Here is a 57,671-nt window from a genome sequence, read left to right on the forward strand (position 1 = left end):
ACCACGGTCCGGTCGAGGTGCTGGGCAGGCACCACTTCTCGTACGCCGACGACAGCCGCTACGACTGCATCGGCACCACCTGCTACCACTGGACGTACGAGACCAAGGAGCTCCAGGAGCTCACGCTGGAATCGTTGCGCGAGGCACCGTTCGACAAGGTCCGGATGTGCCTGCTGCCGACCGACGGCATGCGCCCGGCGCGCACGCCGTTCGCCGGGAACACGCCCGGCGCGGTGGACGTGGAGCGCTTCGACCCGGTGTTCTTCCGGCACTTCGAGAGCCGGGTCGCGGACCTGCTCGCGCTCGGGATCCAGGCGGACCTGATCCTGTTCCACCCGTACGACAAGGGCGTGTGGGGCTTCGACCGGATGACCCCCGCGCAGGACGCGGCGTACCTGCGGTACGTCGTCGCGCGGCTGGCGGCGTACCGGAACGTGTGGTGGTCGCTGTCGAACGAGTACGACTTCAATCACGAGAAGACGAACGCGGACTGGGACCGCTCGCTGCAGCTGGTCCAGCGGTACGACCCGTACCAACGCCTGCGGTCGATCCACAACGGCACCAAGATGTACGAGGTCTTCACGCCGTACGACTTCGCCAAGCCGTGGATCACGCACCAGAGCGTGCAGCACTGGGACGGGGCCGAGACCGTGGCCTGGCGGGACTGCCCGAAGCCGGTGGTGATCGACGAGATCGGGTACGAGGGCAACGCCGGCCGCCGCTGGGGCAACCTGACCGCGGACGAGCTGGTGCACCGGTTCTGGCAGGGGATGGCGCTCGGCGGGTACGTCGGGCACGGCGAGTCGTTCGTCGACCGCGAGACCCGGGCCTGGATCTCGGTCGGCGGCCGGCTGTACGGCGAGAGCCCGGAGCGGATCGACTTCCTCCGCGGGGTGTTCGCGGGGCTGCCGCGGCAGTCGGACGGTGACGTCGACGGCACCCGGTGCGTGCTGCACTACCTCGGCGACCGGCAGCCGTCCGCGGTGGACCTCGACCTGCCGGGCGGCTCGCCGTTCCACTTCGACCTGATCGACACCCGCGCGATGACGATCACCCCGCTGGCCGACTACTCCGGCCCGAGCCGCATCCCGCTGCCCGCCACCCCGTACCTCGCCCTGAGAGGCACCCGATGACGTCAGTAGCACGCTGGGACGTGCTCGAACTCGCACTCTCCGAGCCGACGCTCTTCCACCACACCTCGGGGGCGACCGCGTACGCCGAACCGTCCGGCGGGCTCGTCCGCTTCAGCCCGGACCTGGCGGGGGAGTGGTCGTACCCCGGCGGCTCGTTCGTCTGCACTCCGGCGACGTCCCGTGGCCCGGTGCGCCGGGCCGGTACGACGGTGCGCTGGGCGGACGGTACGCCGTACCACCCGCTCACCACCGAGTGGTTCGGCGCGCCGGACCAGTGGGCGGCCGCCCTCCCCGCGCTGGCGGCGTCTCCGTTCAACCGGGTCCGTCTGCGCGTCTCGTCCGCGATCGAGGAACAGGTCCGCGACCTGCTGGCCGCGGACATCGTCGCGGACGTACTGCTCCCGGCCGACGAGCCTGTCGTGCGGGACACGGTCAACCGCCTGGCGGCTTTCCGCAACCTCACCTGGTGCCTGGAGCCTTCCGGCAACTCGCGCCGGCTCGCCGAACTGATCGCCGAGCTGGACTCGAGCCGGCACCTGATCTCGATGCATGAGGCAACCGATCCGGGGCCGCCCTGGCTCACGCATCTCAGCGTGCGACTGGAGAACCTGCGCGGCGTGTCCGCGCTCCGCCGCAACTACGCCAAGCCCGTCTTCGTCGACGCCTGCGGTCACGAAGGCAACGGCACCACGCCCGACACGAGTCTCCGCCCGGAGGAAATGCTCACCCGGATCTGGGAGGGCACCGTCCGCGGCGCCTACGTGACCCACGGCGAGTCGTACGTCGACGCGCCCTGGTCCGCCGGTGGTAGCCGGCCGACCGGGATCGTGGCGCAGCGGCTGCGGTTGTTGCGCGAGGTCCTGGACGAGCTGCCCGACGGCGTGGAGCCGATCGACGACTATCGGGACGCGCCGACCCTGGCGGTGCCGGGGGAGTACTACCTGCAGTACCTCGGCGAGCACCAGTTCCCGGACCGCACGTTCACGCTCCCCGCCGGCGCGTACGACGTCGACGTACTGGACGTCTGGAACCACTCCGTACGCCGGACCCGCGAGGATGTCGCAGCGTCTGGCACCGGCACGTTGACGGTCCGGCTGCCGGGTACGCAGTACCAGGCGATCCAGATCCGCCGGACGTCCTGATGCCCGCGCTCACCTCCGGCCCGCGGCAGGCCGAACTGCGCCGTACGCCGGACGGCGTCGTACTGCGGCTCGGTCTGGCGGACGGCACGCCGTACCTGGAGCGCCCGCTCGCCGAGCTGCTCACGTACTCGGCTGGTCGCCCGTGGCAGCTGGAGGCGCCGCAACCCGACGGCTGGTGGAGCTCGCGCCGGGCCGGTGAGCATCGCGCCGGCTTCCGCACCGGACCGCTCGCGGTCGAACTGCGGTTGTCGTTCGACAGCTCGGACCGCCTGGACCTGGAGGTGCGCTGGCGGAACACCAGCCAGCACCGGATCGCGGACCTCGCCGTCGGGCTGCTGCTGGATCCCGGCCGCGGGCAGGACAGCCGGCTGACGATTCCCGGCCTGATCTACAACGACAACCCGTCCGCGGACCCACTGCGCGCCGTACCGCGGATCGGCCACACGCCCGGCGGCGGCTTCGTCGCGGAGGAGGACCGGCTGCCGATCCCGGGGATCAACCTGGAGTGGCGGGCCGGCCGCGACCGCCGGTGGTTGTCGCTGTTCTCCCGCCCGCGGGCGCGGCGTTCGGCCGACGGGCAGGTCCGGTACGGCTCGCTCGGCGTGATCCGGCAGGAGGGCCCGGTGATCGCGGCGCTCAGCGGCGTACTGATGTTCGACGGCAAGCAGGACGTTCGGTACGTCGGCAAGGCGGAGACATCGGCGACCGACGACGGCTACCTCATGCTCCGGCCGGGCGAGGTCTTCACGCAGCAGCTCGTCCTCGACTGGGGGCCGTTGGAGGTGCGCGGGCACGCGTTCCGGCAGCTGGTCCGCACCGGGCGGGAGTTGTTCACGTCGCCGGGCGCGAGCGGGCTGCCAGTTGCCGAGTCGATCGCGCTGAAGACGGTTGCCCTGGACAACAGGTGGTACCAGTCGGGGGCTGTCGCCGGCTACACGAAGTTCAGCGACATCCCGGGCAACGGGCCGGTCAAACCGGCGCACTTCATGTACGGGTGGACCGGGCAGGCGCTCAAGCTGGCCTGGTGCGACGCGCGGCTCGGCTTCACCGCGCGCGACCGGCTCCGCGTCGACCGGTGCCGGGCCGCCGTCGAGTTCTACCTGGCCGGCAGTGCGACGCCGACGGCCGGGCCGCGGCACAACGCTTATCAGGTCGACACGCGTCGCTGGACGAGCTTCCGCACCGGGAGCCGCCCGATGATCTCGAGCCGTGCGTACGGCGAGACGCTCAGCGACCTGGCGGATGTCATCACGCTCTTCCGCCAGTACGACGAACCGGTCCCGCCGTCCTGGCTTCACGCCCTCGACGAGGCGATGATCTTCCTCCGCGGGGCGCAGTTGCCCGACGGCACGTTCCCGGTCGGATGGCGGCTCGACGGTAGGCCGGCCGCGACGACGGTCTCCGCCGCCGGGATCCCGTGCGTACTCGCCGCGCTGAAGGCGTCCGAAGTACTCGGCCGTCCCGGACTGTTGTCCGACGCAACCACCTGGCTGTCCCGGTACCACGACCAGCACGCGCGGACCTTCGACCGCCCGTTCGCGCGCTCGACGCTGGACGCGGCCTGCGAGGACAAAGAAGCCGGGATGTACTACTTCATGGCGGCCTACGATCTCTTCCGCCGCACCGGCGACCCGCTCTACGGCGGCTGGTGCGAGGTGGCCGCCGACTGGCTCCTGACCTGGGTGTACGTCTGGTCCCCGGAGCAGGACGCGGACGCGCCACTGCACACGTCCGGGTTCAACGCGATCGGCTGGCCGTCGGTCAGCGTACAGAACCATCATCTCGACGTCTTCTTCCCGACGTACGAGCTGCTCGCCTTCGGCCTGGCCGCCGACCGGCCCGAGTACGTCGCTGCCGCGCAGACCACGCTGCACGCCGTCACCCAGGGCATCGCGGCGAACCCGGGCGACTGGGACTTCCCGCTTCCCGGCGAGCAGGGCGAGGCCGTCTTCCAGACCCACTGGCAGCGTCGCGGGCACACGAACACGTGGAACCCGAGCTGGGTCATCGCCGTACCGCTCGCCAACGCACTCCGGATCCAGAGCTCATGCCCGACCGACTGATCACGGAGTACGGCGCCGAGCCTGGAACGGACTGCTCGGACGCCATTGCGCAGGCGATCGCGGCCGGCGGGCGGGTCGTCGTACCGCCGGGCGAGTTCCGGACCGGGCCGATCCGGCTGCGCAGCAACGTCGAGCTGCACGTGTCCGCCGGCGGGACGTTGCGCTTCCACACCGACGCCACGGCGTACCCGATCGTGCGCACACGCTGGCAGGGCATCGAGTGCTTCAGCCACTCGCCGTTGATCTACGCGTACGGCGAGACCGACGTCGCGGTCACCGGGACCGGGACGCTCGACGGCGGCGCGAGCACGGACAACTGGTGGAGCAGTACCCGGCCGCGGACCGACTGGGAGCGGCTCGTGCAGTGGGTCGAGGACGGCGTACCTGTCGAGGAACGGGTGTTTGCGCCGGGGCACGGGTTCCGGCCCAGCTTCGTGCAGCCGTACGAGTGCCGGCGGGTCCGGATCGAGGACGTGCGGATCGTCGACGCGCCGATGTGGGTGGTGCATCCGGTGTTCTGCACCGACGTGCTGGTGCGCGGGGTCACGGTGGAGTCGCTCGGTCCGAACAACGACGGCTGCAACCCGGACTCGTGCGAGGACGTGCTCATCAGCGGCTGCTCGTTCACGACCGGCGACGACTGCGTCGCGATCAAGTCCGGCCGCGACACCGACGGCCGCCGGGTGGCGCGCCCGTCCCGCAACATCGTGATCGAGTCGTGCCGCTTCACCGCCGGGCACGGCGCCCTGACGATCGGCAGCGAGGCCTCCGGCGGGGTGCACGGCGTCCACGCCCACGACCTGCACATCACCGGCACCGACCACGCGATCCGGATCAAGACGAACTCCGCCCGCGGCGGCGTGATCGAGAACCTCACCGCCACGGACATCACCGCGACCGGCCTCACCACCTCCGCCGTACTCATCACCACCCGGCACGCCGAGCCGGATCCGCCCGGGGAGCACCCGCCCGCCGTTCGCAACATCACGATCACCAACCTGACGGCTCATTCCACACCTCGCACGATCGAGATCATCGACAGTCCTCGCGCTCCGGTCGAAGGCTTCCGAATGTCGTGAAGAGGTCCACCGGGCCGAGCTGACCCGGTTTGAGCAGCACCTCGTCGAAGTACGGCGAGTCCGCGCGGCACAGGTGCACACCTGGCGCCACCGTGCGCACGTACTCCAGCGCGGCAACGTCCAGCTCCCGCAACACCTGCCCCGACGTATCCCCACCCGCCACCACAAGCCGCCGTACGACGGTCGCCGCGGATACGTCGCGAACAACACCAGCCAACCTCGCCGGCAGATCCGACAGCTCACCCGCCGTCAACTCACCCGTGTGCACCACAACCCCCTCCACACCGACTTCGAACGCCCCAACAACCCGCCGCCCCACCCCGTCCCCCAACGGCAACACCACCCACCCACTGTCCCGAGCCTCCTCCACCTGCGCCGCCGTCCGCCGCGACCGACTCCCCACCACCACCAACACCGGCCCCACACCCCCACGCGCCGCACCCACGTCGCCCGTCCCCTCCGGCCGAAGCGCAACCCCCACCGCCCGAGACAACCCACCAGACCCGACCGCAAACGAGGACCGCAAAATCGCAGCCCCATGCCCCCGCACATCCGCCTCCGTCAACGCATCAAGCACAACCGCATCAGGTACCCCAGGCCCACCAGTCCGAGCCTCAGCCGGCGCACCCACCCCCGCGTCCCCGGCGCGCGTGTCCACCCAGGCATCCGCAGCACCGGGTGCGTCGACCCCCGTACTCGCAGCACCGCGTGCATCCACCCCCGTACTCGCAGGCGTACCGGCGGCGTGTGTGTCCAACTCCGTGCCGGCAGGTGTCTTGGCATCCGCGCACGGCCCCGTGTCTGTCGTCGCCCCGTGCTGCGCCCCCACGCTTGCGGCGTGCTGCGCTTCCGCGTCTGCGCTGTCCTGCGCTGCCGCAGTTGCAGCTGGGTGCACGTCCAGCGCCGCGTCGGCGTGTGCGTCCACCCCCGCACGCGCGGGTGTTTCCATTCCCACCTCCGCACCCGCGGGGGTTTCCACTCCCACCTGCGCGTCTGTTGGGGAGTCGGTGAGGTGGTGGGCGCCGATGGTGAGGGTGGTTTGGGTGGAGAGGTGGAGGCGGAGGTCGGATTCGTGGATGGGGGTGGTGGGGTGCGTGGACATGGTGGGTTGGCGGTCGAGGCGGTGGGTGGTGCCGGACTCGGTGGCGAAGTGGTGGCTGAAGACGGTGTAGCGGCCCAGCTCCGGTTGGGCTATCAGGATGGGGACGGGTACGGCGGGGGCGCAGATGTCGCGGCCGATCTCGAGGGCTCGGCCGATGCTGCCCCGGGTGGGGGAGGAGTCCGCGGTGGAGCAGACCTTGTACTGAACGAGTCTCGGGCCGAGGTCGTGCAGCGCCTGGAGGATCGGACGTACTTCGGCCTCCTGCTCGTCAGGCGCCAACGCCCGCGCGACCCCAGCCACGCCGATCACGTCGTACCGCCTGGCCAGCTCCGCCAACTCCGATGCCGATGGCAACTTCACGAGCAGGACGGTCCGCAGGCCGACGCGAGCGAACTGCACCATCGCGTCCGTCGACCCGGTGAAGTCGTCCCCGTAGAACGCAACCTCAACCACGTCCGCCCCCGAAGGTGTCCAGTGCCTGCTGCAGCTCAGGCACAGCCCGAGCAGCTGTTTGCAGAGGCGTCTCGGAGGTCGCAGCGGACCAAGCAGCCCGCATCGCGGTCACGCCGGCGGCCGACCCACTCGGGTGCCCGTGAATACCTCCACCGGCCAGCACCAACAGATCGGTGGTGTCGGTACGCCGGTACGTCTCCGGCGCCAACCCAGGCGTCTGCCCGGACGACAGCACCGGCAGTGTCTCGTACCCACCCAGCATCGGCGCTCGTACCGCCGCGATCGACCGCAGAACCTCCTCGTCCGTCTCGTAGAACTTGTTCGACAACCCGTTCGTATGCAGGTGATCCGCCCCCGCCAACCGCGCCAGCTTCGACCAGGCCACGTAGTCGATCCCGAGCTGCGGCGCCCGCGTGTACACCCCGGTCATCGCCCGATGCCCGTGAATCGGCAGCGCACACCGCTCCCGCATCCAGGCCAGCCCGGCGAAGCCCACGAGGTTCACACAAACCATCACGCACGTCCCACCAGCGCCCTGCACAAGATCATGGTTCGCCGCCATCCGATCCAGGTCATCGGTGATGTTGAACGCGTACATCGGCCGCCGCCCCGTCCGCGCCGCGACCTTGTCGAGCTCCTCGGTGACGACGGCGACCCGCTCCGCAAGCGGCGAGTGCGGCGGATTCCCCATCAACTCGTCGTCCTTGACGAAGTCGATCCCCGCCTCGGCCAGCTCACGCACCAGCAACCGCAACTCCTCCGGGGGCAGTCCGATACTCGGCTTCACGATCGTCCCGAGCAGTAGGCCGTCGGGCCGGTCGAGCAACTCCCGCGTCCCGCGAACGCCGTACCGCGGACCGGGATACCGCTCGGCGAACGCGGCCGGCAGCTCCAGGTCGAGCAACCGAATGCCCGCCAGTTGCCGCAACTCGAACAGGTTGCCCGCGACCGCGGCGAGCAGATTGGGCAGCGACGGCCCGAAGTTGCCCAGTCCGAAGGCGATCCGGACCTCGGCACTGCGTTTTCGCCCGGTCCCGATCGCGCCCGGGAGGTCCGCGTTGCCGGTCGGCGCGATCTCGTCGACGGACAGCACCCGCGCGGCGAACCGCTCGCGCAACTCGGCCGTCTCGCGGGCGACCTTCACGAACGTGCCCGTGGACTGCTCGCCCGCGATCGACTCCGCGGCCTGGTCGAGCGGTAGATAGGTCTCGACCAGGTACGTCGCGACGACCTCTTCAGTTGCTGACATTGGCGCTCCTTCGGCGAGGGAATGCGCCAAGTCTCCGCCACCGATCGTCAAGAAAACAAGGCGGATCGGCCAGCCTGTGGATAGCCGGTTGACATCGGCTCCGGCGAAGGCAAAGGTTTTCCTATGGTGACGATTCCCGCGACCCTGCTGCTCGAGGACCGGGCCGCGCTGGCGATGAACGCGGTCACCGGCCTGGCCGACGACGACCGGGACGGCATCCCGTTCTTCAGTGCGAACCTGCTGGCCCGCCCGGCCCGGATGGACCACGGCGACTGGGACTACGGCTCCAGCCACGGCCGGCTCACCGACGCGATCCTGCTGGCTCGCCACATGACCGGTGGCAAGGACTGGGACCCGCGCTGGGACGCGATCGCCGACCGCTACCGTCAACGGCTGTTCACGTTCCTCGCCGACGACGGCCTGACGTACCGCGAGACCTACCCGAAGGGTCACTGGCTGCCGAACGCGAACCTGATCGACCAGCGCGCCACTCTCCTCGCGATGACGACCGCGGTGATCGCCACCGACGACCCACAAGCACGTAGGGCCGCCGACCGTCAGGTGGCCGCGCTGAAGCGGATCGCGATCAAGGAGCGCGACGTCTGGTTCTACCCGGCGTCCGAGTACACGAAGGACGGCTGGCCGTCGTCGAACGCGATCGACCTGCACCTCGCGCCTGACCCGGCCTCGTTCTCCGGCCGGTTGATCATGCCGTTGCTGCGTTACCACCAGGCGACCGGCAACACCGACGCGCTCGAGCTGTGCGAGTGGTTCGCCCGGCTGATCGTCGAGAAGAGTGGTGTGTTCAATGCCGACGGCAGCTTCAACCCGGCCCGTGCGTACCGTAGCGGTCACTTCCACACCCGCGTCGGCACCCTGGAGGGTCTGGCGCGGCTGGCCAGGCATACCGGCGACCACGGGCTGACCGAGTTCGTGCGCCGCAGCTACGACTGGGTGCTCGGCAAGGCGACCCGGTTCGGCTGGACGCCCGGCGACCTGGCGGATCAGCAGTACGAGCACGAGACCTGTTCCCTGGTGGATCTGATCGGGCTGGGTACGACGCTGGCCGGCAACAGACTCACGCAGTACTGGTCTGTCGTCGAGCGCTTCGTCCGCAACCACCTCGCCGCGTCGCAACTGCAGGACGTGAGCTGGGTCGAGTCCGCGCCGGACCGTTCCCAGGACGAGCCGGGCTGGCGGACGTACGTGAACGTCGGCGAGCGCGTCCTCGGCGCGTTCTGCGGGTACGGCGCGCCGAACGACTACGTGTCCGACGTACCGCTGGGTCGCGGGCACACGAACGACGTACAGGCGTGCTGTGTCGGGTCCGGTGTGCGTGGGTTGTTCTGGGCGTGGAACAGCATCGTCACCGGCGACAGCCGGTTGACGCGGGTGAATCTGCTGCTGACGCGTGGGCACCACGCGGTGGACGTGATCAGTCATCTGCCGGTGGAAGGCAAGGTCGAGCTGCACGTCAACGAGCCGGTGGAGGAGCTGCGGGTACGCATCCCGGACTGGGCCGGGTACGCGCGCCTCAAGCTGCACCGTGGCACGGAGGACCGGAGCGGCGCCGAGCGGATCTGGGCGCCGGACGGCTACCTGTCGATCCCGCGGGCACGCCCGGAGGAGCGGATCGTCGTGACCTTCCCGATGGTGCCGCGGACCACCACGGAGGTTGCGGCCGGCAACGAGTTCCGCACCGGCTGGCGCGGCGACGACGTGATCGCGATCGACCCGCCGGGGACCTCCCGGCCGATGTACGGCGACCGCCCGGAGCACGCCGGCGGCGTCCGGGAGTACGAGCTCCACCGACCCGAGACGGAGTGGTCCTGGTGACAACTGACTGGGTGCTGTCCGACGCACCGAACACGGCCGAGCTGACCGGACTCACGGCGTACGACCTGCGCTGTGAGTACCGGGCCGAGCCGATCGGCATCGGTACGGCGCGGCCGCGGCTGAGCTGGCGGCTGGCGTCACCGGCCCGCGGTGACCGGCAGGACGCGTTCCGGGTGCGGGTCCTGCGCGACGGCGTACGGGTGTGGGACAGCGGGTGGCGGCCGGAGTGGGAGACGTACGTCGACCACGGTGGCGCGCCGTTGACCTCGCAGACCAACTACGTCTGGCAGCTGTCGGTGCGGGACGCGGCCGGGGAGGTGAGGACCGCCGAGGCGACGTTCGCGACCGGGCTCTTCCACGACGACGAGTGGGAGGCGCACTGGATCGAGCACGACTACGAGACCGACCCGTACTTCGAGCCGCCGGTCGACCGCCAGGAACCGCGAACGGTGCGCCAGGCAACGATCGCCCCGCCGCGGCACTACCGGCGCTCGTTCGAGCTGACGCGGCCGGTGCGCAGAGCGCGCCTCTACGCGACCGCGCACGGGCTGTACCAGTTCAGCGCGAACGGCCGGCGGATCGGGAACGACGAGCTGACGCCCGGGTGGACCGACTACCGCGAGCGCGTCACCTACCAGACGTACGACGTGACCGACCTGCTGCGCGCGGGCGAGAACGTGATCGGTGCTGTCCTCGGCGAGGGCTGGTGGTCCGGGTACGTCGGATGGGACACGCGCAGCCACGCGCACCACTACGGCAAGAAGCCGCAGCTCCTGGCGCAACTGGTCGTCGACCACCCGGACGGTTCGCGGACTGTGGTGGCGACCGACGGGCGATGGGTCGAGCACGCCGGGCCGATCCGGTTCGCGGACCTGCTGATGGGGGAGTCGTACGACGCCCGCCTCGCGCTCGGCGACTGGTCGAGCCCGGGGTACGACGCGAGCGGCTGGGCGCCGGCGGGTGACCTCGGCGGCGACGTGTCGACGCTGATCGCCGCGACGACCGATCCGGTGCGGGTCACGCAAGACGTGCCGGCGGTCAGCGTCTCCAAGGTCGGCGAGGCTCGTTTCATCGTCGACCTGGGGCAGAACCTCGCGGGACGGGTGCGGTTGCGCGTCCGGGGAGCGCAGGCGGGACAGCGGATCCGGTTGCGGCACGGTGAGATGTTGCAGGCGGACGGCTCGCTGTACACCGCGAACCTGCGGACCGCCGACGCCACCGACTATTTCGTCAGCGCGGGCGCCGGCGAGGAGTTCTTCGAGCCGGTCTTCACCGTGCACGGCTTCCGGTACGTCGAGGTCGACGGGTATCCGGGCGACCTGACCGCCGCGGACGTCGTCGGCCGGGTGCTGCATTCGGACACCCCGGTGGCGGGGCGGTTCGAGTGCTCGGACGACGGCGTGAACCAACTGCTCAGCAACATCCGGTGGGGTCAGCGGGGCAACTTCGTCAGCGTGCCGACGGACTGCCCGCAGCGCGACGAGCGGCTCGGCTGGACGGCGGACGCGCAGATCTTCCTGCCGACCGCGGCGTACCAGGCCGACGTACTGACGTTCTTCGGGAACTGGTTCGCGGACCTCGCCGTCGCGCAGACCGGCGAGGGCGCGATCCCGGACGTCATCCCGCACGTGATCACCGGCCGGCACGGGACGCCCGCCTGGGCGGACGCGGCGACGATCGTGCCGTGGACGCTGTACCGGATCTACGGCGACGAGCGGGTGCTGCGGACCGCGTGGCCGGTGATGCGCCGCTGGGTCGACTACGTGCACCGGGCGAACCCGGACCTGATCTGGCGGCACCGGACGAGCGGGCACTACGGGGACTGGTTGCAGGTCGGCGTGGTGACGGACCGGGATCTGCTCGCGACGGCGTACTTCGCGCGGAGTGTGGAGTTCACGGCGGCAGCGGCCCGGGTGCTCGGGCTGGCCGAGGAGGCGGCGGCGTACGGCGAGTTGTGGGAGAAGATCAAGGCGGCCTTCGGCGCGGAGTTCGTGGATGCCGAGGGCAAGCTTCGCGGGGACACGCAGACCGGGTACCTGCTGCCGTTGGCGTTCGGGTTGCTGGACGAGCAGGCTGAGCAGGCGGCGGTGAAGCATCTGGTCGCGGATCTCGAGCGGCGCGAGCGGTCGCTGACGACCGGGTTCGCGGGGGTGGCGTTGTTGTGCCCGATCCTGACGAAGTACGGGTACGCCGAGGTGGCGTACGACCTGCTGCACGACGACCGGTACCCGTCCTGGGGGTACTCGATCAAGCACGGCGCGACGACCGTCTGGGAACGCTGGGACGGCTGGACCGAGGAGAACGGGTTCGGCCCGGTCGCGATGAACTCGTTCAACCACTACTCGCTCGGCTCCGTCGGCGAATGGCTGTACGCCGACGTCGCCGGTATCAGCCAGTCACCTGAGTCCATCGGCTTCCGCGACCTGATCATCCACCCGCATCCCGGCGGCCGCCTGACCTGGGCGAAGGCGTCGTACGACACTCCCACCGGCCGAGTCACCACCCACTGGCGCCTGTCCGACGGCACCCTCACCCTCGACGTCACCATCCCACCGGGCGCCACCGCCACCATCCACATCCCCACCACCGACCCCGAGTCGGTCCAGGAGACCGGCCATCCCTTGTCCGACGCCGTCGGGCTCACGTCACTGGCCCGGACTGCGACAACGGCCGTCTGCGGCGCCGTCCCTGGCACCTACCACTTCACCGCTCGCACCTGACCACCCCGGCAATCCCACCTGCGGTGGGTCTACCCACGAGATGCTGGGTTCGCCCACCAGATCCCGGTCGCAGACCCAGCATCTGGTGGGCAAACTCACCAGATCCCGGGCCCAGCCCCCGCCGGGGTTGGGCGGTCAGCGGCGGCTGGAGTGGGCCGGCGGTGGGGTAAGCGGCAGGGCGCGGGCCGGCGGCGGGCGCGGTGGGTTGGTGGCGGGGGCCGCGGGCGCGGAGGGCGCGGGTCAGCGGGGGCCGCGGGCGCGGACGGGCGCGGGTCAGCGGGGGCCGCGGGCGCGGACGGGCGCGGACGGGCGCGGGTCCGCGGTGGCGCGTGGGCCGGTGGAGGGGCGCGGGTTGGTGGTGGGGAGTGGGTCGGTGGAGGGGTGCGGGTTGGTGGTGGGGAGTGGGTCGGTGGAGGGGTGCGGGTTGGTGGTGGGGAGTGGGTCGGTGGAGGGGTGCGGGTTGGTGGTGGGGAGTGGGTCGGTGGAGGGGTGCGGGTTGGTGGTGGGGAGTGGGTCGGTGGAGGGGTGCGGGTTGGTGGTGGGGAGTGGGTCGGTGGAGGAGCGCGGGTTGGCGGTGGGGTCAGTGGCGGGGTCAGTGGCGGGGTCAGTGGCGGGGGGAGGTGCGGGGTGGGGGTGCGGTGGAGGAGCGGATCATCAGTTCGCCGCGGATGTGGGTGGTGGCGGTGGAGGGTTTGGGGGCGAAGCGGGTCCAGGCTTGGCGGCCTACCTCGACGGTGGAGACGGCGTACGTGGTCAGGCCGGGGTCGGTGTGGGCGCTCATTGGGGCGTCGTCGATGCCGGCGACCGAGATGTCGTGCGGGACCGAGAGGCCGAGTTCGCGGAGGCGGCTGAGGACGCCGACGGCGACGTGGTCGTTGAAGCAGATGATCGCGGTCGGCTTGTACGTCAGCGCCTCCTCGACCGCCTCCCGCCCGTCGGCGAGCGTGGACCCGCAGGTCACCCGGATGATCGTCAGCCCGGACGCCTCCGGTGACCGGAACCCGCGCTGGCGTTGCTGGTCCGACCACGCCGCGGTCGGCCCCTCCAGGTACGCGATCCGCTTGTGCCCGAGCCCCGCGAGATGCTCGCACAGCGCCCGCACACCGAGGTGGTAGTCGACGACCACCGCGCCGACCGCGTGATGACGCAGTACCCGGTTGATCAGCACCAGGCGGCGCGCGGCCTCGGCGACCTCGCGCAGCCGGGGCGTGCTCATCCGCGGCGCACACAGCAGCAGCCCGTCGACCCAGCGGGCGAGCTCGATCGCGGACCGGTACTCCTGTTCCGGGTCCTCCTCGGTGCCGGCCACCAGCGTGTGGTGATTCTCGGCGGCGGCCTCAGCCGCGAAACCCTTGAGGATCTCCGCGAAGTACGGATTCCCGAGGTCCGGTACGACGACGCCGACCGTGCGGCTGCTGCCGCGCAGCAGCGTCTGGGCGGCCGGGTTCGGCCGGTAGCCGACGTCGTGCGCGGCCGCGCGGACCCGTTCGGTGACCTCCGGCGACACCGGCTTGCCGCCGCTCAGCACCCGCGACACGGTCGCCGTCGACACCTCGGCCAGCCGCGCCACGTCGTGGATCGTGGCCCTCGCTGCAGTCGGCTCTCTCACCCGCCCATTGGACCATGACGACAGCGCGGATCGCCGCCGTTCAAGCGATGTAAACCTTTTCCCGATTTCGCCCCGCGAGCCCTTGACGCCACCGTGCGGCGCTGGGACCGTAACGAGGAAAAGGATTACCCGCCCACCGCCCCGGGCTCGCCGATGCATCTCGGTGCGGTGGTCTGCGCGCGAGGAGAAGCCGTGCGAAATCGCCTGATCAGCCTGTACCTGGTCGTTCTCGTAGGAGCCGCTCTACTGACGGTCTCCGCCGGCCCGGCCGCGGCCGCGAACCCGGCGACGTACGGGCCGTTCGACCCGCGGATCGAGCTCGCCGGCCACTGGGGCCGCGACGACGACACCGCGATCACCGTGAACTCCGGGTCGTCGGTCCGGTTCCGCTTCACCGGCTCGCACCTCGGAGCGCTGTTCGACACCGCGTCGATCACTGTCCCGGCCCAGTTGTACGTCGCGATCGACGGCCACGCGGCCGTACCGCAGAAGGCCGACGCGGATCACAAGGTGTTCGCCGACGACCTCGACCCGGGCGTCGCGCACACGGCGGAGATCCTGGTCAAGGACGTCGACGAGTACGAGAACCGCTGGAACGTGCCGCTGCAGACAGGCCTCGTGCTGAAGAAGATCGAGCTCGCCCCGGACGCCAAGCTGATCCCGCTGCCGACCACCGCGGAGCACCGGATCGAGTTCTACGGCGACTCGATCACCCAGGGCGTGATGGCGCTCTGCCCGGAGCTCGGCACCGACTGCGCGGACGGCACCAAGGCGTACCCGCACCTGGTCGGCGAGGCGTTCGGTGCGCAGACCAACCAGGTCGGCTTCGGCAAGCAGGGCATCCTGCAGCCCGGCCACGGCAATGTCGGTACGGCGGCCGAGTCGTTCGGCTGGAACCTCGCCGGCTACCCGGCGAGCGGGTTCGACCCGGGCGCGGTCGTGGTCAACTTCGGCACCAACGACGCGGCGTACGGCAGCGCGGAGTTCACCGCCGGGTACGTCGCGTACCTGCGGAAGATCCGGGCGGCCGATCCGAAGGCGCTGATCGTTGCCCTGCGCCCGTTCAACGGTATGCACGCGGACGACATCAAGGCGGCGGTCGCCGCAATGCAGGACCGGCGGATCGTGTACGTCGACACGACCGGCTGGCTCGGCGCCGGCGACTTCAACGGGAGCACGCACCCGAACGTGCACGGGCACCAGGTCGCGGCCGCGAAGCTGACGGCCGTACTGAAAGGCCTCACCGGATGGGCTACCGGTGCGGCTGGTGCGGTGAAGCTGTCGCCGCAAGGACCGGAGGACGCCACCTGCTCGGACACGGCGCTGACCATGAGCTTCCAAGGACCGGTGCGGCTCGGCGTGACCGGGAAAGTACAGATCCACAAGGCGAACGGCGACGTCGTCGACACCATCAGCCTGGCCGACCTGACGTCGTTCCAGCGCACGGTCGGCGGAGCGCGGACCGACTTCGATCAGGTGCACACCTGGATGTACCAGGCAGTCGTGGTCGACGGGCGGACGGTCACCGTGTACCCGCACCAGCGACTGGCCGGCGGACAGGTGTACTACGTGACCGTGGACCCCGGCTTCGTCGTCGGCAACGAAGGCATCACCAACTGGCGCTTCCGCGCCCAGCAGGACCCGAAGGCCGACGGCCATCTGACCGTCGGCCGTGGCAAGGACTTCTGCACGGTGCAGGCCGCAATCGACTTCGTGGCCGAGGGACACAAGCCGACCATCGACGTCGCGCCCGGGCTCTACCGCGAGCTCGTCTGGGTGCCGCCGACCAAACCCGGGCTGACGATCCGCGGCGCCGGTGCCGGCAAGACCGTGATCGGGTACCCGAACAACAACCTGCTGAACGGCGACTCCGCGATGGGCAGCGTCCCGCAGGAGCGGTCGTACTGTCAGCGCCGTGTCATCCCGCAGTCCGACCGGTTCAACTGCTGGCGGGCCGCGATGGGGGTGTTCGCCGACGACTTCACGATGTCGGACGTGACCGTGCGGAACCTCACGCCGTACCGCGGCTCGCAGGCCGAGGCGTTCTTCGGGAACGGGGACCGGATGGTGCTCGCCCGGGTCCGTGTCCTCGGATACCAGGACAGCCTGCGCCTGCAGGGCAAGGCGTTCGTGACGAACAGCTACATCGAGGGTGATGTGGACTTCGTCTGGGGGACCGGCGGGGTGTTCATGCAGGACTCCGAGCTGAAGGCGCTGCACGAGGGGTACTACAACCAGGTCCGCAACATCGACAACGGACCCGGCAACATCTTCGTCCGGGTCCGGCTGACCCGGGCTCCGGGGCTGGCCGACGACAGCGTCTACCTGGCGCGCGCCGAGCTCGGCCGGTTCCCGACCAGCCAGGTGGTGTTCATCGACTCCGCGATGGACAGCCACGTGAAGCAGGCCGGCTGGCAGATCACCAGCCCCAACGACTGCGCGGCCGCCGGGCAGATCCGGTTCTGGGAGTACCACAGCACCGACCTGGCCGGCCGCCCGCTCGATACCACCGCGCGCCTGGCGTGTTCCCGGCAGCTCGGCGACGAGGAGGCCGCGCAGTTGCGTGACCCGTTGTACGTCTTCGCCGGCTGGCACCCGGTCGTTCCCCGCCTCGAAAGGTGATCCATGATGAAGAACGTCAACCGTCGGGCCGTTCTCGGAGGTGCTCTCGCCGTGACCGCTACCGGGTGGCCCTTGAAAGCAACGGCGACCGAGGTGCCCGCGGGTGGAGTGCAGCCGCATCCGGTGCCGCGTCCGGTGGCTCCGGTCAACCAGGAGATTGCGGCTGCGCACGCGGCGGTCTACAAGACCCTGCCGCAGGTGGTGGTCGGCGTGGACGTCGAGGACCTGATGAAGATCCACACCGCGGCCGACGCGGACGCGCTCCGTCCACAGCTGGTCGCACAGGTGTGGAAGGACACCGGCGTACTCCCGACCGCGCTGCCGACCGTGACACGGGACGTCGGTGCGCCGTCGGTGCTGCCCGCGTTCACGGGCGTACGGCGGTACGACAAGCTCGACGTGCCGATGGAGTTCGGGTACGTGTCGACGGTGTTCCTGCTCGAGCCGACGCAGTCCACGCACCGCCGGGTGGCGTTCTACCACAACGGGCACGGTGAGGGACCGGAGACGATGCAGCCGGTCACGCAGGCGCTGCTCGACCACGGGTACACCGTGCTGCTCTTCGCGATGCCGTTCTACCACTGGAACCCGAAGACCCTGCAGGACCCGGCCGACCCGGCCAAGCAGTTGCAGCCGTCGCACAACGACCTGCCGCGGTGGGCGTCGGACAAGTACTCGCCGCTCGCGCTGTTCCTGACGCCGCTGTCGGTCGCGATGAACTACGTACAGGCGACGTACCGCCCGTCGTCCGTGCAGATGATCGGGCTGTCCGGCGGGGGCTGGGCGACGACCGTGTACCCGGCGCTGGACACGCGGGTCACCCGCTCGTACCCGACGGCCGGCTCGCTGCCGTTCTTCGTACGGCCGGGGTCGCCGAAGCCGAGCCCGACCCGCGGCGACTGGGAGCAGCGGCTGGACATGCAGCCCGGCTTCTACGGGCTGGCCGACTTCCCGGACTTCTACGCGCTCGCGTCCGTCGGCCCGCACCGCCGGCAACTGCAGATCCTGAACCGGTTCGACGACTGCTGCTTCAACGGCGTCGGCCACCGCTCGTACGAGGCGGTCGTCCGGCAGCGGATCGCGGTCATCGGCACCGATGCCGTCAGCAACGAGTCGAACGGCCACTGGGAACTCCTCGAGGACGCCACCCACCAGCAGCACGCGATCAGCCCGTACGCCCTCTCAGTCATCCTGTGGGACCTCGACGTCCACTGCGCCCACCTGCCCTAACGGATCTGGTGGACGTCGCGGATCGGGTGGCCGTTGATCGTGACGTTGTCGAAGCTCAGTGCCGTGTGCTGCACGGTGCTGGGCCGGTCGACGGTGAAGTCGCAGTCGATGAGGCGGAAGTCCTCGATCCGGGAGTGCCGGTAGCCGCGGAGCAGCAACGCGTTCCGGGCCTGCTCGACCTTGAGGCCGCGGAGTTCGACGTTCCGGACGTACGGCGTCAGCGGGCCGGCGTCGCCCTCGCCGCGGTAGAAGTTGCACTGGACAACTTCCTTCGTGACACGCGTGACCGTGACGTCGCGCAGGTACACGTTCTCCACGAAGCCGCCACGGACCGCGTTCGTCTTGATGTACAGGGCGAAGTACGGCCCGTCGATCCGGCAGTTCCGCACGTACACGTTGCGGATCCCGCCGGTGAGGTCCGAGCCGAGCGTGATCGCGCCGTACTTGACCCGCAGCTCGCAGTCCTCGATCAGCACGTCCTCGGTCGGTACGCCGACCCGCAGACCGTCCGCCTCCCGCCCGGATTTGAGCGCGACGCAGTCGTCGCCGGCGTCGACGACACAGCCGCTGACCACGACCGAACGGCACGACTCGAGGTCGATGCCGTCGTTGTTCGGGCCCTGTGAGTCGATCACGACATCGCGGATCGTCACGTTCGTGCACAGCACCGGATGGAGCTGCCAGAACGGGGACCGGACCACCGTGACGCCCTCGATCAACACGTTGGTGCAGTTGTACGGCTGCACGAAGCTCGAACGGAGACGGCGGCCGACGATGCGGTGCTCGAGCGGTACGCCGAAGAAGCTCTGCTCCCGCAGTACCTGGAACTCCTCGTCGCACTCGTGGAACCACTGCCACCAGGTCTCCCACGAGCCCTGCCCGTCGAGCGTGCCGGTGCCGGTGATCGCGATGTCGGTGCAGTCGTTCGCGTAGATCATCGGGGCGTGGTTCAGCACCTCGAGGCCCTCGTAGCGCGTCTCGACCAGCGGGAGGTAGTCGGCCGGGTCGGTGCTGAACAGGAGGGTGGCGCCCGCGCTGACGTGCAGTTCGACGTACGACAGCAGCCGGATGCCGGTGGTGTGCCAGCGCCCGGGCGGTACGACGACGCGGCCGCCACCGGAGGCGTGGCAGGCCTCGACGGCGGCGGCGATCCCGGGACCGGCGTTCGCGGGGGTCGCGCCGTACGACGTGATCGGGAAGTCGACGGCGGGGAAGCTCGGCGGACGGACGGTCGCCCTGATGCGGCTCGCGTCCGCCCAGTCGCCTGTCACAGGAGCTGCGCCGGATCCGTGATGAGCCGGCCGTTCACCGTGACGTTGCGGAACGTCAGCTCGGTGTCCTGGATCGAGCTCGCGGCGTCGATACTCGTGTAGGTGCAGTCGATCAGCCGGAAGTCCTGGATGGGGGAGCGCGGGTAGCCGAAGATCGAGAACGCGTTCCGGGCGTGGCCGACGTTCACGTTGCGCAGTTCGACGTTGCGGACCCGCGGCGTCAGCGGGCCGGTGTCGCCCTCGCTGCGGTAGAAGTTGCAGGAGACCACTTCCTTGGTCAGGTTCGAGATCTCCAGGTCGCGCAGGTAGAGGTTCTCGGCGAAGCCGCCGCGGACCGAGTTGGTCTTGATATACAGGCCGAAGTACAGGTTCGGGCTGCCGATCGTGCAGTTCCGGACGAACACGTTCCGGACGCCGCCGGTCATCTCGCTGCCGATCGTGATCGCGCCGTACCGGATGTTCAGCGTGCAGCCCTCGATCAGGATGTTCTCCGACGGGACCGCGATCCGCAGGCCGTCGGCGCCCTTGCCGGACTTGATCGCGATGCAGTCGTCACCGCAGTCCAGCGTGCAGTCCTGGATGTGGACGTACTGCGAGCTCTCCGGGTCGATGCCGTCGTTGTTCGGGCCGCGGCTGTCGATGTGTACGCCGCGGATCGTGATGTTGCGGGACAACACCGGGTGGATCTCCCAGAACGGGGAGCGGACGATCGTCACGCCCTCGATGAGTACGTTGCGGCAGGACTGGGTCTCGATGAACGCGGCCCGGAGGTGGTGTCCTTCGCCGAAGACGCGGTCTTTCACCGGTACGCCGGACTCGGTCAGCTGGGTGAGTGCCTGCGCGTCCGGGCCGGAGGGGGTGACCCAGGACCACCAGTTGTCCCAGGTCGCACCACCGTCGAGGGTCCCGCCGCCGGTGACGGCGATGTTCTCGCAGTCGCGGGCGTAGATGAGCGGGGAGTAGTTCATACACTCCTGCCCCTCGAACCGGGTCAGTACGACGGGCAGGTAGTCGCTCGGGTCGGTACTGAACAGGAGCGTCGCGCCGGGGGAGACGTACAAGTTGACGTTCGACTTGAGATGGACCGCCCCGGTCAGAAACGTGCCGGCCGGCACCACAACCCGCCCACCACCGGCCCGGTGACAGGCGTCGATCGCCTTCGCGATCGCCTCAGTCGCGAGCGTCGTCCCGTCGGCGACCGCGCCAAAGGTGCTGATGGAAAAGTCGCGGGCGCGGAACTGCGGGGGACGTGTGTTGGCGAGGATGTCGCCGACCTGTCCCCACCCCGGTCCCGGGTCGGGGGAGCCGAGCTCACCGGCTGCCGTTCCGGCGGCGCCCGCCGCCGCACCCCCCTCACCACCCGCGCCGGCGGCCCCACCACCCGGCCCGACACTCCCACCGCCAGCGGTGCCTGCTCCGCCTGCCGCGCCCGCGCCGCCTGCGCCGCCCGTGCCTACGCCCCCTACACCACCTGCATGTCCCGCGGCGCTCGGCGCCGCGGCGGCGGGGGCGGCGCCGAGGGGGGCCGTCGTGCCTGCGACCGCGGCCGCGGCGGCGAGGCGGAGGAAGGTCTTTCGGGTGAGGTCGTCCATGTGAGGCTCCTTCACTGGTCCACTCGGGTGCCGTTGAGCCAGACCTGGGTCAGGTGGAGGTCTTCGACGTTGGTGATGACGTTGGGTTGGGTCATGGCGTCGAAGTGGCACTGGTGCAGGTGGATGGCGCGGAGGGGGTCGTCGGGGAGGCCGAGGAGGTTGAGGGCGCGGGGGGCGGAGTCGACGGTGAGCCGGCTGATCGTGATGCCGTGCACGTCGGGCGGGTACGCGCCGGTGGTCACGTTCGCGTAGTTCAGCACGATCTCGATCGCCGAGTCGGCGGCCTGCCCGACCGACACCCGGCGTACGTCGATGTTCGTGATCGTGCCGCCGCGGTCCGGGTTGCTCTTGATCCGGATCGCCCGCTCGAGGTGCGGGCTGCTCATCGCGCAGTCCCGGACGAAGATGTCCATCACCCCGCCGCTGGTTTCGCTGCCGGCCGTGACGCCGCCGTTCCCGTCGGCCATCACGCACTTCCGGACGACGGCGTACCGCGCCGGCACGTTCACCCGCCGGCCGTCCGCGTCCTTCCCGGACTTGAACGCGACGCAGTCGTCACCGGTGGAGATCGTGCAGTTCTCGATCAGTACGTCGGTGCACGACTCCGGGTCGATGCCGTCGTTGTTCGGCCCGTTCGGGCTGTCGACGGTGACGCCGCGGATCGTCACGTTCCGGCACAGCACCGGGTGGATGTTCCACATCGGCGAGTCCTTGACCGTGATGCCGTCGAGCAGAACGTTCTCGCAGCGGTTCAGTTGGAGCAGGTTCGGGCGCAGGTAGTGCCCGTCGCCGAACACCCGCTCCTCGACCGGCACACCAGCCGCGGCCAGCTGGATCAGCACCGTCTTGTCGGGCCCTTCGTTGGGCGGCGGCCCGCCGGTCCAGTCCCACCAGTGCGTCGCGTCGGCGCGCCCGTCGAGCACGCCCTGCCCGGTGATCGCGATGTCCCGCTGCCCGTACGCGTACACGAAGGCGGAGTAGTTGTAGCACTCCGTCCCCTCGTACCGCGTCGCCACCACCGGGAGGTACGCCGCCGGGTCCTGGCTGAACGCGAGCCGCGCGCCCTTCTCCAGATGCAGGTCCACGCGGCTCAGCAGATGGACGGCGCCGATGCGGTAGTCGCCCGCCGGTACGACGACGTGCCCGCCGCCGGCCCGGTGACACGCCTCGATCGCGGCCCGGAGCGCGGCCGTACAGTCGGTCGCGTCGTCGCCGACCGCGCCGTACGCCGTCACGTCGTACCAGCGGTCCGGGAAGCGAGGCGGTCTGATCCGGTTCAGGATCGCGGCGACCTGGGCGTCGGCCGCCGCATCAGGAACCGGGCCGGCGGCGGCCGGGGCGGTACCGCCGCCGAGCAGAGATCCGCCGGCGGCGAGAGCACCACCGGCGAGCAGGACGGTACGGCGACGAAGTGGGGCGGGCATCCGCGACCTCCTAGCATGCAAACGATTGCAACCGATCGTGCCCGGAAGCCGTGAGCGTGTCAACGGCTGGCCTTGACCGTCCTGGAATCTCTTGGATACTTACGGGTAAAGCTTTACCTGACTCGTCCCCGTGGAAGGTGTCCGCCCATGCATCCCACTCGTCGTCAGCTGCTCGGTGCCGGTCTCGGCGGAGTGGTTGCTGCAGGCATCGGCCTGCCCGCCGCGGCCGCGGACCCGAGCGCCGAAGGTCTGGTCAGGTCCCGGATCCGCCCGCCGCGGTTTCGGGATGTGTGGTATCCGATCACGGAGTACGGCGCGACGCCGGCGGATGCCACCGCGGGGATCGCGGCGGCGATCGTCGCCTGTCATCGCGCCGGCGGCGGGCATGTCGTGGTGCCGGCCGGGACCTGGCAGACCGGGGCGATCGAGCTGTTGAGCCGCGTCGACCTGCACCTGGAGGAGGGCGCGACGCTGCGCTTCAGCACCGACCCGGCGGCGTACCTGCCGGTCGTCCGCACCCGGTGGCAGGGCGTGGAGGTCTACAACTACTCCCCGCTGATCCGCGCCGAGGGCCAGACCGACATCGCCATCACCGGGAAGGGCGTCCTCGACGGCGCCGGTGACAACGAGCACTGGTGGTACCTGATCGGCAGCGGTCAGTACGGCTGGCACACCGGCCTACCGAACCAGCGCGCCGACTGGGCCGAGCTCGAGCGGATGAACAACGAGCAGGTCCCCGTCGAGCAACGCGTCTTCGGCGCCGGGCACTACCTCCGCCCGAGCTTCGTCCAGCCGTTCCGGTGTACGAACGTGCTGATCGAAGGTGTGACCATCAAGGACTCGCCGATGTGGACGATCCACCCGCTGGAGTGCCGCAATGTGACGGTCCAGGGCGTCACGGTCGACAACCTCGGCCCGAACGGCGACGGCTGCGACCCGGAGTCCTGCACCGACGTACTGATCCGGGACTGCACGTTCCGGACCCACGACGACTGCATCGCGATCAAGTCGGGCCGGGACGCCGACGGCCGCCGGCTCGGGCTGCCGTCGCGCGGCATCGTCGTCGAGGACTGCACGTTCGTGAGCGGTGGCGCCGCCGTCGCTGTGGGTAGTGAGCTGAGCGGCGGCGTCGAGGACGTGTTCGTCCGCCGGCTGTCCGCGCCGGCCGACCCGGCCGCGGACGAGGCGTACCTGCAATGGCTGCTGTGCGTGAAGTCCACGTCGACACGCGGTGGCTATGTGCACAATGTCGATGTCCGGGACGTGGATTCGCGGGCCTGGATGTATCGTCCTCTGGAGATCACGTTCAGCTACCAGGGAGGTGGCGACCAGTCGCTGTACCCCGACGTACGGGACATCCGTTTCGACCGGGTCCGGGTGGCGCGGGCCGAGCGGGCGTACCGGATCGTGGGTGCGGAGACGCGGCACATCCGGTCGGTGGTGGTCAGCAACAGCCGGTTCGGCCAGGTCGCGGCAGAGGCTGTCGTACAGTACGCCGACGACGTGACGGTCCGAAATGTCCTGATCAGCGGTTCTTAGGGGTACGAAGTGGCGGAACGGGTTCGGTTGATCGACGTCGCGCGTGAGGCCGGCACCTCGGTCTCCACGGTGTCGCGGGCGCTGAACGGGTCCGACCTGATCTCGCCCGAGGTGGTCGCGCACGTCCAGGCGGTGGCCGGCCAGCTCGGGTACCGCGCGGACAAGCGGGCGCAGGAGTTCAAGCTCGGCCGCCCGCTGACGGTCGGCGTCACGGTGCCCGACCTGACGAACCCGTTCTTCTCCGAGGTGCTGAAGGGCCTGACCGGCGCCGCGCGGGCGGGCGGCTACCGGCTGCTGATCGGGGAGAGCGGCGAGGATCCGGCCGAGGAGTTGCGGCTGGTCGACGAGCTGGTCGACTACTCCGGAGCGCTCGTGCTGTTCAGCTCCCGCCTCACCCGTCAGGGCCTGGAGAAGGCGATCGCGCAACCCGTTCCGGTGGTGTCGATCAATCGCAACGTCAAGAACGCGGGCGTGGTCGCGATCGACTACCGCGCCGCGTCGCGGCTGCTGCTCGAGCACCTCACCGGCCTCGGGCATCGCCGCGTGCTGTACGTCGGCGGTCCGGCCACGTCCTGGTCCGACGGCGAGCGCCGCCGGACGTTGCGGCGGACGGCGCGGTCGCTCGACGTGACGCTGGACGAGATCGACGGCGGCTGGTCCGGCAACCATGGGTACGACGCCGGTCCGACCGTGCTGCACAGCCGGGCGACCGCGGTGATCACGTTCAACGACCTGGTCGGGATCGGGCTGCTGAGCTGGCTGTACGACAACGGCGTCGAGGTCCCGGCCGAGCTGTCGGTCGCGTCGTACGACGACATCCCGATCGCGTCGTACTCCCGGCCGCCGCTGACGTCGTTGCGCAACGAGCGGGCGAAGCTGGGCGAGCTGGCCTGGGAACAGCTGAGCAAGCGGCTCGGCGGGGCGGACTGGCCGGCGCCGGATCTGCTGACGCCGGAGCTGGTCGTCCGGGCGAGCACCGGGCCGGTCCGGCGGAGAGTTCGCATCCGGGTCTGAATCCCTGCATGCAAACGATTGCACGCGGATGCGCCAGTCGGTTACGGTTGGTGCATGCTGCCGCCACATGTCGTGCTTGGGACGGCCTACTACCCGGAGTACCTGCCGCGCTCGGCCGGTGACCGGACCGCCGTCGACCTGGACCTGATGGTTGCCGCCGGCATCACCGCGATCCGGGTCGGCGAGTCGGTCTGGTCGACCTGGGAGCCACGGGACGGGGTCTTCGACCTGGAGTGGATCCGCCCGGTGCTGGACGGCGCGGTCGCGCGCGGCATCGGGGTGATCCTCGGGACGCCGACGTACGCCGTACCGCCGTGGCTGCAGCGGGCGCATCCGGAGATCGCGGCCGAGCGGCGGACCGGCGTACCGGTGCCGTGGGGGATCCGGCAGGAGATCGACCACGGGCAGCCGGCCTTCCGGTTCCACGCGGAGCGGGTGGTACGGCGGATCGTGGAGCGGTACCGGGACCACCCGGCGGTGATCGGGTACCAGGTGGACAACGAGCCGGGGGTGCTGCTGGCGCACAACGCCGCCGCCTTCGAGGAGTTCGTGGCCGGGCTGCGGCGCGAGTACGGCGATGTCGAGACGCTGAACGAGGTGTGGGGGCTGACGTACTGGTCGCACCGGTTGAGCGACTGGCCGGAGCTGTGGCGGCCGGACGGCAACAGCACGCCGTCGTACGACCTGGCCTGGCGGCGGTTCCAGGCCTCGCGCACTACCGAGTTCATCGGGTGGCAGGCAGAGCTGGTGCGGTCGTTGCGGCGGGAGGGGCAGTTCGTGACGACCTGCCTGGCGTACGACCGGCCGGCGGTGGCCGACGTACCGCTGACGGCGGCGCTGGACGTTGCGGCGGGCAACATCTATGTGGATGTGCAGGACGGGCTGGCGCGACCTTCGCTGCCGTCACGGTTGGCGCCGGGGTGGATCGGGCGGTCGGTCGCGGACGTGTTCCTGGCGGCGGATCGCGGGTACGGGTCGCGCGGCGAGCCGTTCCTGGTGACCGAGACGAACGCAACGTCGATCGGCGGGTCGCACCAGAACAAGCCGCCGTACGCCGGGCAGCTCCGGCAACTGGCGTGGGCGATGGTGTCACGGGGCGCGCGGATGATCGAGTACTGGCACTGGCATTCGATCCATCACGGGGCGGAGACGTTCTGGGGCGGGATCCTCGGTCATGGGATGCAGCCGGGTCGGATCTATCGTGAGGTTGCGGCGATCGGGGCCGAGTTCGCGGCGGCCGGGTCGTCGGTGGCCGGGCTGACGCCGGACGTCGATGTGGCGGTGCTGTGGTCGCAGGAGAGCGACTGGGCGATGCAGTTCCAGCCGCCGTTGGCTTCGGGCGGTCAGCCTGACAAGGCGTCGTACCGGAGTGTGCTGGAGGCGTTCTACGGTGGGATCGTGGACGCCGGGTTACGGCCCGGAGTGGTGCCGGTGGAGCGGATCGAGGCCGCGCTGACGGCGCCGGTGGTTGTTGCCGCAGGCCTCTATGTCGCGTCGGACGCGGTGCTGGAGCGGCTGGTGTCTTACGCGCAGGATGGTGGGCATCTGATTGTGGGACCGCGCACCGGGTACGCCGACGAGCTCGCGCGGCCGCGGGCGGACGTTGCGCCCGGACCGTTGCGGAAGGCCGCGGGGCTGTCGTACCAGGAGTTCGAGAACCTCGAGGACGCGCCGGCGGTGGAGGGGATGGCCGGGCATGCCACACGATGGGCCGAGACATTGCTGGTCGAGGATGCCGACGTACTGGCGACGTACCGGCATCCGAGCGGTGAGCGACGGCCGATCGTCACCACGAAACGCTGCGGGAGCGGCCGGATCACGTACGTCGGGACGGTGCCGGACGCGGCGCTCGCGGCCGGGCTGTTCGGGGAGTCGCGGCTGTGGGCGCCGTCGGTCACCGCGATGTCCGCGGTGAACGCGGCCGGCGAGCGGATCTGGTTCGTGCACAACTGGTCGGGTACGGCGGTGACCGTCGAGCCCGCGGCACTGGGGCGGATCGAATTGGGGCCGTGGGACGTCCGGGTGCTCAAGGAGACGCGATGAGGTACTTCGAGGACCTGACGCCGAGCACCGGAGCGCGCGAGCCGCGGGCGTGGTTGCGGTCCTCGCGACCGCGGATCAGCCTGAACGGGCGGTGGGACTTCAAGCTCTGGGACAGTCCGCCGTCTGGTGTGCCGGCAGTCGGTGGAGACTGGGGCTCGATCGAAGTCCCGGGGCATTGGGTGCTGCAGGGGCACGACCGGCCGCGGTACACGAACACGGCGTTCCCGTTCCCGATCGACCCGCCGTACACGCCGTCCGCGAATCCGACGGGTGATCATGTGCGGTGGTTCTCGCTGCCCGCGGACTGGCCTGTCGACGGGGCTGTCCTGCGGTTCGAGGGTGTTGACTCGGCGTTCAAGGTGTGGGTGAACGGGGTCGAGGCCGGGACAGCCAAGGGCAGTCGGCTGCCGAGCGAGTTTGATGTCGGTGGGCTGCTGCAGCCGGGGCGGAACGTGCTGGCGGTCCGGGTACACCAGTGGTCGTCGGGGTCGTACCTCGAGGACCAGGACATGTGGTGGCTGCCGGGGATCTTCCGGGACGTGACGCTGCTCGCGCGGCCGTTGATCGACGACGTCTTCGTGCACGCGTCGTACGACCATGTCACCGGGGGTGGGACGCTGACGGTGGACACTCGTCCGGACGCGGTGGTGCGGGTCGCGGAGTTGGGCATCGTGACGGAGCCCGGCGTACCGGTGGAGATCGCGGCCGTCGAGCCGTGGTCGGCGGAGGTGCCGCGGCTGTACGACGCGGTGGTCGAGGTGCCGGGGGAGACCGTCGAGCTGCGGATCGGGTTCCGGACCGTGGCGATGGTGCACGGCGTGTTCACCGCGAACGGGCGGCCGCTGTTCTTCCGCGGCGTCAACCGGCACGAACACGACGAACGCCGCGGACGGGCGCTCTCCGTCGAGGCGATGCGGGAGGACCTCGTGTTGATGAAGCAGCACAACATCAACGCCGTACGGACGGCGCACTACCCGCCGCATCCGGCCTTCCTGGACCTGTGCGACGAGCTGGGGCTGTGGGTGATCGACGAGTGCGACATCGAGACGCACGGCTTCATCTACACCGACTGGCGCGGCAACCCGGCCGACGACCCGGCCTGGGCTCCGATGATGCTCGACCGGATGCGTCGGATGGTCGAACGCGACAAGAACCACCCGAGCGTGGTCATCTGGTCGCTCGCCAACGAGAGCGACCGCGGGCAGAACTTCGGCGTACTGGCGTCCTGGACACGTGAGCGGGATCCGTCCCGGGCGGTGTTCTACGAGCGGGACCGGACGTACGAGTTCTCGGACTTCTACAGCTTGATGTACCCGCCACTGGAGGACCTGGAGGCGATCGGTACTCGCACCGAGGACGTGACCACCGACGACTCCGCCTTGGAGGCTCGGCGACGGGCGTTGCCGTTCATCCTGGCCGAGTACGCCCACGCGATGGGGAACGGGCCGGGAGGGTTGGCCGACTACCAGCGGGTGCTGGAGCACTACCCGCGACTGCAGGGCGGCTTCGTCTGGGAGTGGATCGACCACGGCCTGCTGTTGCCCGGCGCAACGGACCATGTGTACGGCGGTGACTTCGGCGAACGCCTCCACGGCACTAACTTCTGCATCGACGGCCTGCTCTTCCCGGACCGTACTCCGTCGCCCGGTCTGACGGAGTACAAGAAGGTTCTGGAGCCAGTCCGCATCACGGCGCCACTGACGATCGAGAACCACCGGACGTTCGCCGGGACCGATGACCTTGAGTTCCTGTGGTCAGTAACGTCCGACGGCATCGAGGTGGACTCAGGCCGTCTGGAGGTTCCAACCATCGCTCCAGGCACCTCGGTCCATCTGCAACCCCCACCCCTTGCCACTGACGCAGATGCTGAGCGGGTGCTGACTGTGCGAGCGGTGCTGGCGAAGGACACCTCCTGGGCCAACGCGGGACATGAGGTCGCCTGGTCGCAGTTCGTGCTTGAAGAGGCTCCTGCGGCGCCTGTCGTGGCTGGCGTGCCTGTTGTCCAGAGCAGGGACGTGCTGCGCCTAGGTGGCGGCATGTTCGACCGTAATACCGGACGCCTGACCCGACTGTACGGACAACAGGTCGACGGCCCGCAGCTGGACCTCTGGCGGGCGCCAACCGACAACGACAACGGCCAGGGCGGCCGGAACGGCGTCACCCAGGAGTGGCGCGCCGCCGGCCTCGACCGCCTCCTGCACCGCGTCGACGGCGTAGACGTGGACGACAAGAGCATCGTCGTATGCGCCCGCGTAGCCCCCGAAGGCCTTGGCGTAGCCGTCCGCACCACGTACCGCTGGACTGCCGACGGCAACAACCTCCGGTTGACAGTCGACGTACACCCAGAAGGCGAGTGGGCCGGCACCGCCGTCACCCCACGCTGCACGACGTGGCCCCGCGTCGGCGTACGGCTGCAACTCCCGCAGACGTTGGAGAACGTGCAGTGGTACGGCGGCGGCCCAGGCGAGTCCTACGCCGACAGCCGCTCCGCTGCCCGCGTAGGACGCTACCAACACACCGTGGACGAGCTACAGACCCCGTACGTCGTACCCCAGGAGAACGGAGCCCGCACAGACGTCCGCTGGGCCGAACTGACCGATGCCGAGGGCAACGGCCTACGCGTTACCGGCGCCCCACACTTCCAGTTGACCGCCCGCCGCTGGACCACCGAAGACCTGGAAGCCGCCCGCCACCGCTCAGACCTGACCCCCCGCGACCACATCTACTTCAACCTGGACCTGGCCCAGTCCGGCCTAGGCTCCGCCTCCTGCGGCCCACCCACCCGGCGCCCGCTGGAGATCGCCCCCTACAGCTTCATCCTCACCTTCTCGCCCGCCGGGACCAAATCTGTGGATAACTAAAAATCCTTGTTTTGCAGGGGATTCGGCGTTGGAAACTGTCGGAGGCCGTGTCTAGAGTCTTCACCATGGACAAGGCGCCCGAGATCATGACCGAGCAGGAGCTCGTCCATGCCCTCGACCAGAACGCGGCCGACCTCGCCCAGTTGGAGACTCGCCGGTTGCGGCTCCTCGCGGCGCTGGACCAGACCGGGCATGCCGAGCGCGTCGGTGCTCGTGACACGGTCCAGTTCATCGAGTACCGCTACCGCCTCGACCATCACCGCGCCCGTCGCGACGTCGAACTCGCCCGAGCACTGCCCAGGTACGAGGCCGTGACCGCCCAGCTCGACGAGGGCAGGCTGCGTCCCGCCCAGGCCGAAGCCATCGTCCTCGAACTCGAGAGGACACCATCCACAGTCCCCGTGCCCGACCTGGAGTTCGCCGAGCAGCGACTGGCCGGCCTGACGCATCTCCCGCCTGTCCAACTACGCAAGGCAGCCATCCAGGCTCGCGACATCCTCGACACCGACGGCCCCGAACCCGAAGAACAGAAGGCCGCCGCCCGCGAGTCCCTCACCCTCTGCTCGGTCGACCGCGGAGTGAAGCTCAAGGGCTACCTGGCCAACGAGAACGCAGAACTCCTCCGCACCCTGATCATCACCGGCGCCCGTCCCCACAAAGCCATCGACGGTTCCCCCGACCCCCGCCCCCGCGAAAAGCGCCAGGCCGACGCCCTCACCACCGCGCTGACCCTCGCCACCACCACCCTCGACGCAGGCACGCCGTCCCCCACCATCCCCCGCCCAGCAGGCGCCACCGCCAGGAGTGCCGGCACGACACCTCCCGACCCGCGCACCACCACCAGCGCTGCCACCACCAGCGCTGCCACCACCGCGACACCTGACGGCACGACGGCAGACGCTGCGACGGCAGGTCGTACGGCGACTGGCGGCGCGGCTGCAGATGCTGATGCTGCCGCGGATGACGCTGAGGTGGGTGTTGCCACGAATAGCGGTGCCGGGGCGGCTGGTGGTGGGGACGGGAGGCGGGCGGACGTGGTGCCTGGGTTCGGGGCGAAGGCGAACATCACCGTGACCATCGACCTGTACGACCTGCAAGCGGCCACCGCCGAAGCGATTGGTCAGACCGTCTACAGCAACGGTTTGTCCGCCGCCACCATTCGCCGCCTGGCCTGCGACGCCAACGTCATCCCCGTCGTTCTCGGCTCGAAATCCGAACCGCTCGACGTCGGCCGCCGCGAACGCCTCGTCACCAAGGCGATTCGGCGCGCCCTGAACACCCGCGATCGCGGCTGCGTGGTCTGCGCGGCACCACCGGTCATGTGCGACGCGCATCACCTGACTTCCTGGATCGACGGTGGTGCCACGGCTCTGGACAACCTGGTCCTGCTCTGTCGGCGCCACCACTCCGACCTCCACAACGGCCACTGGCACATCACGATGACCAACGACGTCGTACACGTAGCCCGCCCCGCCTGGGCCGACCCTCCGCCCCCAGTTCACCTCCAGCGGCCAACGACAACCCGAGCAGCCACACCGGGGAACGAACCCGTTGTTTCCGGGCCTCCGGTCGTTCCAGCACGCGCGAGCCGGTGGAAGGCCGACGACATGACCCTCGCGGAGGCTGCCCGATTCGCCGTGTGGGGCGACTGCGCGAGCACCGGGTCGGACACCGGACCCCCCTCGTTCGTCACCAGCTGAGCTACCGCGAACCAGTCGACCGGACCTGCGCGTACGTCGTGGGTTCGGTTGTCGTGGACCGGTCGACCGGGAGCTCGCAGTTCCGGATCGCCGCCGCGGCGCCGGTGAAGCCGGGTTTGTTGTCGAGCCCGACGAAGTACCTCGAGCGGGACATGAGCCGCGAACTAATCCGTCCCGGGGAGCGTCGATGGAGTCGTGGCCACCTCAGAAGGCAACGTCCTGCCGGTTCCCGTACAGGACTTGTGTGATCGGTTCCTGCTGCTGGCAGAGCGGGATCTGCCGACCGGCCTGTTGACCGGGCTCTACCTTTGCGGCGGGCTGGCTTTCGGTGAGTGGGCGCCGCGGGAGTCCGACGTCGACTTCGTGGCGACGGTTGCGTGGCGGCCGGACGTGGGTGAGGTGGAGACGTTGCGGCGCCTGCACTCAGAGCTGGCGGGGTACTCGTCGCTGAGGTTCAACGGGCCGTACGTGCCGGCCGAGGATCTCGCGTGCGATCCGCGGACGGTGCCGGTTGCGCCGGAGGTGATTTCCACCGGGGAGCTGATAGTGCATACGTCGCCGTCGTGGATGGTTGCCTGGCACGAGTTGGCGCGGGCCGGGATCACGGTCCGCGGTCCGGAGTTGTCGACGCTGACGGTGTGGACGGATGAGCAGGCGCTGCGGGAGTACACCATGGGGAACCTGGACGCGTACTGGCGCCGCAACGCTGAGGGGCTGGCGCAGGCGACCGTCGCGGACCTTCCTGAGGACGAGCGTGAGCGCGACTATCTGCTCAGCCACTGTGTCCTCGCCTCCACCCGCCTGCACCACCTCCTGGCCACAGGCGAGATGACCGCAAAGTCCCGCGCCGGCCGCTGGGCATTGACCACCTACAACCCGCGCTGGCACCGCGTGCTGCACGAGGGCCTCCGCCTACGCGAAGGCGAAGGCCCTTCCACCTACAACGACGACGCCGACCTCCTGGCCGACGTCCGCGACCACCTGACCCACGTAGTCGAAACCACCACCGGAAAGCCGGTCACCCCGCAAAGTACGTAAGCAGCCGTTGTACGTAGGGCTCACGTTGCTCTGCAGTGGCGGGCTCTGTGAGGTGGCGGGTGTTGTAGAGGTTGTCGTCGGGGTATCTGGGGAAGACGTGGACGTGGTAGTGCCATGCGTCCTGATAACCAGCTGGTTCGTTGTGCTGGCGCGTGGAGATCCCTTGGCACCCGTAGGTGCTGCGGATGGCGATGGCTACCTCGCGGACCACGTCGTGTACGGCGTGGCCGGACTGCGGTGAGAGATCGTAGAGGTTCTCGTGGTGGGCGGTGGGAACCACCAGCACGTGGCCCTGGTTGTTGGGCCACCAGCGGGAGGCTACGAAGGCTAGTGCGTGCTCACGGCGCAGCACGATGTCGTGCTGCGCCGTGAGGCTGTCTTCACCGCCTGCGGCGAGTCGACAGAACGGGCAGTCGTAGCCGTCAGGCGCGTGGTTGAACATGCCTAGCGTGGTACCACAAACGTGACGTAGGTGGAGTTGCCCTTGCCGACGACGCCCGAGTTGGGGCCTAGGGAAAGCTCCCCGGCGGGTACGTCGCGTTTGAAGAGGATCAGGTTCTGGTCGGTGGTGGAGACCGTTTCTGTGGTGCGGGTGTAGTCGGAGAGCCAGGTGGGCCACCAGGCGGTTTCGCCTCGGGGGTCGAAGGCTACGTAGACGGTGGCTGGGCGGGTGAGGGTGAGTTTGAGGTAGTCGGGTGGCGTGGTGGCCTTGGAGTCGTCGTTGGCGCCTTGGATGAGGGCTTGGCCGTTCAGTTCGGGTGCTAGGGCGGTGATGGTGTAGCTGCGGTCGACGTACGTCGGGGCGCCCACCTGCGCCTTCACCAGGTTGTCGAGCTTCTCGGGAGCCTGTACCGACACCAGGTCGCTCTTGAGGGGCGGTTCGCTTCGGGTGATCCCCAGGACTCGGTTGCCTACGGTTTTGACGGCCGTGGCTGGTTGGCCGGTCAGCGGGGCGTAAGCGAATGAGGCGAGCGGGACCGCGGTTCGTTCTACCGTGTACGAGGTGTTGGGGGAGACCGTGAAGGTCACCGTGGAGCCTGCGGTTGTCACCAGAGTGTGGCCGTGGGAGTCGGTCACCCGGATTGATTGGCCAGGCCACGGGTTCTGGAGCTTCAGGGTGTCGTGGCTGCCGGCCTGGATGCCGACGACGTTCGGTACGCCGTCGTGCACCTCGGTGCTGACCCGGTGCCCGCCCTCGATCTGCACGGACCCGGACACGTCCCAGTCGTGCGGCCAGGCAGGAGCAACGCGTACGACACCGTCGTACGACTGCACCAACGCTTCCTGCAGACCGGTGCTGAGCACACCGCCCCACTCGTTGTAGAAGCTGTGGTTGCGGGCTGCTTCCTGCCCGGTGCGGTGCACGGTGAAGCCGTTGGGGTAGATCTGGAAGTCAGCGATGCCCTTCAGCAGCAGGCGCTTCACCTCGTCGGACAGCCCGAGCCGTGCGGCCCACGTACTGTCCATGCCCCAGTCCTTGTCCTGCGGGTACACGCGTTGCCGGTACGTCGCCTGCATCAGCGTGGACGACGCGTCGAACACGCCCCACGGCCAGAGGGCTTCCATCTCCGGGTTCTGGGTGTTGTGCGCGGCCTCGTCGGTGCCCGACCACGCAAGCACCTCCTCACCGCCCCGCTGCACAGTCCGGAACGGCGGCAGCTTGCCAACCGCCTCCCGTAGCTGTGCAGCCAGCGCAGTGTCGCCGTGCGACGTCGCCAGGTCGGCAACCATGGGAAAGACGACCCGCATGGCAGCCAGGTCCGGCACTGGGTCAGTGGTGTCCCACTGAACCTCCAGAGCGTTCACATGCTCCAAGTGCAGGTATCCGTCGGCGCCAGGCGTCAGTGCTGACAGGTAGAACCGCGCCACGTCGCGCATCAGCGGGTAGCTCCGGCTCAGCAACGCCTGGTCGCCGGTGTACCGGTACTGCTCCCAGATGTTGTTCACCAGCTCCGGCCCGCTCGTCAGGATGCGCCGCGTCCAGCTGGGCTCCTGCTTGTTGTCGCAGCCGTCTCCGGTCCCGTCGTACCGCATGAACTCCGGCAGGCAGAGCCCTTCGCCGCCGGTCCAGTGCGTCCGTGTCCACTCGCGCATCAGCTCGGCGCGGTCCAGGTAGAACGTGAAGTACGGCGCGTTGAACTCGGCGATCCCCGCGCCGCGGTTGGCCGCCACGAATTCGCGCAGGTTGAAGTGCCAGTACGAGTCCTGCGCCCAGTCCGCCTGGTCCTCCGCCGAGGAGAACATCCGTACGACGGCCCCGTGCGTACTGGGTACGTCGCCGCGCATCGACGCGGCCATCGTGTACAGCTGCAGCGTCCGCAGGTTCTCGACGTACTCGCCGGTGCCGTCGGACGACGTGATCCGCATCGGTGCGGCCTTCGCCCAGAACGCGTGCCACCAGTCGAGGTGCCGGCTCGGCGTCTCCAGCACGGCCTTGCGGGCCGCCGTACGCAGCTCTCCACCGCGGTACGACGGTACGCCGACTACGAGCCGGTAGCTGCCGTCCGCGTTCGGCCGGAACGTCAGCCGCACCGTCAGCGGATCCACCACAGTCGCCGTGACGCGCTGGGCGTGGGCCGTCAGCGCAGCGACCGCGCCGGTGATGCTGCCGGACGCGGCGTCGTGGAACGTCTCCGCCAACGCTGCCACGCCGCCAAGAGCACTGACCGACGGCGTACGACCCGCCCACAGCTTCAGGTCAGCCGTCTGCGTCTTGGACGGGTCCGCGCCCGTGACCTCCAGCACGAACTGGTCGGCGTCGGCACGCACATACGAGCGCGCAGTCATCCCACCGCCGCGCTGCACGAGCTGACCGTCGTACAGCGCCAACCGCCCGCTGTAGTCGTCGGCACGCATCAAGGATTCCAACCCGGGTACGACGAGCCGCCCGGCCGACTTGAGGTCCGGGAACGTGTCCACGCGGTTCAGCTGAGCGCTGTAGCCCTTCTCGGCCCACACAGCCGCACCCAGTACGCCGTTACCCAAAGGCATCGCTTGGTACGGGCGCCACGCAGGCCCTTCCTGCACGATGTCCGAACGCGACACCAGCCCAGCCGTGTCGCCCTGCAGCGCACCGTCGTGCCACGCGGTCGTCTGCTGCTCTGCTGGAGCACCTGCTGCCGGTAGGCCAGCAGCCAGCAGTGCTACCACCAGGAACGGTAAGGCGATCCTCATGCGCGCACCTCGACCCAGTAATCGACGCCAGGACGCGTACGGAACTCCACAACGCCATCCTCCGGCCGCGCGAACGCCACCGGACCCGCAGACGACTTCACATCCACCAGTACGCCGGTCCGCAGCCGCAGCCGGTTCCCGAGCAACGACCGGATCGTGGCCTTCGACAACTTCCCGTCGGCCCAGGAGAACTCCAGGTCGAACCCGCCCCGCGCGCGCAGACCGCGGACCTTGCCGACGGGGAACGCCGACGGCAGACACGGCAGCAGCGCGACCTCGCCGGAGTGGCTCTGCATGATCATCTCGGTCAGCCCGGACACACCGCCGAAGTTGCCGTCGATCTGGAACGGTGGGTGCAGGTCGAACATGTTCGGCGCCGTCCGCCCTGGCCCGATCAGCTGGGTCAGGTGCTTGTACGCGTTGTCCGCCTCGAGCAGCCGCGCCCGGATGTTCAGTTTCCACGCCAGCGACCAGCCCGCGGTGACAGCCGGACCGCGCAGCTCCAGGAACTTGCGGGCCGCGTCGGCGAATTCCGGCGTCCGGCGCGGAGTGATCTGGTCGCTCGGGAACACCGCCCAGAGGGGTGAGACGTGACGGCTGGTCTCCAGCGCGGCGTCCTCCCAGTCGATCAGCCACTCCTGCAGCTGCCCGAGGTACCCGATCTGAAGCGGCGCCAGCTTGGCACCCGCCTCCGCGGCGGCAGCTGCCATCGCCGGGTCCTCGCCCAGCAGTGCGGCCGCCTGCCCGTACACCTTGAACAGGTCGCGCAGGATCTCCATGTCCATCGTCGGCCCCGCGCACAGGCTCACCCCGTCACCGTCGTAGTCGTGGTGCTTGACCTCGGGGGAGAGTGACGGGCTGGTCACCAGCCAGCCTGTTTTCGCGTCGGTCTGCAACTGGTCGAGGAAGTACTCCACCGAACCGCGCAGCACCGGGTAGTACTTGCGCAGCATCTCCAGGTCGCCGGTGTACTCGTACCGCTCCCAGAACAGCAGGGACAGCCACGCACCACCGGTCGGCCACAGCCCGTAGAACGCGAAGTCCACCACCGCGCTGCCGCGCCAGCCGTCGGTGTTGTGGTGCGCCACCCAGCCGGGAGCGTCGTACATGGTGGCCGCGGTGCGGGCGCCCGACTCCGCCAGCTCGCCGATCATCTGGAACAGCGGGTCCCAGCACTCGGCCAGGTTCGCCGGACCGGCCGGCCAGTAGTTCATCTCGGTGTTGATGTTGATGGTGAACTTCGACTGCCACTCGGGCAGCATCTTGTAGCTCCAGATGCCCTGCAGGTTCGCGGGCTGTCCCGGAGTGCGCGAGCTGGAGATCAGCAGGTAGCGGCCGAACTGGTAGTACAGCGCCGCCAGTTGCGGGTCGCCGCCATTGCGGAAGGCCGTGATCCGCTGGTCGGTCGGGAGCGCGATCGAGGCCGACGTACCGAGGTCGAGGTCCAGGCGGCCGAACAGGCGCTGGTAGTCGTCGACGTGCTCGTGGCGGAGCTTGCCATACGCCGGGCGGCCGATCGCGGTCAGCGGAGCCACCGCGCGAGCGACCTGATCCGCGCCGACATCCTGCCAGTCGCGGTAGCTGGTACCGACCGAGAACAGCAGCGTGACCGCGTCCGCGCCGGCGACCGACAGCTTGCCGTCGGCAACCGTCGTCGTACCGCCCTCGGCGAACGCGCGGAGCAGCGCGGTGAACTTGACCGAACCGGTCAGCCCCTCCGCGTCACCGCTGATCCCGTTGAGCGCCAGCGTCTGGTTGTCGTACGCCGCCGGCGTGGCCGCCTGCTCGGTGCTGTACGTCGCGTCGAACGTGAGCGCGGCGCGTTCGCTCGCGGTCAGCCGCATCACCAGGACCTGCGCCGGGTGGCTGACGAACACCTCGCGGGTGTACCGCACCCCGGCGTGCTCGTAGCCGACCGAGGTGATCGCGGTGGTCAGGTCGAGTCCCCGCCGGTACGCCGAGACGGCGGCGGCGTCGATTCCCGGGAAAGCGAGGTTCAGGTAGCCGACCGGCTGGTACTGCATCTCCTCGCTCGGGCGGCCCATGAAGTGCGCGTCGGCGAGGTTCTGCGCGTCGAGGTACTGCTCGTCGGCGATCAGCCGGCGGATCTCCGGGAGGACCTCCTTGCCGCCCGGAGCGGCGTAGTCGTGTGGGCCGCCGGCCCAGATCGAGTCCTCGTTCAGCTGCAGCTGCTCGGTGGCGGTCCCGCCGTACACCATCGCGCCGAGCCGGCCGTTGCCGATGGCAAGCGCCTGGAGCCATTCGGTGGCGGGGGAGGTGTACCAGAGTTCGAGCGGATTGGTGTCGCTGCCCGGTGGTGGGGCGGCGACAGCGGTTTCGGTCAGCGAGCCGGCGACGATCGCGGCGCCGGCCGCGGCACCGGTGGTGCGGAGCACCTGGCGTCGGGTGTATTCGGTCATGGGGCGGTCTCCCTGGGGCGGTAGATGCGCTGGGCGGTACCACGGAGCACGTCGTTGTGCGTGGCGGGTGGCAGGAGAGCGGTGGTACGTCGGAGTACGCCGGCGCGGGAGCCGGCCAGCGTGCACACCGGCCAGTCGGAGCCGAACATCAGCCGTTCACTGCCGAAGAGTTCGAGGGCGACGTCGACCAGTGCGCGCAGGTCGTCGGTCGCGAGGTGGGCGGTGCCGGAGAGCTTGATCGTGACGTTGGGGTGCTCGGCGAGGGCCTGCATCCCGGCGCACCACCGCGGGGTTGCGGTCGTCGGGTTGCCGAGGTGGTCGAGCACGAGCCGCGCCTCCGGCACGAGACCTGCGAGCCGGGCGGCGCCGATCAGGGCGGAAGGACGGAGGAGCAGGTCGACGGCGAGTCCGGCATCGGCGGCGGCTCGCACACCCCGCACGTGCGCGGGGTCGGTCAGCAGGTCAGGGTCGGTCTGGTCCACCGGCGGGCTGCGCACACCCACCAGCAGCGGGTCGTCCGGCAACCGGTCGGGGAAGTCGAGCAGGTCGAACCACCCGACCACCCCGACGACAGCGGGGTTCTGCCGAGCTGTCGCGAGCAGATCCGCGACCTCGTCCGGGTCGGCATCAGCCTGCACCAGCACAAGCTCCTCGGGCTCCGCCAGTTCAGGGGTTAGCTCCTGAGATGGCGAGGTGGTGGGTGAGGGAGTGGGCGCGGGGGCGAACGAGGTGGTGAGGGCGGGGAAGTGTGTGAGGGTGTGGTTGCGGCGGAGGGGATGCTGTGGTGGGAGCCAGGGGAGGGTGCGGCGGGAGAGGTCCCACACATGCACGTGGGCGTCAATCATGGTGGCCGGCCGGTCTGGTGATGGAGCTTTCGCCGCGGGCGTGGGCGGCGAACAGGCGGGCGGAGTCTTCGGGGTCGGTGCCGGCGAGGACTTCGATCAGGTCGACGTGGCGGCGGGCCATCAGGCCCCAGTCGCCGGCGTACATGGCGTTCGAGACCACCTGGAGGCTCCACAGGGCGGGCTCCAGCGTGCGCCAGACGCGGAGCAGCATCGAGTTGCCGCTGGTCGCCAGCACCTGGCGGTGGAAGCGCAGGTCCGCCTCGCGGAACGCGCCGATGTCGTGGTGGTCGGCCGCCTCGCTCATCCGCTGGACCTCGATCCGGAGCAGGTCCAGCTCCTCCGGCGGTACGTGCCCGGTGGCCCGGCGCGCCGCCGCGGACTCGAGCAGCACGCGGACCTCGCGCGCCTCCCGTGCCTCGACCTGCGAGATCTCCGTGACGAAGTTCCCCAGCCGCGGCCGGTACGTGACCAGTCCCTCGTGCGCGAGGCGCCGTACGGCCTCCCGGGCCGGGGTCTGGCTCGTGCCGAGCACCCGCGCGATCTCGGACTCGACCACCCGCATCCCGGGGGCCAGCTCGCCGGACAGTATCCAGCCGCGGATCGCCTCGTAGACCCGGTCCGACAGCAGCTCCGGATCGCTCGCGAACGGCGGCGCCGCCGGGCCGGACCCGACCACGATCCCGGACCGGAAGTGCTGCGCCTCCTCCCGGCGCCGGCGGGCGACCGTCGACTGGGAGACGCCGTACGCCGCCGCGAGCTCGCGGGTCGACGCGCGCTGTCCGGAATCGGCCATCGATCCGCTGGCCCCTGAAGGCGATATGGCACCCAGCTGGACCCGGTCGACCATCCGCGGCCGGCCGCTGCGCATCCCGTCGTCGAGCCCGGCCATCCCCATCCGGAGGAACCGCCGGCGCCATTTGCCGACCGTCCCGGGGGTGACCTCGAGCAGGTCCGCGACGGCCTTGTTCGAGCGGCCCTCGGCGCTGGCCAGCACGATCCGCGCCCGCAGGCGCATCGCGGCGCTGGTCCGCGGGGCCGCGGCGAGCTGGCTGAGCGCGGTCCGCTCGGCCACCGACAAGGTCAGCGGCGACTTCGGTCTTCCGGCATCGGGCATGGCTGCATCGTGACCCCGGCCACAGGGTTCTGCCAACCCCTTATGGCACGGACTTCTGACTCGGAACGTCCACTTTGCTGCGTAAACGTTGACACTTGGCCGCCATGCTCTGCATCGTCACTCGATAACGACGCCCGGCCGCCCCCGACGCCGGGATGCTCCGAGAGGATCTGGAAATGGCTCGTACGGTTCGCCGCAAAGCAGGGCGCCAGCTCGGCCTGCTGACATCTGCCGCGCTGCTCCTGGTGAGTGCGGCCGGCTGTGGTGGTGGCTTCAGCGACAACAAGGGTGCTGCTGGTGGCAGCACCGGCGAAGTGCGCATGCTGGTCAACATCACGCCCAACCTCACCAAGAGCTACTGGGAGGGCCTGGTCAAGCCGTTCGAGGACGCGAACCCAGGCGTCGACGTCAAGATCGAGGCCCCGAGCGGCTCAGGAGTGAAGGACACGCTGCCGCAGTTGCTCGCGGCCGGCAATGCCCCGGACGTCGTCGAGACCCTGATGGCCGACAAGGTCCTGGCGCCGCAGATGCTGGACCTGACCGACGAGGCGTGGACCAAGGACACCCCGTTGGCCGACCAGGCGAAGCTGGACGGCAAGGTCTACACGGTTGGCGTCGGGCAGCAGGCGCAGTCGCTGGTGTTCTACAACAAGGACGCCTTCGCGAAGGCCGGCATCGCCGAACCGCCGAAGGACCTGGACGAGCTGACCGCCGACATGGGCAAGCTCAAGGCCGCGGGGTACCTGCCGCTGCAGACCGCGGGCGACTACGTGACCGGCCTGCAGTTGCTGCAGCTCGCCGACCCGTCGATCGCCACGAAGTACCCGGACTGGTTCCAGCAGGTCAACTCGAAGCAGGTGAAGCTCGGCGACACCCTGCTGCCGTTGCTGGACCGCTACCAGTCCTGGATCAAGAACGGGTACGTCGACAAGAACGCGCTCGGTCTGAAGGACGTCGGCGCGCAGACCAACTTCCTGTCCGGCAAGGCCGGGATGTACATCATGGGCAGCTGGTTCGTCCGTACGGCGGACGACGCGAAGCCGAAGTTCGACCTCGGCGTGTTCGCGGCGCCGACCGAGAAGGGGCAGCCGTCGCCCGGCCCGCAGGGTGTCACGATGGCAGCGCCGTACATGGTGCTGAAGTCGACCAAGCAGCGTGACCTGGCGGTGAAGCTGGTGCAGTTCCTGGTCACCGACAAAACCGCGGTGCAGAGCCAGTTGTCGCAGGACGGCAACTTCCGCAAGGGCTACACCGAGAAGCTGTCGCCGCTCGGCAAGCAGGTGCAGGACATCCTCGACCAGGCGCCGAAGGGCGTCGCTCAGGGCGAGGGGTACGGCGCCAACACGCTGCCGTCGGGCTTCAACGGCGAGTGGAACAAGGCCGTCCAGAGTCTCTACACGGGGAAGAGTGCCAAGGACGTCGCGACCCGCATGGATAGCTGGTTGGGCTCGAAGTCGTGAGAGCCCGTCTGACCACGCTCAGTATGGTCGGCCCGGCGCTGGTGCTGTTCGTCGTCATGCTGGTGGTCCCGGTTGGTCTCTCGATCTACCTGAGTCTGACCGACTGGGACGGGTACAGCGCGAACCCTGCGTTCATCGGCCTCAAGAACTACGTGAATCTGACGCACAGCGCGGAAGCGATCAGGGCCGGCTGGGTGACCTTGTTGATCGCTGCCGTCGGCACTGTCCTGCTGAGCGTGCTAGGGCTCGGTTTCGCGCTGTTGGTGAACGGTGCGTCCCGACTGAACGCGTTCTTCCGGATCGTGCTGTTCTACCCGCACGTGCTCAGCGCACTGGTCGTCGGCTTCCTGTGGAGCGCGGTCCTTGGTACGTCGGGTGTCGTCAACGGCTGGCTGACGTCCAAGGGGTCCGCCGTACTGCCGTTCCTCTCTGATCCGAAGTGGGCGCTGGCGAGTCTGATCGCCGTACTGGTGTGGGCCGGCTTCGGGGTGAATGTCGTGCTCTATCTGGCCGGGCTGCAGACGGTGTCGAAGGACCTGCTCGAGGCAGCACGGATCGACGGCGCTACCAAGAGCCAGACCTTCTTCAACGTCACGCTTCCTGCGCTGGCGCCGGTTGTGACGGTGAACCTGGTCCTGTCGCTGGTGACACTGCTCAAGACGTACGACCTGGTGGTGTCGCTGACCGGTGGCGGTCCGGCCGGGTCCACGCAGACGGCGGCGTACCTGATCCTGTGGGACTCGTTCCACAACAACGCGCTCGGCTTCGGCTCGGCGCAGAGCGTCGTACTGATGGTGATCACGGCCGGGCTTGCGCTGACGGTGGCGCGGCTCCGGGCGCGTGCTGACCAGGGGGTGGCCGGATGAGTGCTCTACGGATGCCCAGGGTGGTCACGATGCAGCTGAAACCGCTGCGGTCCAAGGGCTGGGGGCGGATCGCGTTCCTGGTGCCGACCAGCGTGCTGATGCTGGTGCCGATGTACCTGCTGGTGGTGAGCGCGTTCAAGTCGCAGCAGGACATCCTGGCGCACCCGTTCTCGCTGTCGCCGGACCAGCTGACCACGCAGTACCTGAAGAAGGCCGCGACGAACCCGGACTTCAACATCGTCAAGGGGTACGCCGTCACGATCCTGTTCGTGGTGTCGGTCAACGTGCTGTCCGTGGCGCTGGCCGGCCCGGTGTCGTACGTGATCGCGCGCCGCGGCGAGAAGCGGTACCGGATGCTCCTGCTGCTGTTCGTGGCCGGGACGTTCATCCCCAGCCAGGTGCTGGTGATCCCGGTCGTCTACACGCTGAAGTTCCTCGGGCTGATGGGCACGATCCCCGGGTTCGTGCTGTTCGAGACCACGCTGACGCTGCCGTTCTCGATCTTCCTGTACGCCGGGTACATCATGACCGTCCCGGCCAGCCTGGACGAGGCGGCCGCGGTCGACGGGGCCGGCAAGCACCGGGTGTTCTGGTCGATCGTGTTCCCGCTGATGAAGCCGGCCGTGGTGACGATGGTCATCCTGAACACGTTCTCGGTCTGGAACGACTTCGTGAACCCGCAGATCATCCTCGGCCCGGGCAGCGGCCTCTACACCGTGACGACCGGCGTGTACGCCGCGGTGAGCCAGTACTCCACCGACTACACGGTGGTGTTCCCGACGCTGCTGCTCGCAGTGGCTCCGTTGCTGGTGGTCTTCGTGCTGCTGCAGCGGCACGTGATCAGCGGCCTGACCGCGGGAGCGACCAAGGGATGACCCAACAGATCATTGCCGAGACGCCCGTCGGCGTACCGCCCGCGTGGGCGATCATGCAGCGCCGGCTGTTCGACGTGATGGACGAGGGCTGGTGGCTGTTCCGGGAGCGGTACTGCCGGCCCGACGGTGGGCTGCGGTACGCCGGCCCGATGCAGAGCCGGGACGGCGCCGACGACTTCTACGAGGCGTTCGTGAACTGGCCGGTGCTGTACCAGCTGGGCGGCGCCGACGACCTGATCGACGTGTCGAAGTGGCACTGGGAAGGTGTCACCCGGCAGCTCACCGACCTGGGGTTCCTGGTCGACGAGTTCGAGCGCGGGTACGACTGGTTCCACCTCGGCGAGTCGATGATCTTCTTCTACTCGCTGTGCGCGGCCGACCCGGCCGACGAGGTGTTCCGCGAGCGCGCGTACCGGTTCGCGGAGCTGTACCTTCCCGGCTCGTCCAACTACGACCCGAAGACCCGGACGATCCGTGCCCCGCACAACGGCGCGGGCGGTCCGCGCTGGGGCATCAACGACGAGTGGCACGTGTACGGCGCGAACCAGCCGAAGATGTCGCTGTTCGGGCTGCCGTTGTCCGGCGTACCGGGCATCGACAGCTGGGACGACCTGAAGGACCCGGCGAACGCGGAGCTGATGGGCGCGGAGATGATCCGCCGACTCGGTGCTGGTGACACCGCGGTCAACCTGGCCGCCACGACGCTGACCGCGAACGCCTGGCTGTACGACCACAGCGACCGCTTCTCGGCGTGGACCCTGGAGTACCTGGACGCGTGGGAGGAGCGGGCCAAGGCGAACGGCGGCCTGCTGCCCGACAATGTCGGCCCGAACGGCATCGTCGGCGAGCTGCACGACGGACGCTGGTACGGCGGCACCTACGGCTGGAACTGGCCGCACGGCGTCTACAGCGTCGGCTCGGCCGCCTGCGTCGCGGCGCTCAACGGCGTCGTACTCACGGGCGACCCGAAGCGGCTGGACTTCGCCCGGGAGCTGCTCGACCACCTGTACGAGCGGGGCGTCAACGGTGCTGTTGACGACACCGAGATGAGCATCCGCGACCGGTGGGAGGCAGAGCTCGGTGAGGACTGCGCCAACCCCACCCTGCTGATCCCGAACCGGCACGGCGACGACGGCTGGTTCGACTACCAGCCGCCGCAGCTAGGACTGCCCATGTGGTTGTGGCAGGCCGCCTTTGACAGCCCGGACCGCGCTCGGCTCACCAAGCTCCGGGAGCGCAGCGGGTACGACTGGCGGACGGTCCGGGACTTCCGTAACAAGGAAGACGCCGGCCACGAGGCGCCGTGGCTCGCCTACCTGGCAGGGGACAACCCTGGCTACCCGGAGGCGATGCTGGGCGTGGCCCTGTCGCAGGTGCAACGCCGGATGGACCTGATGGCTGTGGACACCGTCGACCCGGCCGACCTGAACATCCACCACTGGCAACGGCACAACCCAGTAGCCACCGAGGCCCTGCTCCAACTGACTACCGGTACGCCGCAACTGCTCTACAACGGGGGCCTGCTCCCTCTGCGTGTCCTGTACCTCGACGCGGACCGCGGACGCCCCGGGCTACCGCCCGACGTGGCCGCACTGGTCGACACGGTCGAACCCGACCGGACAGGCCTGCAGCTGGTGAACCTGTCGGCAACGCAGACCCGGCGGGTCGTCGTACAGGCCGGGAGCTTCGGCACCGACCGGATCGACGAGGCGACGGTGTCCACGGCGACCGGGGAGTACCCAGGTCCGTCACCGGCCTACACGTCGACCCCGCCGGCGCCCGGCACCCGCACGGTCGTTGTCGGCGGCAACAGACTCGAAGTGACGATGCCGCCCGGCCGGACCGTCCGGCTGGACCTGCGGCTGACCAGAAACAGCTATCGCGCCGCACATCTGGCGCTTGACTGAGGAGATATATGAGCACGGAACAAGCCCCGGTGACGCCGGTCTGGGATCTGCCGGTGCGCGGCGAGAACCCGCCGCCATCGGACCCGGACCTGGTGTCGCGGCTGTCCGAGATCGGGTCGGCCACCGCCTGTGCCCGGTTGCACAACCAGGGCATCCGCCGGACCTTCGTCGACGGTCCGACCAGCATGTTCCCCGGCAAGAAGGTGGTCGGCCGCGCGCTGACCCTGCAGTTCATGCCGCAACGTGAAGACATCGCCGACGGGCAGACCCAGGAGTACATCGAGCGCAGTACGGCGCTGTGGGCCGTGCTCGACGAGGTCCAGCCCGGCGACGTCCTGGTGGTCCAGGCCTACGGCAGCCACACCACCGGCTGCTTCGGGGACATGCTGGTCCGCTACTTCAAGCTCCGCGGCGGCGCCGGCATCGTCGTCGACGGCCGGATCCGCGACGTCCCCCGGGTGTCGCAGCTCGACGTACCGATCTGGTCGACCGGCGCCACCCCCCACTACGCGTCCCAGTCCGAGCTGTTCCCGTGGGCGTACAACGTCCCGGTCGCGGTCGGCGGCGTCCTGACGCTGCCCGGGGACCTGGTGCTCGCCGACGACGACGGTGCGGTCGTCGTACCCCGCCGGCGTGCGGAGGCCGTCGTCGAGGCGGCGGCCGCGCACGACGAGTGGGAGAAGTTCAGCCGGCGCCGGATCGACGAAGGCGCCCCACTACGTGACTACTACCCCCTGACCGAGAAGACCCGGCTCGAGTACGAGCGCTGGCGATCCGAGAACGGTCACCACTGACCTCCTGAGAGGACCCCGCCCAACATGTCCAAGAAGACCAGGCGTACGGCGTTCAGCGCCGTCGCCGGGGTGGTCGCTGCTGCCCTGGTGACGGTAGCGGCCGTCCAGTTGAACGTCCAGCCCGCAGGTGCCGTCGACTGCAAGACCTTCTGGGTCTCGCCGAACGGTGACGACGCCGCCAAGGGAACCACCGAGGACCACGCGTGGAAGACGGTCACCCGGGCTCGTGACGAGATCCGGAACAAGCACCTCAACGACCGGATGAACTGCGACATCACGGTCAACCTGAAGGCCGGCGAGTACCCGGTCAGCTCCAGCATCGACTTCGACCAGCAGGACTCCGGCAACAACGGCCACCGGGTCATCTACCGCAGCGTCGACGGCCCGGGCAAGGCGAACCTCGAAGGCGCCGAGGAGCTCACCGGGTGGACGCCGTACAAGGACGGCATCTACAAGACCAGCTTCGACAAGACCAAGCCGTTCTACACGCTGTTCGAGGACGGCAAGCGTGCCACCAACGCCCGCTACCCGAACCGCGCGACCGACGACACGTGGGCGCCGTACCTGACGTCGATCCTCTACCAAGAGGACAAGATGGACGTCCACAACTGGCTGTGGGGCAAGCCGGGCGACTGGGACCCCAGCTGGGACATGAGCCAGGCGTCCGTGACCATCTGGTCCGGTGGTTCCTGGTCGTGGTTCACCGACACGATCCCGCTGCTCGACACGAACTTCAAGAAGACCCAGACAACGCTGAAGTACTTCACCCGCTTCGCCATGGTGAACAGCCGCGGCGGATCGCGCTACTACTTCCAGAACTCGCTGAGCTTCCTTGACCAACCGGGCGAGTACTACGTCGACTTCAAGGGCGGCGAGGTCTACTACAAGCCGCGGGCCGGGACCATGGACGGCGTCAAGGTGATGCGGCCGACAGTGAAGACAGTGTTGAGCCTGGCCGGCAAGTCGCCGCAGGACCGGCTGCACGACGTCACGTTCGACGGGCTGGGCGTGCAGTACTCCGACTTCGTCAGCTGGTACCGGGTCGGCTGGAACGCGCCGGGTGACTCCGGCGTCGAGCACAAGTACCCGGAGTACGACCGGCAGATCGAGCTGCCCCGCGACCAGTTCGGCGCGATCACGCTGACCAACACCAGCAACATCGACCTGAGCCGGATGCACATCTCCGACACCGGATACACCGCCGTCTTCATGCTGTACGCCAACGACCACACCCGGATCACCGACAGCCTGCTGGAGAACATCGGCAACGACGGGATCAAGGTCGAGGGCGGCTGGCCGGGCGAAGGCGACCTGACCAACCACCACACGTTCTCGAACCTGTTCATCGACCACATCGGTGAGCTGGTGCCGGGCGACGCGGCCGGCATCGAGCTGATGGACACCGGCCACAACACGGTGACCAACGTCGAGGTCAAGCACAGCGCCCGGTACGGCATCAGCCTGGAGTCGCGGCCCGAGGTGCAGGACCCGGACCAGTACGAGAGCGGCAACACGTTCAAGTACATCAAGCTGGAAGAGATGGGCCTGGACAGCGGCGACATGGGCGCGTTCTACACGTACGGTGTCGACAACCAGGAGCCGCACCCGATCCAGAACACCGTCGACCAGATGGTGATCGGCGACGTGATCCCGGACCCGTCGATGCCGGACGCGGGCGGCACCCGCGGCGTGCACATGGACGCCGGCGGCTGCGGGTTCGCGATCAGCAACGTCCAGGTCGGCAAGGTGACCGACCAGAAGTACCAGTCGTACAAGTGCAACACGGTCAGCAACGTGGACTGGGAGAACGGCTTCGACACCTCGAAGATGGAGTACGACAAGATCGGCGTACTGCCCACCTTCCCGTACGACGTGGCCGGGCGGTGAGCCGGGTGAAACTTCTCGTCGGTGTGGTGATCGGTACTGCGCTTGCCGTAGCTGTCGGAGGTTCTGCGGTGGGGACGGCGCCGCCGGCCCAGGACTGTGGTGCCTACTGGGTGTCGCCCAGCGGGAGCGACTCCGGACCCGGGTCGGAGCGGAAGCCTTGGCGATCCGTCGAGCATGCTCGGGATGCGCTACGGGTCCACGGGCGCACGGCCGGATGTACGCCGGTCGTGAACCTCAAGGCCGGGACGTACCAGGTCGGTAAGACGATCACGTTCGACGACCGGGACTCCAACGTGACGTACCGCAGCGTGGACGGCCCGGGCAAGGCAGTCTTCGAGGCGGGGCGGGAGGTGACGGGCTGGACGCCGTACAAGGACGGCATCTTCAAGGCGCCAGTGGACATCAGCCAGCCGTTCTACAGCCTGTACGCCGAGGGCAAGCGTGCGACGACCGCCCGGTACCCGAACCGGGAGTCCGACGACAAGTGGGCGCCGTACCTGAAGTCGATCCTGTTCGACCCGACCAAGGAGGCGGTGCACGACCAGCTCGGGTTCAACACCGGCGACATCGACCCGTCCTGGGACCTGCGGCTCGGGACCGACTGGCCGGCGCAGGTGACGGTCTGGTCGGGCGGCTCCTGGTCGTGGTTCACCGACACGATCCCGATGCTCGACATCAACTTCACGAAGAAGCGGACCACGCTGGTGTATCCGGCGCGGTACGGCTTCATCAACTCCGGCGGCGGGTCGCGGTACTACGTGCAGAACTCGCTGAGCCTGCTCGACCAGGCCGGCGAGTACTACCTGGACTACCCGGCCAAAACCCTGTACTACAAGCCGTCCGGCGGCACCATGGACGGCGTCAAGGTGTTCCGGCCGACGCAGACCGAGGTGTTCTCGATCGCCGGCGCGTCGGCGAACCGGCGGGTGGAGAACCTGACGCTCGACGGGCTGACGATCCAGCACACCGACTTCATGGAGTGGTACCGGTACGGCTGGAACGGGACCGGAGACTCCGGCGTGAAGCACAAGTACCCGAAGTACGACACGCAGATCGAGATGCCGCGGAACCAGTGGGGTGCGATCACGCTCACCAACACCCGCGGCGTGACGCTGACCAGGCTGCATCTGCAGCAGACCGGATTCACCGGGATCGAGCTGCTGTTCGCGAACGAGAAGGCGACGGTGTCCGACAGCCTGCTCGAACACATCGGCAACGACGGCATCAAGGTCGAGGGCGGGTACCCGGGCGAGGGCGACCTGGCGCACGACAACACGTTCACCGACAACTACATCCACCACATCGGTGAGCTGGTGCCGGGCGACTCGGCCGGTGTCGAGATCATGGACAGCGGGCGCAACCTGATCAGTCACACCGTCGTCGAGCACGGCGCGCGGTACGGCATCAGCATCGAGTCCCGGCCGGAGATCCCGAACGCGGACAACTACACCGGCGGGAACACGGTCAAGTACGTCCGGCTGTCGCATCTCGCGCAGGACAGCGGGGACACCGGTCCGTTCTACGCGTACGGGGTGCGGAACCAGCCGCCGTACACGCCGGAGGCATCCGTGTCGCAGCTGATCATCGACGACGCGAACGCCGACCCGTCGATGCCGGACGCGAAGCCGTACGGCGTGCACATGGACTTCGGCGGGTGCGGGTTCGCGTTCTCCGACATCAAGGTGACGAACACCGAGAGCGACCCCTACCACGGCCCGTCCGCCGGCCCGTGCGACACGTTCTCGAACGTCAGCTGGGAGAGCGGCTTCGACGACTCCAAGCTGCAGTACGACCAGATCGGCGTACTGCCGTCCTTCCCCTACGAGAAGCCCTGAGGTAAGGCGGCGGCTCGGGGACCGGTTTGCGGTCGACACTCCGGCCGGAGCTGCGTGACTCACCAAGAAGCGACACAGTCGGACACAAGGGGTAGGGAAAGCGTTCTCCGTCCGTGGGGGGATCGACCCTGGGAGTGTCGCGTGGCTCAAACAGACCGAATCCCCAGCCGACCGACCGCAGCCGCGACGCCGACCGGTTCCGGACCGCCGGGCGCCGTCACGGACAGTACATCCAGTGCCACCAAACCGCTGTCGTGGTGGGCACGCGCCAGACGGGACAAGGTCCTGCTGCTGATGGCGCTGCCCGGGCTCGTGCTGCTGCTGGCGTTCCACTATCTGCCGTTGCTCGGGAACCTGATCGCGTTCCAGGAGTACCTGCCGTTCGTTCCGCTCGGCCGCAGCGCCTGGGTCGGGTTCGACAACTTCGCGGTGATCTTCAACGGCGACGCCGAGTTCCTGAACGCCCTCAAGAACACGCTGCTGATCACGATCGTCCAGGTGATCTTCGTGTTCCCGGCGCCGATCGCGCTGGCGCTGCTGCTGAACAGCCTGCTGTCCGAACGGATCAAGCGGGTCGTGCAGTCGGTGCTGTACCTGCCGCACTTCCTGTCCTGGGTGATCGTGATCGCGATCTTCCAGCAGATCCTCGGCGGCAGCGGGCTGATCAACAACTTCCTGCGCTCGCACGGGATGGGCACGATCGACTTCCTCGGCAACCCGGACGGGTTCGTCGCGCTGCTCACCAGCCAGGTGATCTGGAAGGACACCGGCTGGGGGACGATCCTGTTCCTGGCCGCGCTGACCCAGATCGACCCCGGGTTGTACGAGGCCGCGCGGGTCGACGGCGCATCCCGCTGGCGGCAGTTGTGGCACGTCACGGTGCCCGGTATCCGCGGGCTGATCATCCTGCTGCTGATCCTGCGGCTCGGCGATTCGCTGACCGTCGGGTTCGAGCAGATCATCCTGCAGCAGAACCTGGTCGGGCGGCCGGCGAGCGAGGTACTGGACACGTACGTCTACAACAACGGCGTACTGGCCGGCCAATGGGGCGTCTCTGCCGCGGTCGGACTGGTGAAGGGACTTGTTGCCGTCGTCCTGGTGATCGGCGCCAACAAGATCGCGCACATCTTCGGTGAGGCGGGGGTGTACCAGAAATGAGTACCTTGGAGCAGAAGGGAATCGAGGACGCGCCGGCGATGTCGTCGCGGGTGCTCAAGACCGTCGTACTGCTGGTCTGCTGTGCGGTCGTCGTCATCCCGTTCCTCGGGGTGATCTCGACGAGCATCGCCAGCCAGCGCCACGTGACGAACTCGGGCGGCTTCGTACTCTGGCCGGACGGGCTCAACTGGGACGCGTACAAGGCGATCTTCAACGGCGGCGTGGTGCAGCGGGCGCTCGGCGTCAGCGTACTGATCGCCGTCGGCGGCACGCTGGTCAGCCTCGCCGGGTCGACGATGCTGGCGTACGCGCTCAGCCAGCGCGGCTCGTTCGGGCAGCGGCCGATCCTGCTGATCGTGCTGTTCAGCCTGCTGTTCAGCCCCGGGCTGATCCCGAACTACCTGGTGGTGAAGGAGTTCGGGCTGCTCGACTCGCTGCTCGCGCTGATCCTGCCGACCGCGATCAGCGGGTTCAACGTGATCGTGCTGCGCTCGTTCTTCATGAGCATCCCGGACTCGGTGCTCGACTCCGCCCGGGTCGACGGCGCCGGCGACTTCCGGATCTTCTGGTCGGTCGTACTGCCGCTGTCCAAGGCCGTGCTCGCGGTGATCGGGCTGTTCTACGCGGTCGGGTACTGGAACGCGTTCTTCAACGCGATGCTCTACATCAACGACACCGCGAAATGGCCGTTGCAGCTGGTACTGCGCACGTACGTCATCAACAACACCGAGCTGAGCAGCGGGGACCTCGGCGGCGCGTCGGCCGACCAGTTGCCGCCGCAGGAGTCCATCCAGATGGCGATCCTGGTGGTGTCGCTGGTGCCGATCCTGATCGTGTACCCGTTCCTGCAACGGCACTTCGCGAAGGGCATGCTGACGGGGGCGGTGAAGGGATGACTCTTCGGCGAAGGACATTCCTGGCCGGGTCGCTCGCTCTCGGGCTGACCGGCTGCGCCACGGTGACCAGGTCGACCGACATCGCGGCGCTGAACAGGCCGGTCGCGCTGCCGACGTACAAGCGGTTCGAGGGGCCGAAGCCGGACCTGCCGCGGAGCCATCCGTTGATGCCGGACTGCTTCTACCGGTTCCCGGAGCACCCGGTGACCGTGACGCACGGGGCGCCCGGCGACGGGCACGACGTGACCGGTTCGGCGCCGACGTCGAACCCGATCCCGCCGTCCGCGGACCGCAACCCGTACTGGCAGGAGCTGAACAAGCGGCTCGGCGCACCGCTCGAGCTGAACATCACGGCGGCGGCCGACTACCCGAACAAGTTCGCCACCGCGGTGGCCGGCGACACGCTGGGCGATCTGTTCAACGTGGACGGCGGGTTCGCGTACCTGCCGCAGTTCCTGGAGGCGCGGGCGCAGGATCTGACGGAGTACCTGTCCGGGGACGCGATCCTCGAGTACCCGTTCCTGGCGAACGCGCCGCAAGCGTCCTGGCGCGGCTGCGTGTTCTCGGGCGGCATCCGCGCCGTACCGATCCAGCGCGGGATCATGTCGTCGAACACGCTGCTCGTCCGGCAGGACCTGATGGACCAGCTCGGCGTGGCGCTCGGTTCGCCGACGCCCGACGACCTGCAGAAGGTGGCCAAAGCGGTCACCGACGGGCGGAAGAACCGGTGGGGGTTAGCCGTACCACCGACCGCGACGCTCAGCGCGATGCTTGGACTGCCCAACGGATGGGAGGTGCGAGACGGGAAGCTCGTGCACAGCCGGGAACTGCCGGAGCACAAGGAGATGCTGGCCATCACCCGGCAGATGGTGAAGGACGGCGTGATCCACCCGGACGGGGTCGCGAAGGCGAACCAGAAGGTGTGGTTCACGCAGGGGTCGGCGGTGATGACGCAGGACACGTACTCGTCGATCCAGAGCTTCTACCGGCGCGCGACCGACCAGTCGTTCAGCATCTCGATCCCGGTACCGCGGACCGCCGACGGGAAGGTCGGGCGGGTGCTGCTCGGATCTCCCAACAACTCGATCGCTGCCATCCGGCCGGGGCCGCCGGCGCGGATCAAGACGCTGCTGCGGGTGCTGAACTGGTTCGCGGCGCCGTTCGGGACGGAGGAGTACCTGTTCCGGAAGTTCGGTCTGCCGGGGCGGCACTACACGCTGAACGGGACGGATCCGGTGCTGACGAAGGACGGCGGGAGCGAGGTCTGCCTGGGGGAGTTCCCCATCCAGTACCTGGCCGACGGGCCGTATCCGGCGTACTTCCCGGGCCATCCCGAGGCGGTCGACACGGCGTACGCCCACTTCAAGGCGGTGCTCCCGACCGCGATCACCTCACCGACGTACGGGCTGTATTCACCCACCCAGTCCACGAAGGGGAAGATCCTCGACACCCGGATGGACTCCCTCACCAAGGACATCCAGCTAGGCCGAGCCGACCTCAACTCCTGGGACGACGCCGTCGCCGACTACCGCAAGTCCGGCGCGGATGCCATCCGCAACGAACTAGAACAGGCCCTAGCTATCAAGGGCGAGAAGTAAGAGCTGACAGGTGAGGTCCACGGGAGAACAACAACTGACAAGCGAGGTCTACGTGCGAGCGAAGAACTGACACGAGAAGCCCTACGCCTACCCCGGTCCCGCGCCGGGGTAGGCGCCCATCCACCAGCCGACTCACCCGCACATACGACCAGTTCTCGTGCGACCTGCTCTTACACCACCTGTTCCTGCAGCGCCTGGTCCTGCAGCGCCTGCTCCTGCGGCACCTGCTCCCTGCGGCACCTGGTCCTGGGGCACCTGGTCCTGGGGCACCTGGTCCTGGGGCACCTGGTCCTGGGGCACCTGGTCCTGGGGCACCTGGTCCTGCGGCACCTGCTCCCTGCGGCACCTGGTCCTGCGGCACCTGCTCCCTGCGGCACCTGGTCCCGCAGCACCTGCTCCTGCAGCACCTGCCGGCTCCCGTGCGCCCGCAGTACCTGTGCGTCCACCGCCTGTGCACCCGCCACATGAGTCTCCACCGCGTGGGCACCCGCCACGTGAGTCTCCACCGCGCGAGCCTCCACCGGGCGTACCCACCACATGCGCGTCTATCACGTGCGCGTCCGCCGCGTATGCGCCCAGCGGGTGTGCAGCCACCGCGTGTGCGCCCGCTCCGTATTCACCTGCCGCGTGTGCGCCCAGCGCGTGTGCCCACGACGTGAGCCTCCACCGCGTGTGCACCCACAACGTGTGCGCCCGCCGCATGCGCGCTCTGCGCGTCAGCCGCCACCACGTGAGCCGCCTCCCAGGTGAGCCTCCAGCCACGTGAGCCTCCACCGAGGGTGTGCCCCCGGCGTACGTGTGCACCTGCCGCGTGAGTGCCCACCAGCGGATGGATGCCGCGCGTGCGTACTGCGTGCGTACGCGTTGGTGCCAGGCGGATCGCATCGCCTGCTTTTGTGAGTCGTTGTCAGCCGAAGCGTGTGACCGGGGCCTGTGAGCGCGTACTACTGACGTCAGCCTCAGGCGCCACTCCTGCACCTTCCCCGGCCGGGGGCTACTGGCAGCGGAGGGAGTCGAGGTTGGGGGCTTCGCCCATGGCTTGGTTGCCGGCGTCGTTGGGGTGGAGGCCGTCGCCGCCGTCGTAGGTGGGGGAGAGGCGGGTGGGGTTGGCCGGGTCCCGGGTGGCGGCGTCGAAGTCGGCTACGGCGTCGAACTCGCCGCTGGTGCGGATGAACGTGTTCACGGCTTCGCGAACCGCTTCCTTCTCGGGGGTGTACACGAAGGAGCTGCCCATCGGGGTGAGGGTGCCGCCGACGATGCAGCGGCCGGTGGCGTGGACTCGGGCGATCAGCTGGCGATAGCCGGCGATCAACTGGTCGGTGGTGGCGCCCGCGTAGATGTCGTTGATGCCCTCGAGCAGGAGCACCGTGCGTACGCCGGGCTTCGTCAGCACGTCCTTGTCGAGCCGCGCCAGCGCGCTCGCCCCGGCGCTGCCTGCCTTGGCGACGCCGCCGAGGACGCGGTTGCCGGAGATGCCCTCGTTGGAGATCGCGAGCCGGCGCGGTTCGGGCAGTTGCGCGTACCGGTCGGCGAGGACGTCGGGCCACCTCCGGTTCGTGTCGATCGTCGTACCGACCGAGGACGTGATCGAGTCGCCCAGCGTCGCGACAGTCTGCACCTCGTGCGGGGCGTCGACGATCGCGGCGTTGACGAAGTACCAGGCCGCGGACTCGGTCTGGTACGCCGTACTCGTCTCGTCGGCCGCGTGGTCGCCCGATGTCGACTTGTAGCTGTGCTGCATCGCCCGGTTGTGCGCGGTGATCACGCCTGTCGTGCCGACCACGTGCAGGCTGACGGTCAGGTTCGTCAGTGCGGGAACCGCCCCGGGCAGTGGATCGCTGATCGCCATCGCGCCCGGCGGGATCGTCACCGCCGTACTGCCGCCGAACGTCAGCCGCCGGCTCGAACCCGGCACCACACCCGCACCGGTCGCCTGCCGGCCGACGTACGCCGAGTCCGTGACCAGCGGCTGGTCGCCGTTCGCGTTGGAGATCCGGATCCGCAGGTCCTTCCCGCCGACGCTGGTCCGCAGGATGTTCCGTACTGTCGTGTCGTTCAGCGTCCCGCCGGCAATGTCGTCGGCCGCGCCCCACGTGGTCACGACCGCGTCGCCCGCGCCCTGATTGTCCGGGGTGGCGGCGCTCACCAGACCCGCCGCACCCATCGCTGTCACCAGCAAACTCGCGCCCATCCGGCGCCATGTCATCGTCATGCGAATCAAGTCACCTCCGAATAGCTACGCATGCAATCGTTTGCAGGGATCTTGTCGCCGAACGGTCCTCTCCGCGAGCCGAACGGTGCGTCTGCGACCGGGGACCCGGCGGAACTGGTGGGTTGGTTGTTCAGGGACAATAGGTAGTGATGACGCTGACTGAGAAACTTCCGGGGACCACCGAGCCTGACGACCTGTTCGACGCCTTCCAGGGCTGGGTGGGGGAGCAGGGGATCTCGTTGTACCCGGCTCAGGAAGAGGCGTTGATCGAGGTGATGACCGGGTCGAACGTGATCCTGTCGACGCCGACCGGCTCCGGGAAGAGCCTGGTCGCCACCGGTGCGCACTTCGCCGCGCTCGCGAACAGCCAGCGGACCTTCTACACCGCGCCGATCAAGGCCCTGGTTTCGGAGAAGTTCTTCGCGCTCTGCGACATCTTCGGCGCCGACAAGGTCGGCATGCTCACCGGCGACGCCGCGGTCAACGCCTCGGCGCCGATCATCTGCTGTACGGCGGAGGTGCTCGCGAACATCGCGCTCCGCGAGGGGTCCGTCGCGGACATCGGCCAGGTCGTGATGGACGAGTTCCACTTCTACTCGGAGCCGGACCGCGGCTGGGCCTGGCAGGTCCCGCTGCTGGAGCTGCCGAAGGCGCAGTTCATCCTGATGTCCGCGACCCTCGGCGACGTCGAGCGCTTCAAGATCGACCTGTCCCGACGCACCGGTCGCCCGACCGCGATCGTCGCGTCCGGCGAGCGCCCGGTCCCGCTGATCTACAAGTACGTCACCACCGCCCTGCACGAGACCCTCGAAGAGCTCCTGACGACGCACCAGGCACCGGTGTACGTCGTGCACTTCACCCAGGCCGCTGCCCTGGAACGCGCGCAGGCCCTGATGAGCATCAACGTCTCCTCGAAGGAGGAGAAGGAGAAGCTCAACGAGCTGATCGGCAACTTCCGGTTCAGCAAGGGCTTCGGCCGGACGCTGCAGCGGCTCGTGAAGCACGGCATCGGGGTGCACCACGCCGGCATGCTGCCGAAGTACCGGCGGCTCGTCGAGCAGCTCGCGCAGGCCGGTCTGCTCAAGGTGATCTGCGGCACGGACACCCTCGGCGTCGGCATCAACGTCCCGATCCGGACCGTCGTACTCACGGCGCTCAGCAAGTACGACGGACGCCGCCAGCGGATCCTGAAGGCGCGCGAGTTCCACCAGATCGCGGGCCGCGCGGGCCGGGCCGGGTACGACACGTCCGGCACCGTCGTCGTCGAGGCCCCGGACCACGTCGTCGAGAACGTGAAGGCCCTCGCGAAGGCGGGTGACGACCCGAAGAAGCAGCGCAAGGTGCAGCGGAAGAAGCCGCCGGAAGGGTTCGTGACCTGGGGCGAGGACACGTTCGACCGGCTGGTCGCGGCCGATCCGGAGGCGCTGCAGTCGCGGATGCGGGTCAGCCACGCGATGCTGCTGAACGTGATCGCCCGCGACGGCAACGCGTTCGAGAGCATGCGGCAGCTGCTCCGCGACAACCACGAGGACTCGCGCTCGCAGGTCCGGCTGATCCGGCGCGCGATCCAGATCTACCGCACGCTGGTCACCGCGGGCGTCGTCGAACGGCTCGACGAGCCCGACGAGAACGGCCGCATCCTCCGGCTGACCGTCGACCTGCAGAAGGACTTCAGCCTCAACCAGCCGCTGTCCACGTTCGCGCTGGCCGCGCTCGACCTGCTCGACCCGGCGGATCCGTCCTACGCGCTCGATGTCGTCTCGATCATCGAGGCGACGCTGGAGGATCCGCGGGCGGTGCTCTGGGCGCAGGAGCACCACGCCAAGGGCGAGGCCGTGAACGCGATGAAGGCCCAGGGCATCGAGTACGACGAGCGGATGGAGCTGCTGGAGGACGTCAGCTGGCCGAAG

At 69.0% G+C, this 57,671-nt stretch carries 38 protein-coding genes (2 of these 38 running past the window's edge); 25 read left to right on the forward strand and 13 right to left on the reverse strand.

Translation table 11 applies throughout. The features are described 5' to 3' along the window. The 4 genes in view from ACQHIV_RS00775 to ACQHIV_RS00790 are tightly spaced (each overlapping or abutting the next) and all read left to right on the forward strand, a layout consistent with a single transcriptional unit that may run on beyond the window. Positions 1-1,133, forward strand: partial view of a DUF5060 domain-containing protein gene (locus ACQHIV_RS00775; RefSeq protein WP_427890632.1) — the 3' portion only. 265 nt of this gene lie to the left of the window's left edge; the window shows 1,133 of its 1,398 coding nt (coding positions 266-1,398); the start codon falls outside the window, past its left edge; it ends in the stop codon at positions 1,131-1,133. Continuing rightward, positions 1,130-2,275 carry a DUF5605 domain-containing protein gene (locus ACQHIV_RS00780; protein WP_427890634.1) on the forward strand — a complete coding sequence of 382 codons (1,146 nt, stop codon included), beginning with the start codon at positions 1,130-1,132 and terminating at the stop codon, positions 2,273-2,275. The genes ACQHIV_RS00775 and ACQHIV_RS00780 overlap by 4 nt, the downstream gene beginning before the upstream one ends. Next, positions 2,275-4,338, forward strand: coding sequence for a hypothetical protein (locus ACQHIV_RS00785; RefSeq protein ID WP_427890636.1), 2,064 nt, complete (start codon positions 2,275-2,277; stop codon positions 4,336-4,338). Before ACQHIV_RS00780 ends, ACQHIV_RS00785 begins: the two co-directional genes overlap by 1 nt. Further along, positions 4,323-5,417: a glycoside hydrolase family 28 protein gene (locus ACQHIV_RS00790; RefSeq protein WP_427890638.1), complete on the forward strand. Its 1,095-nt coding sequence runs from the start codon at positions 4,323-4,325 to the stop codon at positions 5,415-5,417. The genes ACQHIV_RS00785 and ACQHIV_RS00790 overlap by 16 nt, the downstream gene beginning before the upstream one ends. Here the strand turns inward: ACQHIV_RS00790 and ACQHIV_RS00795 are convergent. Next, positions 5,371-6,972 (reverse strand): four-carbon acid sugar kinase family protein, encoded by a 1,602-nt coding sequence (locus tag ACQHIV_RS00795; RefSeq protein ID WP_427890640.1) that lies wholly within the window; start codon positions 6,970-6,972, stop codon positions 5,371-5,373. The genes ACQHIV_RS00790 and ACQHIV_RS00795 overlap by 47 nt on opposite strands. Further along, positions 6,965-8,221, reverse strand: a complete 1,257-nt coding sequence (locus ACQHIV_RS00800) for a RuBisCO large subunit C-terminal-like domain-containing protein (RefSeq protein ID WP_427890642.1) — start codon at positions 8,219-8,221, stop codon at positions 6,965-6,967. The genes ACQHIV_RS00795 and ACQHIV_RS00800 overlap by 8 nt, the downstream gene beginning before the upstream one ends. Positions 8,222-8,344: 123 nt before the next feature. Between ACQHIV_RS00800 and ACQHIV_RS00805 the strand changes: the two genes are divergently transcribed. Together ACQHIV_RS00805 and ACQHIV_RS00810 are read left to right on the forward strand one after the other, a co-directional pair. After that, positions 8,345-10,057 (forward strand): hypothetical protein, encoded by a 1,713-nt coding sequence (locus ACQHIV_RS00805; RefSeq protein ID WP_427890643.1) that lies wholly within the window; start codon positions 8,345-8,347, stop codon positions 10,055-10,057. Continuing rightward, positions 10,054-12,777 (forward strand): family 78 glycoside hydrolase catalytic domain, encoded by a 2,724-nt coding sequence (locus ACQHIV_RS00810; protein WP_427890645.1) that lies wholly within the window; start codon positions 10,054-10,056, stop codon positions 12,775-12,777. The genes ACQHIV_RS00805 and ACQHIV_RS00810 overlap by 4 nt, the downstream gene beginning before the upstream one ends. Positions 12,778-13,381: 604 nt before the next feature. Here the strand turns inward: ACQHIV_RS00810 and ACQHIV_RS00815 are convergent. Beyond that, complete coding sequence (locus ACQHIV_RS00815; protein WP_427890647.1) at positions 13,382-14,386, reverse strand: LacI family DNA-binding transcriptional regulator; 1,005 nt, start codon at positions 14,384-14,386, stop codon at positions 13,382-13,384. Between the two features lie 192 nt (positions 14,387-14,578). On the opposite strand from ACQHIV_RS00815, the gene ACQHIV_RS00820 reads away from it, so the two are divergent. Next, positions 14,579-17,008 (forward strand): pectinesterase family protein, encoded by a 2,430-nt coding sequence (locus tag ACQHIV_RS00820; RefSeq protein WP_427890649.1) that lies wholly within the window; start codon positions 14,579-14,581, stop codon positions 17,006-17,008. 6 nt (positions 17,009-17,014) lie between these two features. Continuing rightward, entirely contained in the window at positions 17,015-18,238 is a 1,224-nt protein-coding gene (locus ACQHIV_RS00825) for a hypothetical protein (RefSeq protein WP_427890651.1), read from the forward strand. Here the strand turns inward: ACQHIV_RS00825 and ACQHIV_RS00830 are convergent. The 3 genes from ACQHIV_RS00830 to ACQHIV_RS00840 are packed head-to-tail and all read right to left on the reverse strand — an operon-like array spanning position 18,235 to position 22,525. Continuing rightward, complete coding sequence (locus tag ACQHIV_RS00830; protein ID WP_427890653.1) at positions 18,235-19,509, reverse strand: glycoside hydrolase family 28 protein; 1,275 nt, start codon at positions 19,507-19,509, stop codon at positions 18,235-18,237. The genes ACQHIV_RS00825 and ACQHIV_RS00830 overlap by 4 nt on opposite strands. Continuing rightward, the gene (locus ACQHIV_RS00835; protein ID WP_427890654.1) at positions 19,506-21,101 is read right to left on the reverse strand and encodes a glycoside hydrolase family 28 protein; all 1,596 of its coding nucleotides are present in this window, start codon (positions 21,099-21,101) and stop codon (positions 19,506-19,508) included. Before ACQHIV_RS00835 ends, ACQHIV_RS00830 begins: the two co-directional genes overlap by 4 nt. Positions 21,102-21,112: 11 nt before the next feature. Continuing rightward, positions 21,113-22,525, reverse strand: a complete 1,413-nt coding sequence (locus ACQHIV_RS00840) for a glycoside hydrolase family 28 protein (protein WP_427890656.1) — start codon at positions 22,523-22,525, stop codon at positions 21,113-21,115. A 147-nt stretch (positions 22,526-22,672) separates the two neighbouring features. Here ACQHIV_RS00840 and ACQHIV_RS00845 point away from each other — a divergent pair, with 147 nt between their 5' ends. From ACQHIV_RS00845 to ACQHIV_RS00865, 5 genes are all read left to right on the forward strand, one after another. After that, positions 22,673-24,064 carry a glycosyl hydrolase family 28 protein gene (locus ACQHIV_RS00845; protein ID WP_427890658.1) on the forward strand — a complete coding sequence of 464 codons (1,392 nt, stop codon included), beginning with the start codon at positions 22,673-22,675 and terminating at the stop codon, positions 24,062-24,064. 9 nt (positions 24,065-24,073) lie between these two features. Beyond that, positions 24,074-25,078: a LacI family DNA-binding transcriptional regulator gene (locus ACQHIV_RS00850; protein ID WP_427890660.1), complete on the forward strand. Its 1,005-nt coding sequence runs from the start codon at positions 24,074-24,076 to the stop codon at positions 25,076-25,078. 54 nt (positions 25,079-25,132) lie between these two features. Further along, on the forward strand, positions 25,133-27,121 hold the full coding sequence (locus ACQHIV_RS00855; protein WP_427890662.1) for a beta-galactosidase: 1,989 nt from the start codon (positions 25,133-25,135) through the stop codon (positions 27,119-27,121). After that, positions 27,118-29,982 (forward strand): glycoside hydrolase family 2 TIM barrel-domain containing protein, encoded by a 2,865-nt coding sequence (locus ACQHIV_RS00860; protein WP_427890664.1) that lies wholly within the window; start codon positions 27,118-27,120, stop codon positions 29,980-29,982. Before ACQHIV_RS00855 ends, ACQHIV_RS00860 begins: the two co-directional genes overlap by 4 nt. A gap of 65 nt (positions 29,983-30,047) precedes the next feature. Beyond that, positions 30,048-31,682 carry a DUF222 domain-containing protein gene (locus tag ACQHIV_RS00865; protein ID WP_427890666.1) on the forward strand — a complete coding sequence of 545 codons (1,635 nt, stop codon included), beginning with the start codon at positions 30,048-30,050 and terminating at the stop codon, positions 31,680-31,682. Position 31,683: 1 nt separating this feature from the next. Here the strand turns inward: ACQHIV_RS00865 and ACQHIV_RS00870 are convergent, their stop codons facing one another. Then, positions 31,684-31,836 carry a hypothetical protein gene (locus ACQHIV_RS00870; protein ID WP_427890668.1) on the reverse strand — a complete coding sequence of 51 codons (153 nt, stop codon included), beginning with the start codon at positions 31,834-31,836 and terminating at the stop codon, positions 31,684-31,686. A 41-nt stretch (positions 31,837-31,877) separates the two neighbouring features. On the opposite strand from ACQHIV_RS00870, the gene ACQHIV_RS00875 reads away from it, so the two are divergent. After that, on the forward strand, positions 31,878-32,720 hold the full coding sequence (locus tag ACQHIV_RS00875; protein WP_427890670.1) for an aminoglycoside adenylyltransferase domain-containing protein: 843 nt from the start codon (positions 31,878-31,880) through the stop codon (positions 32,718-32,720). On the opposite strand, the gene ACQHIV_RS00880 is transcribed toward ACQHIV_RS00875, so the two are convergent. Genes ACQHIV_RS00880 through ACQHIV_RS00900 form a run of 5 tightly spaced genes read right to left on the reverse strand, consistent with a single transcriptional unit; the run spans position 32,701 to position 40,273 of the window. Further along, on the reverse strand, positions 32,701-33,162 hold the full coding sequence (locus tag ACQHIV_RS00880; protein WP_427890672.1) for an HIT family protein: 462 nt from the start codon (positions 33,160-33,162) through the stop codon (positions 32,701-32,703). The genes ACQHIV_RS00875 and ACQHIV_RS00880 overlap by 20 nt on opposite strands. A gap of 2 nt (positions 33,163-33,164) precedes the next feature. Continuing rightward, a complete protein-coding gene (locus tag ACQHIV_RS00885; RefSeq protein WP_427890674.1) occupies positions 33,165-35,894 on the reverse strand; it encodes a glycosyl hydrolase family 95 catalytic domain-containing protein in 2,730 nt (909 codons plus the stop codon). Further along, positions 35,891-38,314 (reverse strand): glycosyl hydrolase family 95 catalytic domain-containing protein, encoded by a 2,424-nt coding sequence (locus ACQHIV_RS00890; RefSeq protein ID WP_427890677.1) that lies wholly within the window; start codon positions 38,312-38,314, stop codon positions 35,891-35,893. The genes ACQHIV_RS00885 and ACQHIV_RS00890 overlap by 4 nt, the downstream gene beginning before the upstream one ends. After that, positions 38,311-39,159, reverse strand: coding sequence for an amidohydrolase family protein (locus ACQHIV_RS00895; RefSeq protein ID WP_427890679.1), 849 nt, complete (start codon positions 39,157-39,159; stop codon positions 38,311-38,313). Before ACQHIV_RS00895 ends, ACQHIV_RS00890 begins: the two co-directional genes overlap by 4 nt. Then, positions 39,152-40,273, reverse strand: a complete 1,122-nt coding sequence (locus tag ACQHIV_RS00900) for an FCD domain-containing protein (RefSeq protein ID WP_427890681.1) — start codon at positions 40,271-40,273, stop codon at positions 39,152-39,154. Before ACQHIV_RS00900 ends, ACQHIV_RS00895 begins: the two co-directional genes overlap by 8 nt. Before the next feature lie 176 nt (positions 40,274-40,449). Here ACQHIV_RS00900 and ACQHIV_RS00905 point away from each other — a divergent pair, with 176 nt between their 5' ends. The 10 genes from ACQHIV_RS00905 to ACQHIV_RS00950 all read left to right on the forward strand — a co-directional run bounded on the left by ACQHIV_RS00905 (position 40,450) and on the right by ACQHIV_RS00950 (position 53,549). Then, a complete protein-coding gene (locus ACQHIV_RS00905; RefSeq protein ID WP_427890682.1) occupies positions 40,450-41,733 on the forward strand; it encodes an ABC transporter substrate-binding protein in 1,284 nt (427 codons plus the stop codon). After that, positions 41,730-42,599 carry a carbohydrate ABC transporter permease gene (locus ACQHIV_RS00910; RefSeq protein ID WP_427890684.1) on the forward strand — a complete coding sequence of 290 codons (870 nt, stop codon included), beginning with the start codon at positions 41,730-41,732 and terminating at the stop codon, positions 42,597-42,599. The genes ACQHIV_RS00905 and ACQHIV_RS00910 overlap by 4 nt, the downstream gene beginning before the upstream one ends. Beyond that, on the forward strand, positions 42,596-43,474 hold the full coding sequence (locus tag ACQHIV_RS00915) for a carbohydrate ABC transporter permease (RefSeq protein ID WP_427890686.1): 879 nt from the start codon (positions 42,596-42,598) through the stop codon (positions 43,472-43,474). The genes ACQHIV_RS00910 and ACQHIV_RS00915 overlap by 4 nt, the downstream gene beginning before the upstream one ends. Further along, the gene (locus tag ACQHIV_RS00920) at positions 43,471-45,381 is read left to right on the forward strand and encodes a hypothetical protein (RefSeq protein ID WP_427890687.1); all 1,911 of its coding nucleotides are present in this window, start codon (positions 43,471-43,473) and stop codon (positions 45,379-45,381) included. The genes ACQHIV_RS00915 and ACQHIV_RS00920 overlap by 4 nt, the downstream gene beginning before the upstream one ends. Positions 45,382-45,389: 8 nt before the next feature. Next, the gene (locus ACQHIV_RS00925; protein WP_427890689.1) at positions 45,390-46,175 is read left to right on the forward strand and encodes a hypothetical protein; all 786 of its coding nucleotides are present in this window, start codon (positions 45,390-45,392) and stop codon (positions 46,173-46,175) included. Positions 46,176-46,199: 24 nt separating this feature from the next. Next, entirely contained in the window at positions 46,200-48,062 is a 1,863-nt protein-coding gene (locus tag ACQHIV_RS00930; RefSeq protein ID WP_427890691.1) for a right-handed parallel beta-helix repeat-containing protein, read from the forward strand. A gap of 5 nt (positions 48,063-48,067) precedes the next feature. Next, complete coding sequence (locus tag ACQHIV_RS00935) at positions 48,068-49,897, forward strand: right-handed parallel beta-helix repeat-containing protein (RefSeq protein WP_427890693.1); 1,830 nt, start codon at positions 48,068-48,070, stop codon at positions 49,895-49,897. A 294-nt stretch (positions 49,898-50,191) separates the two neighbouring features. After that, positions 50,192-51,055, forward strand: coding sequence for an ABC transporter permease (locus ACQHIV_RS00940; protein WP_427890695.1), 864 nt, complete (start codon positions 50,192-50,194; stop codon positions 51,053-51,055). After that, complete coding sequence (locus ACQHIV_RS00945; RefSeq protein WP_427890697.1) at positions 51,052-51,951, forward strand: carbohydrate ABC transporter permease; 900 nt, start codon at positions 51,052-51,054, stop codon at positions 51,949-51,951. The genes ACQHIV_RS00940 and ACQHIV_RS00945 overlap by 4 nt, the downstream gene beginning before the upstream one ends. Continuing rightward, complete coding sequence (locus tag ACQHIV_RS00950; RefSeq protein ID WP_427890699.1) at positions 51,948-53,549, forward strand: hypothetical protein; 1,602 nt, start codon at positions 51,948-51,950, stop codon at positions 53,547-53,549. Before ACQHIV_RS00945 ends, ACQHIV_RS00950 begins: the two co-directional genes overlap by 4 nt. Positions 53,550-54,543: 994 nt before the next feature. Here ACQHIV_RS00950 and ACQHIV_RS00955 read toward each other — a convergent pair. Beyond that, the gene (locus ACQHIV_RS00955; protein WP_427890700.1) at positions 54,544-55,761 is read right to left on the reverse strand and encodes an SGNH/GDSL hydrolase family protein; all 1,218 of its coding nucleotides are present in this window, start codon (positions 55,759-55,761) and stop codon (positions 54,544-54,546) included. 149 nt (positions 55,762-55,910) lie between these two features. Here ACQHIV_RS00955 and ACQHIV_RS00960 point away from each other — a divergent pair, with 149 nt between their 5' ends. After that, on the forward strand, positions 55,911-57,671 hold the 5' portion of the coding sequence (locus ACQHIV_RS00960) for a DEAD/DEAH box helicase (protein ID WP_427890702.1). It continues 741 nt past the right edge of the window; only the first 1,761 of its 2,502 coding nucleotides appear in the window; its start codon is at positions 55,911-55,913; its stop codon lies off the right edge, out of view.

The organism is Kribbella polygonati (assembly GCF_050320105.1).
In the GTDB taxonomy this organism is placed as follows: Bacteria; Actinomycetota; Actinomycetes; order Propionibacteriales; family Kribbellaceae; genus Kribbella.

What these genes read in the sequence shown, in the direction of transcription:
- ACQHIV_RS00780 (WP_427890634.1), top strand. Translation starts at nt 1,130, where the DNA reads ATGACGTCAGTAGCACGCTGGGACGTGCTCGAACTCGCACTCTCCGAG.
- ACQHIV_RS00785 (WP_427890636.1), top strand. Translation starts at nt 2,275, where the DNA reads ATGCCCGCGCTCACCTCCGGCCCGCGGCAGGCCGAACTGCGCCGTACG.
- ACQHIV_RS00790 (WP_427890638.1), top strand. Translation starts at nt 4,323, where the DNA reads ATGCCCGACCGACTGATCACGGAGTACGGCGCCGAGCCTGGAACGGAC.
- ACQHIV_RS00800 (WP_427890642.1), bottom strand. Translation starts at nt 8,221, where the DNA reads ATGTCAGCAACTGAAGAGGTCGTCGCGACGTACCTGGTCGAGACCTAT.
- ACQHIV_RS00805 (WP_427890643.1), top strand. Translation starts at nt 8,345, where the DNA reads ATGGTGACGATTCCCGCGACCCTGCTGCTCGAGGACCGGGCCGCGCTG.
- ACQHIV_RS00825 (WP_427890651.1), top strand. Translation starts at nt 17,015, where the DNA reads ATGAAGAACGTCAACCGTCGGGCCGTTCTCGGAGGTGCTCTCGCCGTG.
- ACQHIV_RS00835 (WP_427890654.1), bottom strand. Translation starts at nt 21,101, where the DNA reads ATGGACGACCTCACCCGAAAGACCTTCCTCCGCCTCGCCGCCGCGGCC.
- ACQHIV_RS00840 (WP_427890656.1), bottom strand. Translation starts at nt 22,525, where the DNA reads ATGCCCGCCCCACTTCGTCGCCGTACCGTCCTGCTCGCCGGTGGTGCT.
- ACQHIV_RS00845 (WP_427890658.1), top strand. Translation starts at nt 22,673, where the DNA reads ATGCATCCCACTCGTCGTCAGCTGCTCGGTGCCGGTCTCGGCGGAGTG.
- ACQHIV_RS00855 (WP_427890662.1), top strand. Translation starts at nt 25,133, where the DNA reads ATGCTGCCGCCACATGTCGTGCTTGGGACGGCCTACTACCCGGAGTAC.
- ACQHIV_RS00860 (WP_427890664.1), top strand. Translation starts at nt 27,118, where the DNA reads ATGAGGTACTTCGAGGACCTGACGCCGAGCACCGGAGCGCGCGAGCCG.
- ACQHIV_RS00865 (WP_427890666.1), top strand. Translation starts at nt 30,048, where the DNA reads ATGGACAAGGCGCCCGAGATCATGACCGAGCAGGAGCTCGTCCATGCC.
- ACQHIV_RS00870 (WP_427890668.1), bottom strand. Translation starts at nt 31,836, where the DNA reads ATGTCCCGCTCGAGGTACTTCGTCGGGCTCGACAACAAACCCGGCTTC.
- ACQHIV_RS00880 (WP_427890672.1), bottom strand. Translation starts at nt 33,162, where the DNA reads ATGTTCAACCACGCGCCTGACGGCTACGACTGCCCGTTCTGTCGACTC.
- ACQHIV_RS00885 (WP_427890674.1), bottom strand. Translation starts at nt 35,894, where the DNA reads ATGAGGATCGCCTTACCGTTCCTGGTGGTAGCACTGCTGGCTGCTGGC.
- ACQHIV_RS00890 (WP_427890677.1), bottom strand. Translation starts at nt 38,314, where the DNA reads ATGACCGAATACACCCGACGCCAGGTGCTCCGCACCACCGGTGCCGCG.
- ACQHIV_RS00895 (WP_427890679.1), bottom strand. Translation starts at nt 39,159, where the DNA reads ATGATTGACGCCCACGTGCATGTGTGGGACCTCTCCCGCCGCACCCTC.
- ACQHIV_RS00900 (WP_427890681.1), bottom strand. Translation starts at nt 40,273, where the DNA reads ATGCCCGATGCCGGAAGACCGAAGTCGCCGCTGACCTTGTCGGTGGCC.
- ACQHIV_RS00905 (WP_427890682.1), top strand. Translation starts at nt 40,450, where the DNA reads ATGGCTCGTACGGTTCGCCGCAAAGCAGGGCGCCAGCTCGGCCTGCTG.
- ACQHIV_RS00915 (WP_427890686.1), top strand. Translation starts at nt 42,596, where the DNA reads ATGAGTGCTCTACGGATGCCCAGGGTGGTCACGATGCAGCTGAAACCG.
- ACQHIV_RS00920 (WP_427890687.1), top strand. Translation starts at nt 43,471, where the DNA reads ATGACCCAACAGATCATTGCCGAGACGCCCGTCGGCGTACCGCCCGCG.
- ACQHIV_RS00925 (WP_427890689.1), top strand. Translation starts at nt 45,390, where the DNA reads ATGAGCACGGAACAAGCCCCGGTGACGCCGGTCTGGGATCTGCCGGTG.
- ACQHIV_RS00930 (WP_427890691.1), top strand. Translation starts at nt 46,200, where the DNA reads ATGTCCAAGAAGACCAGGCGTACGGCGTTCAGCGCCGTCGCCGGGGTG.
- ACQHIV_RS00940 (WP_427890695.1), top strand. Translation starts at nt 50,192, where the DNA reads ATGGCGCTGCCCGGGCTCGTGCTGCTGCTGGCGTTCCACTATCTGCCG.
- ACQHIV_RS00945 (WP_427890697.1), top strand. Translation starts at nt 51,052, where the DNA reads ATGAGTACCTTGGAGCAGAAGGGAATCGAGGACGCGCCGGCGATGTCG.
- ACQHIV_RS00950 (WP_427890699.1), top strand. Translation starts at nt 51,948, where the DNA reads ATGACTCTTCGGCGAAGGACATTCCTGGCCGGGTCGCTCGCTCTCGGG.
- ACQHIV_RS00955 (WP_427890700.1), bottom strand. Translation starts at nt 55,761, where the DNA reads ATGACGATGACATGGCGCCGGATGGGCGCGAGTTTGCTGGTGACAGCG.